Genomic DNA, 57,671 nt, shown 5'->3' with positions numbered 1-57,671 from the left:
CACCACGCCCACCGCATCGGCCAGCACCATGTTCTGCGGGTCGTCGTCGTTGAAGGCTTTCGGCGCCCACATCGCCGGCCAAAGATAGTTGCCTTTCAGGCGCAGCAACAGATCGAAAACATGCGCGTACATCTGCGCGTTGATGCCGCCGAAGTGCGTGCGCGCCCAGGTATCGAACGCCGGGTTCTCGTCGTTGATGAAGAAGCCGCGGTATTTCACCTTCGGCTGATCGCGATGTTCGCCGGCGGTCAGATACAGCGTGCGCCTGGGTTGCACGGGCACATCGGCCCACCACGACCACGGCGACACCCCGATCTTCTCCGACAGGTCATAGAGCCCAAACACCACCCCGCGACGGTCCGAGCCCACCACCACCAGCGCGCGCTCCACACCCGGCCACGGACGCTCTACCACGACCTGCCGATACGCTTCCCACTGTCCGGCCAGGCCGGTGACATCCAGCTTGCCCGTACGCACCAATCCATCGATCGTCGCGCTCGCGCCAACGACCCCGGCCACCACCACCGGCCCGTGGACCGCAGTGGGATCCTGCAACCGACGCGGCGCCTGGCCGCCCACCCGCTGCAGATCGCCAGCGAACCCGTCGGCGGCATGCTGCACGGCCGAATCCGCCTGCGCATCGACCAGCACCGCCGCCGGCGAGGTCTCGCTGATCAGCGCAAAACTGCCTGCAGCGTTGCGCTCACAGACCGATACGGGAGACGAACACGCCAACGCACCGGGCGCGTAAAGCGTTCCGCATAACAGCACCGCTAGGAACCAGCGCACGTTCATCGTCTCTCCTGAGCGGAGCGCCAGCAGCAAACCCCACTGCGACCACCGCGCTGCAAGTATGGTAGCGCTATCAATCCGAGCGACTATAGCGGGCCAAGCGCGCGCGGTCTTGCTGCGCTGCGTGATCGTGCGTGCGTCGTGATCGAGATCACCAGCAAGTTGCTTAGTCGTGTCGCGAATGCCGAGCCACAGTCGAGACTTGGAACCACCCGACCGGTGCCATTGTTTGTGCAGAGCACGGGGCCGCAGATGACGCCCCAGGACACAGCGGGCTCGCCACGCCACGCGCCGCTCTGCTGTCCGATGCCGCGCTGCCCCCCCTTCCAGGCTTGCGATGGCGGTTCATGACCGCGACAGCTAGGCAGACACCGTGCTCACATCGGCGCGCACAGACTGGCCCAGCGTTCCCAACCAATGAGAGTCGAGCAATGGATAAGAACCGTATCGAAGGTGCCGCCAAGCAGGTCAAGGGTTCCATCAAGGAAACCGTCGGCCACGTCACCGGCAACAAGCGTACCGAGTTGGAAGGTGCGGCCGAGAAGAACATCGGCAAGGTCCAGCGCAAGGCTGGCGAAGTCGCCGACAAGGCCCGCGACGCCGCCCGTTCGGCCAGGTAATCCGCATTCCGGCGGCGCAGAGCCTTCACGCAAGGCTTGTAGGCGAACAGAACAGGCACGACCGCTGCCGCGCATCACCACGCCCGCGTCGCCTAGTGCTCATCGAGCCCCGCGTTCCGCGGGGCTTTGTTTTTCACGCCAGGCACGACCCCGCGTCAGCTTGGCCTGACTGCAGCTCGTACGTGCCGTCTGCCCGGTCGGCACTTACGTTGATCGATAGGTTTGCGCCATGACACCACTGGGGAAGCGCTGACTGTCGACCAGGGCGAGCGGCCGGGGCACGGGCAGCGCATCGAAGATCGGCAAGCCCTGACCAAGCAGGATCGGATAGACGCCCAGCACGTACTCGTCGATCAGACCGTGGGCAATCAGGCTGCGCGCGAACGCGGCACCACCGTGGGCAAGAATCGGCTTGCCCTCGCCGGCCTTGAGCTCGGCGATGGTCTCGCGCAGGGGCCCGCCGCCCACCCTGGCCTGCGCCCAGCTCTCGCCCCCGATGGGCAACGCCATGCCGGCATCTGCGCAGCGCGCGTGTGCAGCGGCCAACGCATGCGCAGCCGTCTCCAGTACCGCAGCGCCACGTGCCGAGAACACCAGCTTCGGAATCTGGTTCATCGCCGGGGCGAACGCAGACTCCGCCGTCGGCCAGAAGCTGGCCATGCCCTCGAACACCCGGCTGCCCATGATGTGCAGACTGGCATTCCAGGCATGTTCTACCTTCCAGGCGATGGCGGCCTGGTCGCCGTTGAACACCCAGTCGATCTCATCGCCAGGGCCGGCGACGAAACCGTCGAGCGACATCGACATCATCAACTTGAGCTGACGCATCGTGGATTCCTGGTGCGATGGGGAGAGGAAGCGGCCGACATCCATTAGCACGACGCCTATCGCCCCCGCATTGCGACAGGCACGCTATCCAACCGTCGGATCGCCGATCCGTCTGCCACCCGCACCTTAGCGGCAGATGCCGCCCAGCGCACTGGCCATGGCCAAGCCCGTCCACACGGGTCGCCGCATCGTTGCGATCGCACCGACGCCATGCGCCATCGATGCGTGGTGCTGGAATCCGGATCGCTGGCCTTCCCGTGCCGGCCTGGAAGCCCGCGCTTGATCGCACTGCAGCGGCGCGTTCCGGCTCGCCTCTTCACCGCGCGCACTCGGGCGGTGCCACTAGCCTGTGGCCCCCTGATCCCGGAGTCCTTCTCCATGCATGCCTTGGTCGTCGTCGCCCATCCCGACCCCCGCTCGCATACGCATGCCGTTGCAGCGCAGCTGATCGCAGCGGTCAGGCAACAGGACCCAGGCCATCGCATCGAACTCGCCGACCTGGCGCAGGAAGGCTTCGATCCACGTTTCAACCAGGCCGATATCGCCCTGTATACGCAGCGCGCGGCACCGGCGGCGGATGTGGCCGCCGAGCAGGCGCGGCTGGATCGGGCCGATGCGTTGGTGTTGGTGTTTCCGATCTATTGGTGGGGCTTTCCGGCGCTGCTCAAGGGCTGGATCGACCGTGTCTTCACGTTGGGCTGGGCCTTCGACGAAGAGGCCGATGGCCGCATCGTCAAGAAGCTGGAGCGCTTGGACGTGCACCTGCTGGCCATCGGCGGCGCGGACGAGCGCACCTATGCGCGGCACGGCTACTTCGGGGCGATGAAGACGCAGATCGGCCACGGCATCTTCGACTTCTGTGGTGCGACCGTACGCAGCGCCGAGCTACTGACGCTCCCGGATCCGGAGTTTCCCGCATCGCACTTCGCCACCGCGCACCGGGTGGGACAGCGTTTGTTCCAGGCAAAGGCTGCCCGCGGATCGACACCGTCCGCTTAGAGCGCAGCGCATGCGACGGCCGGAAGCGGGCGGCACCTGCAGCCGCGCCGCGCGCTCATCGCATCCGGATCGGATTGCCTTGCTGGCAGCGACAGCGTCCACGGCGCTTCTTCGCGCCAGCCCTGTCGCCCCGCCGAACTCCCGCTCGCCGCTACGACGCCTCCACCACCGGGCGCAGGCACAACCAGATCGCCCACCAGTGCGAGAGGGCGCCACCCAGGACATGAGCGTGCCAGATGGCGCGGTTGTAGACCATCGACTTGCGGACATAGAAGGCCACGCCCACGGTGTAGAAGGCACCGCCGGCAATGATCAGCCAGAGCACGCTGCTGTCGAGCCCGGCGATCATCTGCCGGATGACCACCAGGCCGGCCCAGCCCAGCAGCAGATAGATCGCGACCCAGAATCCCTTGGCGATGCCGGGCAGACACAGCTTGGCGAACACGCCGAACAGGGCCACGACCCAGACCGCCAGGATCATCGCCCAACGCCAGGGGCCATCGAGCGCGACCAGGAAGAACGGCGTGTAGGAGCCAGCGATCATCACGAAGATGCCGGCGTGGTCGAACTTGCGCAGCATCGGCTGGCGCTGCGGTGGGGCGAAGTTGTACGCGGCCGAGCAGGCGAACATCACCAGCAGACCCAGCGCGTAGACGCAGGTCGCCAGCACCATGGTCTCGTTGGCATGGGCGCGCCACACCATCCAGGCACCGCCGACGATGGCCAGGAACAGGCCGGCGGCGTGAACGAAGATGTCGGCACGACGCGCGGCGGGCGTCTGGTAGTGAGGAGCGCTGCTGTGGGGAGGCACGGACACAGGGAATCTTCGAGAGGGGGACCGGCAGGGCACCGCGCGCCGCGCCATGGGGGCACAGCATACCCGCTTGCTGAATCCGCTCAGTGACACGGGCTCGTCGACCGGCGCGCAGTCTCATACCCTGAGACACCTTTCGCGTTGACTCTCCCACTTTGGGAGCCGCTGCATGCCCCCGTTTGCTCTTGCCCCCCGTACCGAATCCGCCGAGCGCGCCCTGGCCACCACCGATGGCCGTCCCAGCCGCGACGGTGCCTTGCTCAGCGCGCGACTGGAACGCCGCTACCACGACCGCATCACCGGCAGCTTCACCCTGCCCGGGCGCGAAGGCCGCTATGCGCCGCTGCCGGACGATGTGCCGCCCGCACTCGCCGCGGCCTTGCGCGCGCGCGGCATCGACCGTCTGTACAGCCATCAGGCCGAGGCCTGGGCGGCCAGCCAGCGCGGCGAGCACGTGGCCATCGTCACCCCCACCGCCTCGGGCAAGTCGCTGTGCTACACACTGCCGGTGGTAAGCGCGGCGATGACCGCGCGCAGCAAGGCGCTCTACCTGTTCCCGACCAAGGCCTTGGCGCAGGACCAGGTCGCCGAGTTGCTGGAGCTCAATCGTGCCGGCGAGCTGGGGGTCAAGGCCTTCACCTTCGACGGCGACACCCCCGGCGATGCGCGCCAGGCGATCCGCCTGCACGGCGACATCGTGGTCAGCAACCCGGACATGCTGCACCAGGCCATCCTGCCGCACCACACCAAGTGGGCGCAGTTCTTCGAGAACCTGCGCTATGTGGTGATCGACGAGATCCACACCTACCGCGGCGTGTTCGGCAGCCATGTCACCAACGTGCTGCGCCGGCTCAAGCGCATCTGCGCGTTCTACGGCGCCAACCCGCAGTTCATCCTGTGCTCGGCCACCATCGGCAACCCGCATGCGCACGCGCAGGCGCTGGTGGAGGAGCGCGTGCATGCCATCACCGAGTCCGGCGCGCCAACCGGCGACAAGCATGTGCTGTTGTGGAACCCGCCGGTGGTCAATGCCGACCTGGGCCTGCGTGCCTCGGCGCGCTCGCAGAGCAACCGGATCGCGCGCATCGCGATCAAGAGCGGGCTGAAGACGCTGGTGTTCGCACAGACGCGACTGATGGTGGAGGTGCTGACCAAGTACCTGAAGGACATCTTCGACCACGATCCGCGCAAGCCGGCACGCATCCGCGCCTACCGTGGCGGCTACCTGCCGACCGAACGGCGCGAGGTGGAACGGGCGATGCGGGCCGGCACCATCGACGGCATCGTTTCCACCTCCGCACTCGAGCTGGGCGTGGACATCGGCGCGCTGGACGTGGTGGTGCTCAATGGCTATCCGGGCAGCGTGGCGGCGACCTGGCAGCGCTTCGGCCGCGCCGGGCGCCGCCAGCAGCCGGCGCTGGGCGTGCTGGTGGCCAGCTCGCAGCCGCTGGACCAGTACGTCGTGCGGCATCCGGACTTCTTCGCCGATGCCTCACCCGAGCATGCGCGCATCGCCCCGGACCAGCCGCTGATCCTGTTCGACCACATCCGCTGCGCGGCGTTCGAGTTGCCGTTCATTGCCGACGAGCCATTCGGGCCAATCGATCCGCTGGTGTTCCTCGAAGCGCTGGCCGACAGCGGCGTGATCCACCAGGAGGGCGAGCGCTGGGAGTGGATCGCCGACAGCTATCCGGCCAATGCGGTCAGCCTGCGCTCGGTGGCCGATGGCAACTTCGTGGTGGTGGACAAGACCGATGGCAAGCAGCAGATCATTGCCGAAGTCGACTACTCGGCCGCGGCATTGACGCTGTACGAAGGCGCCATCCACATGGTGCAGAGCACGCCTTACCAGGTGGAGAAACTCGACTGGGAAGGCCGCAAGGCCTATGTCACCCGCACCCACGTCGACTACTACACCGACAGCATCGACTACACCAAGCTCAAGGTGCTGGACCGCTTCGATGGCGGCCCGGCCGGACGTGGCGATTGCCACCATGGCGAGGTGCACGTGGTGCGGCGGGTGTCCGGCTACAAGAAGATCCGCTATTACACCCACGAAAACATCGGCTACGGCCCGGTCAACCTGCCCGACCAGGAGCTGCACACCACCGCGGTCTGGTGGCAGTTGCCGCAGGCGACGCTGGGCAAGGCCTTCGGCAGCAAGCAGGACGCGCTGGACGGCTTTCTCGGCGCGGCTTATGCGCTACACGTGGTGGCCACGGTGGCGGTGATGGCCGATGCGCGCGACCTGCAGAAGGCGGTGGGCAACGGCGATGGCGCCTGGTTCGCAGTGGCCGACCAGAGCGGGCGCGGCCAGCTGCGCGGTGCCGAGGACGGGGTGGAAGGCGCGGTGGAACTGCAACAGGCCTTCGTGCCGACGGTGTATCTGTACGACAACTTCCCCGGCGGCGTGGGTCTGAGCGAGCCGTTGTGGCAACGCCAGGCGGAACTGCTGCAGCGGGCCGATGAGCTGGTGCAGCGCTGCGACTGCAGCGCCGGTTGCCCGGCGTGCGTCGGCCCGGTGCTGGCCGCACACGAAGCCGGCACTGGCGAATCGCCCAAGCGCCTGGCCTTGACCGTGCTGGCACTGTTGTCCGATCTGCACGCGCCACTGCGCCACGCCCCGCAGCTGGACGATGACGTGGCGCTGGACGTGCCTGCATGACGGTGAGTGCGGACCGCCTGCGCTTGCTGCGCCGCCAGGCCGGGCAGACCACGGCGCCAGCGGCAAACGGCGATGCCGCTGCGCAGTCGGCACAACCGATGGGCGATGGCCAGCCTCGCCCGCAAGCCACGGCGCGCAGTGAGCCCACCGTCCTTCCCGCCAATGGCATTGCCAGCGCGGACGTTACGCACCGCGATACGCCCAGGCCAATCGGTGATGACGACGCGCGCGCTGCGGCGGCCCATGTCACGCCACGCCATGACGCCGATCGCGCCGTGCGTGAGGTGGCACCGACGTGGCCGCGCCTGGCCGGCAATGCCGCGCTGCCGGCATCCGCTTCACACCCCACCAGCGCGACACCTGTCCGCGACGGCACGCAAGCAGGGGCGGTCACTGCCATGGCAACGGCTCCTGCATCGGCTGCGATGCAGGCGGCGCTGCCCGCGTCGGCGGCGCGCACGGCAGCGGGTGTCAGCGCCGAACGCCTGCGCCTGCTGCGTCGCCAGGTTGGCGGGCTCACGCCGACACCGCACCCGGATGCCGCACGACCGCCGTCGCGCGCGCCGCGAGCGCCGGTACCGGCGCCCGCGGTACACGTTCGCAGCGCACCGCCGGTGGATGCGGCACGACCATCGACGTCCACCGATCGCCTGCGCAGCCGCACTGCGCTCGGCCATCCCGCCGCACCGCCTCTCTCTTCAGACGTCACGCCATCGCCTGCAGCGGGCGGCGCCAGCGCCGCTGCCTCGGTGTTCGCCTGGGTGGAACACACCCAGCATCGTGCATCTTCGGCCACCGCACCGGCCACCGCACGCCAACCGACCAGCGCGGCTGCCGCCACGCCGACGCGTCCACCCCATCGCACCGATATAGACGCCTTGCGCCGCATGATCGGCCTGCGCGCGCGCGCGGTGCCGACGCCGCAGGCGCCGATGCCCACCGCAACCGTCGATCGTCAGCTGCCTGGCAGCGAAATCGCGCCCGGCCTGCACCTGATCGAAGCCTTCCTGCCGCAGCCGACGCCTGCTGCAGCGCTATCGCTGGCCTTTGCCAAGCGCGACGACGCAGTCGCCGCCGAGCACGTGCTGTTCTTCGACACCGAGACCACCGGCCTGGCCGGCGGCACCGGGACCCGCGCCTTCATGATCGGCGTCGCCGAGTGGCGCGGCGATCCGCACCTGGGCCACGGCCTGCGCGTCCGCCAATTGATGATCTCCACGATGGCGGCCGAGCGCGCCATGCTGGAGGTCTTTGCCAGTTGGCTGCAGCCACACACCGTGCTGTGCAGTTACAACGGTCGCTGCTACGACGCGCCACTATTGAAGACGCGTTACCGGCTGGCCCGGCGCGGCGACCCGATCTCGCCGCTGGACCATGTCGATCTGCTGTTTCCGACCCGCCGTCGTTATCGCGGCACCTGGGAGAACTGCAAGCTGTCCACCATCGAACGGCAGCTGTTGCAGGTGGTGCGCGAAGACGACCTGCCCGGTTCCGAAGCGCCAGCCGCCTGGCTGAACTATCTGCGCGGCGGCAGCGCGCGCAACCTGCGGCGCGTGGCCGCGCACAACCACCAGGACGTGGTCACGCTGTCGCTGTTGCTGCAACGGCTGGTGGCGGTGGACGCGCAGGAACGCGACGCGCTGACGCTGGTGGGCACCCCTTAGCCGCGTCAGCGCGCGGCGGGTCGAAGACCGCCGCCCCGTGCCCTGCGATCTCCCGCATGCGCTCGCCATGACGAGCGCCTAGAACAGCGTCTCTTTGAACGGCAGCATCGCCGCGCCCATCACCGTGGCATGAGACTGCACCTGTCCAACCAGCAGCGCCGGATACGGCGATGCGATGCCGCGCCGCGGTGCCGATTCGAACGTGATGCGTGCGATCAGCCGACGCGCCAGGTCCGCTGGCAGGCGTGCGCCGAACACGATGATCGGCGGATCGGCCAGGGCAATGATGGCCGCGACCGCCAGCGTTACCGTCGCTTGCACGGTGTCCAGCCAGGGCTCGATCTGCGGCCAACGTGGATCGTAGTGCTGCAGCATCGCGTGCAAGTCGGGCAAGGCGTGGCCGTCGGCCACCATGGCCTGGCGCAAGCTCTCCAGCGTGGGACGCGCAGTGCCGGTGATGGCCGAGATCCGTCCCAGCTCACCCGCATTGCCATGCGCGCCGCGACGCACGCCGCCGCCCGCGATCACGCCGGCAGCAAAGCCATCGGCGATAGACAGATAGACCAGATCCGGCGATTGGCGGCCGATCCCGTACAGCGCCTCGGCCAGGGCCGCGCAATGGGCATCGTTGTCCATCCAGACCGGCAACTGCAGGCACTCGGCCACCAACCGGTCCAGCTCCGCCTGCATCCACTCCTCCGCCAGCGACAGCGGCGGGTTGACGCGCGTGCCCTGGCCGATGCGCGGGCCGGTCATGCTCAGACCCACACCGAACAGGCGCTGCCGATCCACTCCCACGGCCTGCAACAGCTCTTCCACCAGCGCAGGCAGCTGCGTCCGCAGGTCGGCCAGGGTCAACGGGAAGGCGGTGAAGTGCCGCATGCCGCGGACCTGGCCGGCGAAGTCGATCAGTAGCACCGCGATGCCGTCGACCATCACCGACACTCCGAGGCTATAGGCATAGCCCGGAACCAAGCTCACCAGGGCGCTTGGCTGGCCGCGGCCACGACGCAGCGACGGCCCCAGCTGCAACAGCCCCTGGGCCACCAACGGGTCGATGATGCCCTTGGTGCCCGGCACGCTGAGGCCACAGGCGCGTGGCAGGTCCGCGCGCTCGACCTGGCCGGAACGCCGGACCAGGTCCAACAGCAAACGCTCGCTGGCGCTGGCGGCCAAGCCATCGCCGCGACGGCGGTACTGCGGACGGATGGCCGCGTTTGCGAAGAAGGGAGGCGGCAGCGGCGACGGCTCGGGCATTGTCATCAATCTTTTAATTAAGTCGCTTAATTTAATCGTCAGCGGCCACCACGGTGGGGCCGCCCGACCTGGATCGTGCCATGCGCCCGTTGCAACCTGATTCCCGCCCACGCCGTTTCCCGCTGCCGCAGGCGCACAGCCGACGCGCCTTGTCGGTCGCCCTGGGGCTGGCCTTGACTGGCGCGCTCAACGCAGCGGCCCAGGCCAGCGACGATCCGGGGACGAGCGACCCGCAGACACTGGATACCGTGCAGGTGCGTACCTCGTTCCAATCGCAGAACACCCGTGCCATCGCGACCAAGCAGGACGCCCCCACCATCGTCGACTCGGTCGCCGCCGACAGCATCGGACAGCTGCCGGATTTCAACGTCGGCGACGCGCTGCGCCGCGTGACGGGCGTCAGCACCGTGGAATACCAGGGCGAACCGCGCTACGTGACCGTGCGCGGCCTCAACGGCAACTACAACAGCATGCTGATCGACGGTTTCGCGTTCGCCAGCAATGACATCGGCAGCCGCCAGGCGCTGATGGACGTGCTGCCGGCCAATTTTGTCGACCGCATCGACGTGGTGAAGTCGCTGCTGCCGGAAAACGACGGCGGTGCGATCGGCGGTGTGACCAACCTGGTGACCGCCAACGGCTTTGGCCGTCCCGACGGGTTGCTGACCGTCTCTGCCAAAGGCGGCGCCAATCTGATGGGCGAGCGGTACGGGGGCCGCACGCCAGCGGGCGAAGCCGCGGTGAAATGGGGCAAGCGTTTCGGACCCGATGACCAATTCGCGTTCCTGGGCGCGGCCAGCGTCTGGCGGCGGGAAATCTTCGTGCCGCAGCAGGAAAACGGCAGCGGCTTGAACTGGTACAACGCCGATGGTACGCGCGCACCGGTGGCCTACGGCGGCGTGGGCGCCGCAGTGCCCAGCGAACGGCGCTGGTACAACTACGACAACACGCGCGAACGCAATGGACTGACGATGCGCATGGATTGGCAACCGGATGGCCCACTGAGTGGCCACGTGTCCGGCTACGCCTTCCACCAGCGCGAGACCTCCGACCGCAATGCTCAGGTCGCCCAGGTGCAGAACAGCGCGCGCCTGGCCCGCACTGATGCCGACAGCGGCACCCTGGACAACCTCAACCAACTGGTCGAACTCGGCCAGTTGCGCTGGAAGCGCGGGCTGTATGGGCTCAATGGCGAACTGCTGGCCGAACTGCCGTCGCAGTGGCGCGGCGCGCTGCGGGCCAGTACCTCGCGTGCCACCGTCGACAATCCGCAGACCTGGGATCGCTTTCAGCAGAACCGCCTGGCCTATGGGTTCGACTGGAACGGCAGCCTGCCTGCATTCACGCCACTGAGCCCTGCCCTGGCCGACGACCCCACACGCTATCCGGATCTGTATCACCAGCAGGAACGCACCCGTTACGCCGAGCGCGTCAGCGACCTGCAACTGGAACTGCGCCGCAATATGGACGAGGACAGCCGCGGGCTGGGCCTGGCCTGGGGGCTACGACAGGTGCGCACGCACATGCAGACCAGCTTCCAGCGCACCACCTGGAACAGCTTGCCGTATACCTTGGCCGACGTGCTGGGTGACCCGACCTGCGCACTGGGCTGCAACATGCCGATGCTGACGATCGATCCGTCCTTGGCGGACGCACGCTGGGACGCCGTCGCCAGCCAGGCGAGCGGCGTGGTGGATACCTCGGCGCAGAACAGCGGCAGCTACAGCGTGGACGAACAGGTGCGCGCCGGCTTTGCGCAGGCGCAATGGCGCGGCGAACGCTGGCGCCTGGCCGGGGGCGTGCGCCTGGAGCAGACGCGCTTCGGCAGCAGTGGCGAGCAATTGAGCGGCAGCGTCTGGACGCCGGTCAGTGCGGTGCGGACCTATCGCAATTGGCTGCCCTCACTGGCGGCGAGCCTGCAGACCAGCGCCAACGGCACCTTGCGCTTTGGCGCTTCGCGCTCGATCGGGCGGCCACGGCTGGACCAGATGGCGTTGAACGGCGGCGTGCTGACGCTCACCGGCTCACCGCCGACGCTCAACCAGGGCAATCCGGACCTGCAACCGCGCCGCTCGGAGAACCTCGACCTCGGCCACGATTGGAGCTTCGACGATGGCGGCAGCCTGCTGTCGATCGCCGTGTTCCACAAGACCATCGCCGACGAAATCTTCCGCTACGGCCAATTGCAGACTCTCGACGGCCAGCAGGTCCTGGTCACCCAGCCACGCAATAGCGACCGACCGGTGCGCATGCGCGGGGCCGAACTCGGCGCGATCAAGGAACTGGGACCCTGGCTGCCGGCATTGAACGGCCTGTCGGTCAGCGCCAATGTCACTTTCTTGGATGTCGATTACCCGGTGGTCCTGGGCGATGGCAGCCGTACCGCGTTGACGGTGCTGCCGCAGCAACCCAAGCAGTTGTGGAATCTCGCACTGAATTACGCGCGCGGCCCGCTGAGCGCATCGCTGGCCTGGAACCATACCGGTGTGCTGTGGGACGACCGCTACCCCAACTACAGCAACCAGCTGGAGTTCTATCGCAACCGCTACCAGCAGACGCTGGATCGCGTCGACCTGAAGCTGGGGTGGGACATTTCGCCAGCGGTCGCCCTCAGCCTGGACGTGCTCAACCTCACCGGTCAGGGCTACCAGTACCGCATCGGCCGGCAGCAGGAATACGTGCAGTCGGCCTGGAAGATGGCCCCCACCGTGATGCTTGGCATCAACGTCAAACTCTGAGGAGCTGCGCATGTCGCCCACACTGCAATCCCGTGTCAGCCGCCGCGGTCTCCTCGCCGCCGCCGGCGTCTCGCTGTTGGCGAGCGCGCTGCCAACAGCGGCCACGCCCGCCACGCCTCCGGACGTGGGCCGCAAGTTCCTGCGTTCGCGCGAGCCGATGACGTTTGTCGGCAATACCTTCGTTGGCCATCTCGAACAACAGGGCGCTGGCTACGACAGCTTCGACCACGTGCTGGATATCTACCGGCAATTGCCTGCACAGCCGTTTGGTCACAAATTCGCCTTGCTGCCGCCGAGCAGCTATCACGTGACCTTGCTGGGCGGGGTCAACGACATCGATCGCAGACACGGCCCGTGGCCCGACGACATGGCGCGCGACGTTCCACTCGACAAAATGGCAGCAGTCTTCCTGTCGCGACTGCAACAACAGGCCGCCACCCCACTGGGCGCCTGCCGGTTCCTGGTCGATCCGGCTGCCGCCAAAACCGGCCGCAACGACAATCTGCTGATTCCCTTGCGGCCGGCGGACGCGCAGACCGCCCAGCGGCTGGAGGCTGCGCGCCAACGGCTGATGGCCCTGATCCGGCTAAAGCGCCCCGACTACATCGACTACCGATTTCATATTTCGCTGGCGTACCTTTGCGAGACGCTCGACAGCGCAGAACGGGCCGCCTACCGCGCCGCGGTCGGCCATTGGCTGACGCGGCTTGCGGCAGCCGGGCCGATCACGGTGCCGCGCTTTCATTTCTGCACGCTGGCGGACATGTACGCCTTTCGGACACTGCACGAGGTGTAGATGCAGCTCAGCGTGGCGAGGCACGGGCAACGGCTCACCGCAACGTTTGGCGACCGACCGACGGCTAACGCCGACGCAACGCAGGTCTGCTCACGCGTGCGGCACCTTGCTGCGACATATGCGGTGATCGACGGCACCATGGTGGCCATCCGGCTCGGCGCGTGGATGCGTGGCGTCGTGTCATCGGGAAGGGTGACGTGCTGGTCGCGCTCCTGTCTGCGCATCGCACACTGCACGGCCGCGGGGTGCGCACGGCGCGCGGCCAAGGCGAGCAACCCTGCACTACGCGCTGGTCTCCGACACCGTCGTGTGCATCTGCCAAGCGGCAAATTCCTGCTCGAACTCGGCCAGCGTCAGCAATCCCACACAGGCGTGCGCACCGCTGGGCAGGGTGTGTCCGGCGGCCAGCTTGCGCACCAGCAGGATCGCGGCGAAGCAGGGAATCTCCGGTCCGTGCAGCATGGCTGCGGTCAGATCCCAGCGCAGCGTGCAGGTCTTGCCAGCGCGTTGGCCCTGCAGTTCCACCCGCATGCCGCCCAGGTCGCTGCCGAAGTGGTCGAACCAACGCCCGGCGCGCGCCAGCACATGCGCCAGCCGCGCCATCGGCAGCGGCACGCCATGCGTGCGCAACCAGGCAATCGCCGCCAGGCCGCGCTGCAACAGCGGCAACTCCAGTGCCGCGCGGAAGCGCACGCTGCGCACGCCGGGATAGCGCGCGGGCAACAGTGCGTGATCAGGCACGTCGCAGGGCGCGGCCAGCCGCGGCGCCAACTGCGCAAAGCGCACGCGCTGCGGCCGGGCCCAGCCCACCACCGGCTGCCAGCGGCCGGCCTCCCACCAGGTGAACGGTGTGCCGCAATACGACAGCACGGCGCGCACGGTCGCCAGGCCGAGCGGCGTCGCTTGCGCCGGGGCGATCACCAGGTCGATGCCGTCCAGTACGTCCAGCCGCGGCAACAGCGCATCCACCACCGCGCTGGACAGTGCCGGCAAGGTGCTGGCACCACTGATCGCGGTCCGTCCAACGCGCTGGGCGAGCGCGTCGACTGCGGTCGGGAACTGCTGCACAAAGGCGCGGCCATCGGCCAGATCGATGTAGTGCATGCCGGCCCCCAGGCAGGCGCGGGCGACCGCGTAGTCCTGGCCCTGGAACGGGCCGGCGGTATGCACGACCACCTCGGCGCCGGTGGCCGCCAGGCGCACTGCAAAGTCCGCGGCAGCGATGTCCAGCGTGCAGGCGGTGATGCGGCCGGACGGGACCTGCGGCCAGGTGGTCGCGACCGCCTGCGGATGCCGGCCAGCCGCGATCACCTCGATCTGCTGCATCGCCGCCAGCGCACGCACGATGCGCGCGCCAAAATGGCCGTAGCCGCCCAACACCAGCACTCGATACGTCATCGCCGACACGCGTTGTGGATGCGCCGCGCAGTATCGACGAAATGCCGGTCTCCCGCTCAGCCCTCGACCGGCACCGCCAGCCCGCGATCGACGGCATCGCGGATCAGGCGTTGCAGTTCCGCATCGGCGTGCGCGCTGGCAGCTGCCTGCTGGTGCGCCAGCTCGGCTTGCCGCACGCCCAAGGCGGCCTGCTGTTTGGCCAGCGCCTCGATCTGCTGCTGCAAACCAGACGTTTGCAGCGCCCGTTCGGCCTGGCGCGCGGCCTGCTCGGCGGCGCGCTCGGCAATGCCGTCGCGGTCGATCGTTGCACGCGCCTGTTCGGCCGCTGCAGCGGCAGCACGCGCCCCGTAGGTGGCCATTTGCGCGCCCAGCGCACCCTGGCGCGCACCCAGTTGCCCCTGCTGTTCGCCCAGCGTTCCTTGCGCCTGACCCAGCTGGCTCACCGGCGCATACAGCGACTCCAGACGGCGCAAGGTTGCTGCATCGCGCACCACGTACTGCCGCCCATTCTTGCGGAACCACAGCAACTGATCGCCGTTGGCAACCGCGCGGGCGCGGTGCAGATCCTGCAACGACCCATCCATCGTGCTCCGCCCCTGACGCAGCAAGACGTAGGCATCGCGGTTGGGCGCATCGCGCAGGGTCAGATGGCCGTCGGTGACCAGGCCAGTGACCGAGGCACCGGTCGGTGGCAGTGGCGCCGGCGGTGCGGCGGGCGCCGCGGGGGCAGCCGGCGCCGCGGCAGCATCGGGAGCGGCAGGTGCCGCAGGTGCGGCGGGCGCAGCAGGGGCAGGCGACGCCGCGACGGTCGGCGCTTTGGGCGGCAGCGGCGGTACTGGGGCGACCGGCGGAGTCGGCGGTGCCGGCATGGCGACCAGTCGCAACGGCAGCACGCCGGTCAGGGCGACGGCCCCCAGGATCAGGGCAGCGCCCCAGCGCGGGAAGGAACGGGTGTTCTGCAACATGTGCAATCTCCGCTTCAGGCTGAGGAAGGACGGCGAGGCGCTGGCCACGCCGCCGATAGGACGCGCTGCCACACCCAATTGCAGCAGCAAGCGGCCGTAGTGATGGCGACAATGTCGGTGACCGGCGACCACGTCGGCATCGCAGGCCGCTTCGCGCGCGATGGCGTATTCGCGCGCGGCCAGATGCACCAACGGATGAAAGAAGAACAGGTGCTGGGCCACGGCTGGCAGCAAGCCCCACCACAGATCGCGCCGGCGCAGATGCACCAGCTCGTGGGTCAGGGCCATGTCGAGATCGTCGCCGGTCAGCGCGGGCTGACGGCCGGCCGGCAGCAGCAGCACCGGCTTCCAGGGACCGATCAGCTGCGGCGAGGCGATCTGCGTCGACAACCGCAGCTGCGGCGGCCGCGCCAGGCCATGCGCCTCGGCCGCCATGCGTAGTGCCGCCACCAAACTGTGGTCCGTGCAGGGCACTGCGTGGCGTACCAGTGCGCGGCTGCGGCGATACGCGCGCAGCGTTCCCACCGCCATCGCCAACACGCCGGCGGCCCACAGCGCAGCCAACCACACCGGCCATTGCGGGGCAGGTGCGGCGGCGACCGCCGCCGCCGATGCAGGGGTTGCCGGCACTGCGGCAGCCAGGTCGGCAGGTGCGAGCACCAGCGCCGGCGCCTGGGTCGGTGCCGGCAGCACCGGCACCTGCAACGGCGCCTGCCAGAACACACCGGCCACCGCTTGTACTGCCACCAACCACCACAGCCAGGTCTGCGTGCGCGCAGGCAACCGCCGCAGGCTGCGGCAGAGCGCCCAGACCACCAGTACCAACACCGCGGTCTGCAGGCTGGTGGCGCCGAGTGTCCACAGCAGGGTCTCGATCGTCATGGCTCAATCCTCCTTGCGCTGCGACTGCAGCTTGGCGACCAATGCTTCCAGCTCGGCCAGCTCGCTGTCGCTGACCTCAGCGCGCTGCGACATCCAGGCCACGAACGGCGACACCGAACCCTGCAGGGTCTTCTCGACGAACTGGCCCACCGCCGAGCGCACGACGTCGTCCTGCCCGGCGGTGGCGCTGTAGCGGTACGCCCCGCCCGCCTGCTTACGGCGCAGAAAGCCTTTGGCGCGCAGGCGCTCCATCATGGTCAGCACGGTCGAGCGCGCCAGCCCGCGCGCCTCGCCGAACGCCGCGGCCACCTCGCCGACGCTGCTCGGGCCTTGCTGTTCGATATGTTGCAGCAGGGCCAGCTCCTGGTCCCCGATGGTCTTGCCACGCATGGCCCGCCTCCTGACTACAGTTGTCGTCAACATAGGCCTGACGACAACTGTAGTCAATAGGTCGGAAGGCAGGGGTCGGAGCGAGGACCGCGATAGCGCTGCGGACGATCGCTTCGCACCACATGCCGTTGTCGCGCTTGCTCAGTTCTGGCGTGCGCGCCGCAGATCGCGTTGCTTATGCAGGTGTTGCAGGGTCAGCCGAACCACGCGCACGCCGGGATAGACCCAGCGCAACGCGCGCGGCAGTGGCAGCGCCAGGCGGTCGGCATCGGTCGGGGCCAGCAAGCCTGGGAGCAAGCCGAGTCGTCCACGCCAGCGCGATTGCAGCGACAGCAGATAACGGGCGTAGCCGGTCACCCCCAAGCGCACCGCCAGATCCGCACCACGGTCGGACCCTAGTGCATCCAGGCAGGGCAACAGCGCTGCAGCGGCCGGACGTGCCGCACGCAGCAACGCGGATTGGCGCTGCAATGCATCCGGCAGCGCGACACCCAGGCTGGCTTCGACCAGCAGCGCGCTCAAGGCCAGCTGGCGCTCCACGCCGAGCCGACGCGCCAACGCGAGCACCGCATCCCAATCCAGCTGCGGACTGCACAGCGCATGGGCCATGTCCACCAACCAGAATGCGCGATGCCAATGATGTTTGGTGCCATGAAAGGCGGCATACACCACGGCGGCCGGTGGCGACAGCGTGGGCACCTGCATGCCAGCGAGCGTCACGTTGCCGAGATGATCGCGCCAGACCTCGGCGCTGAGCGGGAACTGGCGCTCGTGGTTGGCCAACCGCAGATGCAGTTCCAGCACCACTCCGCTCGCCGGGTGTTGCAGTGGCAAGGCGTGGTTACGGCGGCAATAGCCAGCGAGATCTGCGGCGGCATCCGCTTGCAGTGCGTAACCCAGGGTTTGCAACGTCGACAACGCGTCGTGCAGCGCGTGTGCCTCGATCAATACGTCGATGTCGCAGGCCTCGCGATGCGCTTGCCCAAACAACGCGGCGTATCCGTGCCCCTTGAGCAAGCAACAACGCAAGCCGGCGCGCTGCAGCGCGATGACGACCTCGCGTACCGCCGCAGTCTGTTGCAAGCCACGCAGAAGCATTCGCCGCTGGCGTTGCCGCAGCGCATTGCGCAATGGTTCTGGGACACCGGCTGGCAATGTCTCTGCGGCTGGAAGCGCCAGCGCCATCCGGTGCTGCGCCAAGGCGCGCTCGAACATGGCCACATCGGGTGGGGCGCATTGCGACGGCGCCCCCTCACCACGATCATGCTGCCGCCACAGCGACAGCACATAGTCGAATGCAGGCGACCATGTCGCGCAAACGCGCTCGAGCGCAACACATGCCTCCATTTCAGCGACGGACGGCACGAGAATCACAAGTGGTGAACGCGCGCACCTTGCCGCGTGTACGGACTGTGCTACGTTCAATGCCAGGGGCCATATCCGCGTCTGCGGATTGCGGGGAATACTGAGCGAAGTCGTAATCGATGCACATCGTTTTGCGCCGCCTGACGGCCATGTCTGTCATGCCGGCCCAGCGCCGATGCGCTGTGCATGCCCCGCGCTATTAATAGCACAGCGTTCGCCGCCTCGCGGCTTGCGCGGAAGCGCCGCGGGAGCGTTTTGCACGGGGTTGCTGCGATGGCTTGGGTCAATCCCAGGGTTCTTATCCATGCGCTTGATATTGCCGATCGTTGAGGAGCCGTTTTATGAATGAGACCGACGCGTTTGTAGGTGAAATTCGCCTATTCCCGACGGACTGGGCACCGGCCGGATGGTTGCCATGTGATGGCCGCGCGTTGCCGATCAACAGCAACGCCGCATTAGCGTCCTTGCTCGGCGCCCAGTTCGGGGGCGACGGCAAGACCACGTTCAATCTGCCGGATCTGCGCGGGCGCGTGCCTGTCGGTCAGGGCGTCAATCCGCTCACTTCGCCCCCCGTGTCCTATACGGTTGGCACCTATGGCGGGTTGGAGGCCGTCGCGCTGACCGCCGCGCAGATTCCGCCGCATATACACGAGGTCAATGCGTTTGCCGCGGCGGCGACGACCGCCGCGGCCTCGACCACCGTCCTATTGGCCCAGACCGAGGCGTCGCAAAACCTGTATGCGCCGGCCGGCACGCCGACCGCGCTGGCCGCCGACTCGGTGAGCCAGCAAGGTGCCGGCGCCGCTCACAACAACATGCAGCCATCGCTGGTGCTGAACTTCTGCATCTGCACGGTCGGCATCTACCCGCCGCGCCCCTGACGCGGGCCCCAAAGGAGCCACACCATGGATGCCTATCTCGGTCAAATCATCCTGTTTGCCGGCAATTACGAACCCCAGGGCTGGGCGTTTTGCGATGGACGTCAGTTGCAGATCAACAATTACATGGCGCTTTATTCGCTGATCGGGACCACGTACGGCGGCGACGCAAGAACCACCTTCAACCTGCCGGACCTGCGCGGCCGCGTTGCGATCTCGCAAGGCCAGGGTGCGGCGCGTGCGCCGGCGCCGCAACTGACGGCGCGCGTGCTCGGGCAGCAATTCGGCACCGAGACGGTGTCGCTGCAACTGGCGGAGATGCCTGCGCACACGCATGCGCTGCAGGCGTTCAATGCGCCGGCGTCTTCGTCAGTGCCTACCACGCAATTGCCTGCAGTCACCCAGAACGGCGAAACGGCGTATTTCGTTCCTCCTGCCGGTTCGACTCCCGCCGTCGCCACGCTGGCACCCAATGCGGTGAGCGTCGCCGGCGCAGGCCTACCGCACGACAACCACATGGCGACGCAGACGCTGAACTATCTGATCTGCCTGAACGGGTTCTACCCGCAGCGGCCGTGACCGGTCATCGCAAAGGAGTTCGACATGTCCAATAGCTTTATCGGCGAAGTGCGCGCGTTCCCTTACAACTTTGCGCCCGATGGCTGGCTCGATTGCCTGGGGCAGACGGTCAGCATCAATCAGTACCAGGCGCTATTCGGAGTGATCGGCTTCACCTACGGCGGCGACAGGCAGGCCACGTTCGGCTTGCCGGATCTACGCGGCCGTGCAGTCACCGGCCAGGGCCAAGGTACCGGCTTGAGCAACTACACGATTGGCCAGTTGCAGGGCGCCGATTCGGTGGCGCTGGCGTCGTCGTCGCAGTTGCCCGCGCATACCCATACCATCACCACCAAGTTCCTGCCGCCTTCGGCCGCCCCGGGAGCGGCCGTCAACACGCCAAGCACGAGCGCCTACCTGTCGCGCCTGCTCAATCCGACCACCTCGCCGCCGACCTCCTACAAGGCGTATGCGCCGGCGTCGACGACGGCGATGGTGCCCTTGTCGCCCAATGCGCTGGCCGCCTTTCCGCCAGGCGTGCAGCCGGCACAGGCGCACGAGAATCGGCAGCCGTTCACCACGATTCGTTATTGCATCTGCGCCACCGACGGCATCTATCCGCCCCGGCCGTGATGCCGCCGCAGTTCGCCTGCCCTGCATCATTGCTGGCGCAGGGCATGGCGTCACGCCCCCAACGCGAGGCGGATCTGCCCGCGTTGCGCGCATTGTTCCGCACCCAGCGTTGGGCCGAGTTCGCGATGTTGCCGTGGGACGATGCAGCCCGAGCGGCGTTCATCGATCAGCAGTTCGACGCGCAGCAGCGTCACTACACCCTCAGCCAGGCGCACGTGTTGTTTCTGGTGATCACCGAGGGCGAGCGGGTGATCGGGCGGCTCTACCTGGGTGGCGACGCGACAAGGACGGTCCGACTACTCGACATCCTGCTGTTGCCGGATCGCCGTGGGCAAGGCGTGGGGACCATGTTGATCGCGGCGCTGTTGGCACAAGCGAAGGTCGATGGCCGCGAGGTGGTGTTGCAGGTCGACAAGCACAATCCGGCCTTCGAGCTGTATCGTCGGCTCGGCTTTCGCACTTACGAGGATACCGGCATCGCCTGGAAGATGGCGTGGTCGCAAAGCACGTCCGAGCGACGTTGAGCCTGTGCCAGGACTCAGGCGTCGTGGTAACCCAGCCAGGCCATGGTGGGGCCATGGCAGGCGAGCATACGTGCCGCTTGTGCCGCGCTGAGGGCGCTGCGCCACGCCCCTGCGCGCCCCTGCCGGAAGAAGCGCGCCTGCCCGTGCTGGCGCTCGACGAATCCATGGCGCTCCTCGCTGTCGCGCAGCACCTCGAAGCGACAGGCCGCGACAGCGTGCGCGATGCGTGCCGGCGCCGTGGGCAGCCCCAGAAAGCCGGCCAGCCGCGCCGTTTCTTGCAACGGATTCGCCAACAAGTCCTCGTACCGCAACAGCAGACGCGGGCCAGGCGCATGCAGCCAGGACGCCACATGTTCCGACCACGAGCCGAAGCATTGCCGAGTCTGCGGCCGATAGCGAGCCAGGGTATGACTCACCGTGGTGCGTTCGGCGAGTTGCGCGATCGCGGCATCCAGGTCGATGCCGGCGTGGTCGGCCCAGGACGGAGCGACGTCGCGCGGATCGCGCACGATGTAGACGATGCCAGAGGTCGCCACGGCGGGGAACAGCATGGGGTCGTAGCGGTCATGAACCTTGAGCACGCTCGAGCCCTGCATCGCGCAGCGACGATGGGCCGCGCCGCGCAGCGGCTGCAGTTCGGACGGTGTCAGATCGGCGATATCCACCTCGAGATGGCGCTCCAACCACGCCCGCGATGCGGCATTCGGCAGTGCCGGTGCGAGCTCGTCGAGCGTCAGCGCAGCGTTGCCTTTGCGCAAGCTGGCGATCAGGCAGCGCACCCAGGTATTGCCCGACTTGGGGTACGAGGCGAGCCAGACGATCCCAGTTCGGCTCATAGGCCGAAATGGGCTTCGATGACGTCGACGGTGCTGTCCAGCGCGTCGAAGCGGCGTGGCCGCCGCAGGCGCCAGACCGGTACCTGGCGCGCGATCGCCGCAGCTTGCGCAAACGTGACCGCGTGCAACCCCAACCGCACGGCGGCCGGCGAGCGTGCCAGATACCCGTGCAACACCGGCAATGCCTTCTGCGGCGACAGGCGCTGAACCTGCGGCTCGGCGGCATCGCCCAGGACGACGACGGCGTCCAGGCGCGCTGGCGCTGCATCGAACCCAGCGCTCGGCCGCAGGTCGAACTTTTCCATGCACGGTCGCACCCGTGGCGCATCGCTCATGGGAATTTGCAGCGACTCCACTGTGTCGCGCCAGAGTTTCAGCCGCGGAAACGCCGGCAGCACCATGACACCGCCCGCCGCGTCGGGCTGGATCACCGTGAGATCGTCGCTGAGCAGGCCATGGCCGCGGTTGAGCAAGGCCGCCGCCAGCGTGGATTTCCCCGCGCCGCTATGACCGGCAAAGGCCACGGTCTGCGTGCCGATGCGCACACAGGCGGCATGCAGCGGAAACAGCCGGCGTTGCAGGCAGAGATAGCCCAGTGCCGAACCCAGCAGAAACAAGCGCCAACTGTCGTCGTGCGGATTCAGCCGCTGCACGCGTATCGATCGACCGGCCTGCACCTGGATGCGGACCACGTGCGGCACCTGCAACAGCACCGAGCCATCGCTACCGACGCTCAACCAGGACTCCGCCAGCTCGTGCGCGTCCAGCCGATCCGGCACGTCCGCTTCTTCGATCACCACGTCCACCGCGACAGACGTCGCGGTCTCCGGCCAGAGCGGCAACTCAGGCAGCCGCAATGCACTGCGCACGTGCCAGCCGCACAGCAAATAGTGATGGTGCAGCGGCATGGTCGGCGACATCTGGCGGGCGGCTACGTCGGTCAGGCGCGTATCTCCACCGCGCCAGCCTCATGCAGGGTCTGCAGCAGTACCGCCACGTCGGCCTCGATCGTGGCCCTGGGCGCGGCGTACTCGGCACTCAAGCGATCGCACAAGGTGGCGAACGCGCAAGGCGGCTCCAGGTGCGACCAGATGTCCCTGCCGATGGGATCCAGCGACAAATACAACCCGCGCTCGGTGCTCATGAGGACCAGTTCATCACCCATCTCTGCGGCCAGACAGCCGGATGTCCTGGCGACAATCGTGCTCGGTGCGATGCGCATCCCTGGACCAAATCGGTATGGAGACAGGAGCTTACCCAGGATGCATTGCGCTGCAAAGCGCGGCCGACCAGGTGCGCTAATCGCGGGGCACGGCGCGGCGGCGGAAGACGGCCTGCTCGTCGGCCTGCACAGGCAGCCGTCGGTTATCCGGACCGAACAGTGGTGTATCCGCGCGCGCTGGCGTCGGCAGGCACAACGCTGTGTCGAACCAACGCGCCGCCTGGGTGTCGCGCAGGCGGAAATTGGCATGTCGCAGCACCAGCAGGCCGCCGGGGCGCAGGCAGCGGACAAAATCCAGCAACTGTGCCTCGACATCCTCGAACCTGATCAGGTGATCGCAACGCTCGCCACGATGCGTCGCCAGATCGCCGCGGCGCAGCACCGCCAGGCAGAAAATGGCGTCGTAGCAGCCGTCGCCTTCCCCTGCCGTGTTGCCGGCCAACCGAAACTGCAGCCCTGTATCGGGCCTGGCAGCAAGCCGACGGTGGCAAGTGCCGATCGCATCTGGATGGATGTCCAACCCGGTAATAACAGCCTGGGGAAAGTAGGCACGCAAGCTGAAGACTTCTTCGCCGCTGGCGCAACCGAACGACAGCAGCCGCGCCTGGCTGTCAGCACCAAGGGTTTGCTGGACGAAGCCGAACAGCGCGGGATAGCGATCCATCGAGGTGGTGGCATAGTCCTGGAACAACGGGACCGGCGAGCTGAACTGCAGCCGCGCATACCCGCGGCCTTGGCGGCTGCGCAGCGCGCGATAGAGCAACCGGACTGCGACGGACATCGGCAACAGCCTGCGCCAGTGGAAGCGTTGCGGGGTCATCTGACTGCTGCGTCGGGCCGGAACGCAAACGACGTGGAGCAGCGATTCCCGCTCCCGTATCGCCAGGACCGCGGCCTCCCGGTCGCACGTGGACGTGTCGATGTCGCGAACGGCATGTGGTGGTAACCTGAGGCGCGCCATGTAAGCTGGGTCCCCGCGCGGGGGCGAACGGAACTTTACATGACGGTGACCGGGACATATGCCGCAGTTGCGTCCCACCGTGAACACGCACCCAAGCGTCTGGCTGTACGCGGCCACCTCAATCCATGGCAAGAAGGAGATTGCGCGATGCATGAGAACCAACCGGCTGCCTCGTCCGATCAGTCGATCCAGGGCGGACGCAAAATATGGGCGGCACCCGTGGTGTCCTTCCTGTCGATCGACGAGACAGCGAACAATGCCACGACGGGCAACGACGGTAACGGTACGTTTACCGGCTCCTGAGCGTAAGCGGCATCATCCGGCGCCATGAGTGATTTTGCCGGCGTCTGGCGGCTGGATGGCGCACCCGTCGCGCCAAGCGACATCCAGCGTGTCGGCCAGGCGCTGGAGGCGCGCGGGATCGGCCCGGTGCGCGTCTGGCAGGACGGGCCGGTCGCGCTGGTGCATCGCCAACATGTCTTCACCCCACAGGATGCCGACGAGGCCATGCCCTGGGTGGGGGCATCGGGCGCCGTCCTGGCGGCCGACGTGACGTTGGCCGCGCGCCAGGAGCTTGCGTCTGCGCTGGAGCCACCTGCCAGTGTCTCCCTGCCCGATGGTGTTCTGCTGTTGGAGGCCTTGCAGCGCTGGGATACCGCGGCGCTGCCACGCCTGCACGGATCCTATGCATTGGCGCTGTATCGGCCAGACCGGCAGCGCCTCTTGCTGGCCCGCGACCCGGTGGGCTTGCGCTCGTTGTTCGTGCACCGTGGGCCGCGCCTGATCGCATTCGCCACCCGCCTGCGTGCGCTGCTGGCACTGCCCGAGGTGCCGAAGGATCTGGACGAGCGGGCCTTGGCCGACAAACTGATCATGGACCGGGCTCGACCGGAACGCACCATCTATCGCGCCATCGACCGGGTGCCGATGGCGCACGCGCTTGTGCTGACCGCGGAGGCGACGCACCGCCAGCGCTGGTGGTCGCCGCCTGAGGCCGGATCGCTGCGCTTGCGCGACGACGCCGCGGTCGAGGCAGCGGCAGCCGAGGTACTGGACCGGGCGGTGGCCGATGCGCTGCGCGCACGCGGGCCGGTGGCCACCTGCCTGACCGGCGGACTGGACAGCGGTTCGGTCACGCTGTCGGCAGCGCGGCAACAGGCGCCGTCGCCGTTGCTGGTGCTTACGCGCCAACCGTTGCCCGCGATGGCCGCTGCCACGGCGACCCACTACTACGACGAGTCGCCGCGCGCGCGGCAGCTGGCCGCCAGTCATCCTGGTATCGACTGGCACCTGGTCGGCGACGACGCGACGGACTGGGGCGAACACGACCCCGCATGCTGGTGGCGCGAGGGCGCCCAGCCGGTCCGCTCGCCATCGAACATGGCTTGGTTCTTCCCGCTGTACCGGTTCCTGCACGCACGTGGTGGGCAGGTGATGCTGGGCGGTGAACTGGGCAACGCGTTCTTCAGCTACGACGGCCTGCTGCGGCTGCCGCAGTTAGTCCGTCAGCGGCAGTGGCGGGTGCTGGCAGGACAGGTCTCTGCACTTGCCACCAGTGTGGGCCTGAGTCGACGCAAGACCGTGCAGCGCTATCTGCTGCGTCCTGTCGCGCCGATCGCGATGCTGCGCCTGTGGCACGGTCTGCCGGCCGCGGTCTGGGAAGCGCAGGCGGCGCTGCAACCGGCGCTGGCACAGGCGCTTGGGATGCAGCAGTCGCTGGATCGGCGCCGGTACCGGTTGCGCCTGGGGGGCGGCCACACATCCCTGCGGACCTTCCGCGAGTGGATGTTGGGCGATGCCGGTCCGATGGACCTGATGAACACCCTGCGCGCGGTGTCCGGTGTCGACACGCGTTATCCGCTCGCAGACCGGCGGGTGATCGAATTCTTCGGCAGCCTGCCGCTGGATCAGTTCCTGCGTGATGGTGTCAGCCGGTCGTTGCCACGCCGCTTGCTGGCCGCACGTGGCGCGCCGCCGGAGATCCATGCCAACCGGGCAGTCGGCGTGCAGCAAGGCGATTGGTTCGTGCGGTTGAGTGCGCGGCGCGATGCGCTGCAGGCGCAACTGACCGACGCACGCAAGTCCCCGCTGGCCAATCGGGTCGTGGACCTGCAGCGCTTGCAGGCGCTGCTGGATCGCTGGCCGCAGGATGCCGCCGCGGCCGAGGCCCGACGCGCGGACTATCTGCAGCTGTTGGCGTCCGGCCTGCAGATGGCAGGCTTCCTGGCCTGGCACGAGCGCGGCGGTGGGTGATCGCGGTCAACGGCCGATCGAGCAGCACAATGCGCAGGCACGGGGGTGCGCCCCCCCCCCCACGCTGCCGTTTGCTAGGCTAGCGGGGAGCGATCACACCGTCGCACGGCGCGCCATCCAGACCGCGAAGGCGTGATTGTGCTCACCGACGTCCCCCGATACGGGCCCTCCGCCATGCGTTCTTCATCGTCGGCCCTGCAGTCACGCATGCGCACACCGCAGCATCCGGTCAGGTGCAGGCGCGGCACTCACGACGCAGCCGGGCCCGCCGCCGTGCGTCAGCCTCTCCGTTCCCGGGCAGACAGCCAGCGGTGAGCATGGTCCGCAGGGTCGTCCGCTCTCGCCGCGCGCTGGCCGCCGTTGGCCGTCTGCCCCGGTTCGAACGACTGCTGTTGCTGCCGGCCTGGGCGCTGCTGGGCGTGGCGCGTGCTGGCGTGCGATGGATCGGCTTCCGCCGGCTTGCGTCGCGGGTGGGCCGGCAGATGGCCGTGCCACCGGCATTGCCCTGCCTGGACGCACGTGCACGACGTCGTGCCCTGCAGATCGGCCGGACCGTGCGCTTGGCTGCCCGCCATACCGCCTGGAATTCCAATTGCCTGGCACAGGCCCTGGCCGCGCATTATCTGCTCGGGCTGTTCCGGGTCCCCCACCTGGTGTGCCTGGGCGTGGCACGCAGCGTCGATGGAGCGGAGCTACAGGCACATGCCTGGGTCGTCGCCGGCGACGAGCATGTGACCGGCGGCCGTGCGAGCGAGCGCTTCACCCGCATTGGCTGCTTCGTGCCGCGCGCGTGGAAAGCCCGATGAGGGTGGTGCACGGCATGGCGCGCCTGTTGCGGTGGGCGCCAGGTCGCCAGCGCCTCGGGTTGTTCGCCCTGATGGTGCTGGCCGGCGCGACCGAAGGCATCGGCATGCTGTTGCTGGTGCCCTTGCTCGGGGCCTTGCAAGGCGATGCCGCCACGGATGGGGTGGCAAGGCAGTTGGTCCGCATCCCCGTCGCGCTCGGACTTCCGACCACCTCACCGATTCCCTTGCTGCTGCTGTTCTGTACGGTCGTGCTGGTGCGCAATGCGATCCAGCTCGGCCGCGAGCGGGCGGCAGCCCAGCTGCAACAAGATGTGGGCGAGCGGCTGCGCATGGCCAGCTTCGCGGCGCTGCTCGGCGCGCAGTGGCGCTGGTTGGTGGGTCAGCGCACTGCCGACCACGCCAGCCTCATGCTCAGCGATGTCAGCCGCGCCGAAGTGGGGCTGGGACAAGGCTTGTCGCTGCTGGCTGCCGGCACGACCGCGCTGCTCTACCTGCTGGCTGCGATTGCATTGTCCTGGCAGCTGGCACTGATCGCGCTACTGAGTGGATCGGCACTGTTGTTGCTGATCGGCCGGCGGCGGCAGGGGACGGCGATGTTGGGCCGTCAACTGACGCAGGCCAACCAACGCCTGCACGCGGGCTTGCACGACCGCTTGTCCGGGCTGCGCCTGGCCAAGATCCTGGGGGCCGAAGCGCACTATCTGGCGGCATTCCGGCGCACGGCAGGCACCATGCACGATCAGCAGCTGCGTTTCGCCCATGGCCTGAGCAGCTCCAAGGCCTTGTTGCAGAGCGCCGGGGCAGTCCTGCTGGCATGCTACGTCTATGTCGGCCTGCAGGTCCTGCACGTGGCCATGGCCGAACTGTTGGTGCTGGTCGCGATCTTTGCCCGCCTGTTGCCACTCTTGAGCAACATCCAACAGCAACGCCAGTATTGCCTGCATGCGCTGGCGGCGTTCGACGCGATCGAACGCCGGCTGCAGGAAAGCAGTGACTGGGCCGAGCCCTCCCTGCCTGACGCCAGCGCTCCGATTCAACTGACGACCTCGATCGCGCTGTCTGCGGTCCAGGTGCAGTACGCCGGACGCGGCACGCCCGCACTGCAGGAACTGTCGCTGCGGCTGCCGGCGCGGACCACCACCGCCATCGTCGGCGCCTCCGGTGCCGGCAAGAGCACGCTGGCCGATGTCCTGAGTGGCTTGCTAAGTCCAGACCAGGGCACGCTGGCGATCGATGGCGTGGTGCTGGACGCGGCCGGGCGACGGGCCTGGCGACGCTCGGTCGCCTATGTCTCGCAGGACGCCTTCCTGCTCAACGACAGCGTGCGCAACAACCTCTTGATCGCCAGCCCGACTGCAAGCGAACAATCACTGCACGCTGCGCTGGAGCAGGCAGCGGCCCAGTTCGTGTATGCCCTGCCGCAGGGCTGGGAGACGCTGGTCGGCGACGGCGGCATGCCCTTGTCAGGTGGCGAGCGCCAGCGTCTGGCACTGGCGCGTGCGCTGCTGCAGCGGCCGGCGTTGCTGATCCTCGACGAAGCCACCAGCGCACTGGATCACGACAACGAAGCCCGCATCCGCGACGCGATCCATCGCCTGCATGGCGATCTGACGGTCTTGCTGATCGGTCATCGGCTGGCCTTGCTCGAACAGGCCGACAGCGTGCTGGTGCTGGATCGCGGCCAGTTGGTGGCGCAGGGTCCTTGGTCGATGGTGGCGCCACACTGGATCGGCGCACGGTGAGCCAGGGTTGGGCGGCAGCATGGCGCGCGCCCCTACGCGGGTTGTCGTTGCAATGGCTTTCGATCGTCTTCACTGCGACCGTGTCGTTGGCACTGTCGGTGTGGCTGGCTCGGACGATGGGCCCCGCCGGCTTCGGCCGCTACGCCTACCTCCTCAGCCTGGCGACCTTGTTGGCGCTGCTGCAGGACGTCGGCTTGCGCACCCTGGTCTTGCGTGAGGGGGTTGCGGCCAGCATTCCGGCGCCGGTGGCACGCGCACTGCCCGCGCTGGCACGCGGCCATCTGATCGGGACCACACTGCTGTTGGCCGCGGCAAGCCTGCTGGTGGCGCAGGCAGGCGGCGATCCCGCCTTGGTCTGGGCGGTCCTGTGCTTGGGTGCCGTCACCCTGACCCAGCTGGTCTCGGCGCAGCTGAAGGCTGCAGGCCGCTGGCAACGCGACGCGGGCTGGCTGGCCGGCGCGCGCGTGGTCAGTGCGCTGGTGGTGGTGGCGGCAGTGCTCTTGCTTGGCCCTGCCCCCGGCGTGGTCTTCGCCGCCTGGGGCAGCGGCCTGGTGCTGGCCTACCTGTGGATGGCAAAGGACGTGCATCAGCGTCCGCGCTGGCGACCACAACCGCTGGCCTACCGCGCGGCCGCGAGCTTCTTCTGGATCGATACGGCCACGGCCCTGTATCGCCGCAGCGACGTGGTGATCCTGCAGCACGCGGTGCCTTCCGCAGCGCTCGGTCAATACGCGGCGGCGTATCGCGTCTTTGACGGCGTGCTCTTGCTGGCGATGCCGGTGGCGCTGTTGTTGTTCCGCCAGCTGCGCCTGCGGCATGCACAGAGCCTGCAGGCGCAGCGCCTGCAGACCCAGGCCCTGTGGATCGCCGCAATTGCGGGACTGGGATTGGCCGCGGCCGGTGCCTGCCTCGGGAGCTGGCTGATGGAAGTGCTGTACGGCGCGGCCTACCGCGCCGTGGCCGGGCCGATACTCGGCTGGTTGTTCGCCGCATTCGTGTTCGTGCTGCCGAACTATGTGTTGACCCAAGCAGCCATCGCCGCTGATCAGCAGCGCTGGTACGTGATTGGCGCCGGGCTCGCTGCGGTGGTCAACATCGTGCTGAATCTGCTGCTTGCCCGCGCCTATGGCGTCCGCGGTGCGGCGGCGGCGGTGATCGTTACCGAGGCGATGCTGACCGGCGTGTTGTGGTACGGGCTGCGCCGTGCAGGGCGCGGCCGTTCTGCGACATAACCGCGTTGCCGCCGCCATAATCGCTGTGGCACAGTGCAACGGGTAAGGCGTGGCGGGTCCATGTCCCCTTGAACAGCAGCGATTGATCCGATGCCGGATGTAGACGAGATCCCCGAACGCCGCGATGAGGTCTCCTTGGGCGATCTGTTGCTGCAGCTGTTGCACTTCTACCGTCAGTTCGGCCGCCTACTGATCCCGCTGGCACTGTTGCTGGGCATGCTGGCGGCCGTCGTCGTTCACCTGCGCCCTTCCTACACGCTCACTGCGCTGCTGGAAACGCCGCAAATGACCCTGGAACAATGGCGCAAGCTGCAGCCCATGCTGGCCGACCGCCAGCTGGTCGCTGCCTCGCTTGCCAGCCTGCCCGCGCTCCCGGCCGAGCAGCGCGCGCGTCTGCAGCGCGCGTTCGTCCGCAGAACTTATTGGGATACCCGGGTGATCTACCGCAGCGCGATCGAACGCGACGACATCCGCCAACAGGTCAATATCGATCCCAAGAGCGTCGGTGCGCTCGGCCTGGAAGTCTCGATCTATGCGCGTGACGAGGCAACCGCGTCCAGCCAACTGGATGCCATTGCGCACCATGTCCGCCAGGTCGTGCTATGGGCAGGACTGCGCGACGCACTGGATAACTTGCGCCAGCAGACGCTCGAGCAGCGACCGCAACTCCAGATCGAGCAACTCCAGCAACAGTTCGCGATCGAGCAAAACAACCGACAGGCTGACGACATGCAGCAGTTGCTCGAGCGCTATCCGGAACTTCGGCGCAGCGAAGTCAATACGGTCGTATCGGTTGGCGATGGCGGTGGCCGCTATCTCTCGCCACTGGCGCAGATCGTCGCCTTGCAGTCCACTATCGCCGAAACGCGCACGACCTTGCGTCGTGTCGAGCGCGAACTGGAGCAGTTGGACGGCAAGCAACGCTTCCTGGACCGGGTGGACGCGCGCGTAGGCACGCTGCATCAGGGCCAAGCCCTGGCCGATTGGTTGCAAGCCAATCGCCGCGCCGTATTTGGGAACGGCACCCCTTCCGGCTCGCCGCAAGCCCAGGTGGCCAGCGAAATCGACTTGGCGCTGTCGCAACAACGCTGGCGGGCGCAACAAGTGCGCTATCGCGCCGTACCCACGTTATCGCCACAGCCAATCCCCTCGCGTCGACCATTGCTGGTGGGCCTGGCGGTCTTCGTCGCGGTCTTGCTGGCGTCCTCGCTGGGTCTGGCGATCTATGTGTTGGCGCGTCGCCAAGGCCACCGTCGGGTGCCCTGGTCAGCGCATACCGATCCCTTGTTTGCCTGGCTGCCGTCTGGCGTGCGGCGGCGTCTGCTCGGGCCGGCGGATGTACGCCCCTTGGGGCCTGAATGAGACGGGTGCTGGTCACCGGCGCGGCCGGGATGATCGGACGACGTGTCGCAGGCGCGTTGCTGCAACGTGGCGATGCGGTGGCGGGAATGGACGACCTGTCCAGCGGCCTGCATCTGCCCGATGGCCTGCATGCGACGATCATCGGCGATATCGGCGACCGCGCGACGTTGGCGGCCGCCTTGCGCGCGTTCCAGGCCGATGCACTGATCCACCTGGCGGCCATCCACCATATTCCCACCTGTGAAACCCAACGCATGCGCTGTCTGCAGGTCAATGTCGTCGGCACCGAAAGCGTGCTGCAGGCAGCCAGCGACGCTGCCGTGGCGCGGGTCGTCATCGCGTCCAGCGGTGCGGTCTACGCGTGGGACGACACCGCCTTGCGCGAAGACGCCAGCGCAACCGAGGCACGCGACAACTACGCCTTGTCCAAGCTCTGCAACGAGGGCCAGCTGCGCCTGTGGTGCGCTGGCGATGGCACCCGGAGCGGCCGAGTGGCCCGGCTCTTCAATACCATCGCCCACGACGACCCGAATGCGCACCTGATTCCCGAGGTGTTGACGCAATTGGCTGCCGACCCATCGGCGGACGCGGTGTTGCAACTGGGCAATCTGCAACCTCGCCGCGACTACCTGCATGCCGACGATGCCGCCGCAGGGCTACTGGCCGTGCTCGACGACTGCGGTACCGAACGGGCGTTCGATGTCTTCAATCTCTGCTCGGGCAAAGAGCATTCGGTGGCCGAGCTGGTGGAACAGATCGGCGCCCTGCTCGGCCGATCGCTGCGCCTGCAAGTCGATCCGCGACGCCAGCGTCCGCATGACCGTCAGCACCAGCTCGGCGACCCCGGCAAGGCGCTGCACCTGCTTGGCTGGCGTACCCGCTGGGACCTGCGCCAAGCGCTGCAGCGCACGCTGTATCACGACCATGCGGCCAGCCACGGATAAGCCGCTTGCGCCTGCTCGATCTCGTCAACCGCTGCAGCCGCTCGCCCTGGAAGCAGTCGCCGGAATGCTTGCCGTCGCTGTGCGATGCCCCGTTCCTGGCGCGACGCCTGCCTGGTGATACTCGCAACCGGATCCCGGTTCATCGCGTCGATTCCAACGCTCCGGTCGGCGATGACGACCACCGGGGCGGCGAATGTGAGCTGACCTTTGTGGGGGCAGGCGTTCGGTTGCACGAACGCATCTCGACCGCGCTGGCACAGATCGCGCCGACAAGCCACGACGCGTCCCGGACCCTCGGCACGCACGGTCCAGCGTCTCGTCTCGGCGATTGCGCTGCCGTGCATCGAGCCTGGATACTTCTGCGCTGTGGTTCCCACGCTTCTGCAAAGGGTGTCTGACGTGTCCGTGACGACCATCGAACGCCTCAAGCTCGCCTATCGCCGCTTGCGCGTCGGCGCCAACCTGCACCGCAACGATGCGCTCGGCGCGCTGTTTCGTGCCTGGGCTTATGTCCATGCCACCCAGCTGGCCGGCGACTACTACGAATTCGGCGTCTATCGCGGCAACAGTCTGGCCCACGCCTGGCTCTGCTATCGGCATCAGCGCCGTCGTATCGAGCGCAGCGCAGGATTGCCGTACCGCCATCAGGGCACGGTGCTGGAGTTTCTGTCGCAACGTCCACGCTTTTATGGGTTCGATACGTTCGCCGGCATGCCCGCCAATGCCGAGGGCGAAGACAGCCTGGCCACCGGCAGCTTCTTTGCCACCCAAGACCAGGCGCAGGCGCGCTGTGCGGCGGTGGGCCTGCGGACCCCGGATCTGCAGCTGGTCCCTGGCTTGTTCGCCGACAATGCCGATGCCATCGGCAGCACGCAGGCGGCCATCGTGCATCTGGACTGCGACCTCTATGGCTCGGCACGCGACGCGCTCAACCTGATTGCGCCACGCCTGGTCCAGGGCAGCGTGCTGCTGTGCGACGACTACGAGCTGTTCCGCGCTGACCGGCAACATGGCGAGCGGCGAGCGTTGCGTGAGTGCGCTGAGCGTTTTGGTATCGAGTTCGAGTCCTGGTTCGCCTACGGCAGCGCGTCGCGCGCCTTCCTGTGCCATGTCCCGACGACCGCATCCACTCGATCATGAGCGCAGATCGTCTGCGCACCGGATTCGCCGCGGGTGCGGCGATGTATGCGCTGGGCCAAGGCTGTGCGCTGCTGTTCCAGTGGCTGCTGTTGCGCCACTTCGGGCTGGAGGGCTATGGCGAAGTGGGCCTGGCGCATCTGGGCGTGCTGACGGTGGTGTTCCTGTCCGACCTCGGGTATGCCTCGCTGTTCTTGCGCGAGGATCCGGCCGCCGTGGACTGGGTCGAGCACTGGCGCCAGGCGCTCTGGCATCGACTGCTCGCCACGGTGGCGCTGGACGTGGTGTGGGTCGGCGGTGCGTGGTGGCAGTGTCGCGGCCACGGCGAGGGATTTGCCTATCTGCTGGCAGCGCTGCCCGCGACCGTGTTCGGGCTGGTGAGCTATTCGGCGCCCCTGCTTGCACAGGGGCGCCGCCTGTCTGGATTTCTGGTGCAGCAGTTGGCCATGCCGGTGGCGATCCTGGCCTGGTTGGCCCTTCGCCAGCTGCCGGGCGGGGCGGGTGGAGCCGGGGCAGGCCTGGCGGTGAGCCTGGGGTATCTGGCACAGGCGTTGGCCAATGCGCTGGTCTTCCGTGCGCCGCTACAGTGGTTGTGGCCTCGCCGCGGTGGCGGCCGCATGCTGCGCGCCGCGCTACGGCTGTCGCTGCTCGGGATCGCCGGCACGTTGCACGATCGCTTGACGCCCCTGCTGCTGGCGGCGGTGGCGCCGACCTTTCTGCCCATCTATCTTTTTCTGAATTACCTGATCGCAGGAGCGAGCGGGGTATTCACTCAGTTCAACCGCCTGCTGGTGACCGAAGCACGCGGTCCGGCGGGCGAACAGTGGGCCGATGCCCTGATATCGCTGGTGCTGGGCGTCTCAGCCGTCGGCGCCTTGGCGCTGCCGCTGATCGCGGCGCATTGGGGCAGCGTGGAACAGCTGGGCTGGCTGCCATGGGTCACGCCGGTGCTGGCAGCCGGTGCCACGACATTGCTGAGCAGCGTGTTGACGGCATTGTTGATCGGGCGCCATCGCGAAGGAGTGTTGGTGCCGCTGTTACTCGCCGGGCTGGCCTGCAGCACACTGCTGCAATGCGCAGCCGCCACGGCCCATGCATCTCAGGGACTGTTATGGGGGCGCTTCGTGTCGGTACTGGCGATCGCGGCGGTCAGCCTGCGGTTGTGCAGTCTGCGCCTGAATACCGGCGGTTATGCAGCGCTGCTGGCGGCAGGCTTGGCGGCGGCACCTGGCCTTGGCACGCCTGCGCTGGCGGTCGCGGCCATGTTGCTGCTGCCGATGGCCTGGGTGGTATGGCATCGACGGACCCTGTTGGGACCTTGGCCATCGGCCGCATGATGCGCGATGTCTGCGCGTGGAGATGGCCATGTGCGGCATAGTCGCGCTGCGTCGCTTCGGCGAGAGCGCGCCGCTGCAACCGCAGGTTGAGCGCGCACTGGACGCGCTGGCGCGGCGTGGCCCCGATGGACACGGTGTGCTGTGCTTGGCGCAGCCGGTGCCGACCGCGCTGGGCCACCGACGGCTGGCCATCTTCGACCTGAGTGCCGCTGCCGGCCAACCGATGCGTTGCGCCGACACCGGCAACGTCGTCATCTTCAACGGCGAGATCTACAACTTCCTGGAGTTGCGCCGTGAACTGAAAGCGCTGGGCCACGCGTTCCGCACCGACAGTGATACCGAAGTGCTGCTGCATGGTTGGCGCGCCTGGGGCGAGGAACTCTTTGTCCGCTGCAACGGCATGTGGGCGGTGGTGTTGCTGGAACAGGCAAGCGGGGATCTGATTTATTGTCGCGACCGACTCGGTGTCAAACCGCTGTATGTCCACCATGATGGACGGCAACTCGTACTTGCCAGCGAGATTCGCGCCATCGCCGCCGCGCTAGGCGGATATCCGGCGCCCAACCCGGCAGCGGTCTTCGATTTCCTCGTCACTGGCGTGTCCGACCATCAAGGCGACACCTTCTTCAGCGGCATTCGCGCGGTCCCGCCCGGATGGCTGTACCGGGTCTCTCCGACCGGTCACAGCCGCCGTCGGGCCTACCATCAATGGCCCCTGCCCGGTACCGGCGACCCCTTGGACAAAGCGTCGACACAGCAGCTGCTGGAGGACGCTACCCGCCTGCGGCTGCGCTCGGACGTCCCAACCGTGACCTTGTTGTCGGGCGGCTTGGACAGCTCGATCCTGACCACGCTCAGCGTGCAGGCCGGCGCGTTGCCGCGCACCTGTTTCGCCGGCGCCTTCAGCTATGGCTATAGCGACGCAGCACAAGCCGCCTTCGACGAAACAGAGGCGGCAGCGACGCTGATGCGCGAACTGGGTCAGAGCGATCGGCATGCCATCCACCGCGCGCACGCCATCCCCAGCGAGCAGGAACTGTTGGCCCTGGTGGCGGCGCAGGAAGAGCCGTTCTGTACGCCGTCGATCCTGGCCAGCTTCCGCATGTATCAAGCCATCCGTGCCGCCGGCTACACGGTGGTGCTCAATGGCGAAGGGGCCGACGAATTGTTCGGCGGCTACGTGCGGTTGTACCTGGCTCTGGCTGCCCGCAGCGCCCTGCATGCCGGGCAGTTCCCCACCGCGGCGCGCCTGCTGTCCACCGGCGCGGTGGATCCGCGCCTGCTGCTCAATCGCCTGGCGTGGGATTTGCCGGTTGGCCCGTTGGGTGCCCTGCTGCGCCAGCAGCGACCGAGCGTTGCGTGCATCTCCGATGCACTCTGGCACGCGCAGAGGCCGCGCTTGCAGCAGTGGCAAGTCGATCGACGGGCCGACGTGCAACAACGGCTACGCAACGATGTCCTGTCGACCAACCTGCCGATGGTGCTGCGCATGACCGATCGCAACAGCATGCATGCCGGCGTGGAGGTGCGCGCGCCATTCCTGGACTATCGACTGGTCGAGCGTGCGCTGGCGACGCCAGTGCAGCAGCGCATGGGCGATTACCACGGCAAGGCGTTACTGCGCGAGGCGTTCGCCGATCGTCTGCCGGCGCGGCTGACGACGCAGCGCAAGAGCACCGGTTTCGGACACGCCGAGCAATTCCTGGTGGATCGCATGCCCCTGCAACAGGCCTTGGCGACATTGCCGCCCGGTCTGGACGCGCTGCTCGATGTAGCGCGGCTACGCCGGGAACTGGCGCGCGGGCAGGTCCACAGCACGGTGTGGTTCGCAGTCTCGGTGGCGCTGTGGTATCGGAGCATCTATGCCTGATCTGCTCCCGGGATGGCCAGCGCCGTGGATGCCCGACCACGGGCAGTGCCGCTGTTGTGGCGCCACCTGCGCCCAGCGTACGGTCTGGGCGGAGGTCTACGTCGGCACTGGCCAGCAGCTACGCCGCTGCGGCAGTTGCGCCGCGGTGTACCTGGCACCGGATCTCACCGCCGCGGCACTGGATCATTTCTACGCGCACCGCTATCGCCGGCTGTTTCCTGCCGAAATCCCGTGGCGCGACCAGCAGCGCTTCTTCGCCTGGCGCGGCGATCGCTGGATCGCACAGCGCCGGCTGCGCCGGATCGCGCCGGAGCTGTCCCCAGGGGCGCGGGTGCTGGAAGTGGGTTCGGGCTTCGGGGCCTTTCTCGGCGCCGCCGCTGCCGGTCGTCCGGATCTGCGCTTGTCCGCCTGCGAACCGGATGCAGCGCATCGCCAGCAGTTGCTCGACGGCGCCACGGTGACCTTTCTGTCAACGCTGGACGCGATCGCCGATCCGCACTTCGACGCAATCGTCGCCTTTCACGTGCTGGAGCATCTGAGCGATCCGCGCGCCTTCCTGGCGGACATGGCGCGGATCCTCGTTCCCGGTGGCAAGGCCTGGATCGAAGTTCCCGATCTGATGAGCGGGTGGCGCTCGCGCAACTATGTCCATCCGGCCCATCTGAGCTACTTTTCCGCTCCGGTCCTGCGACGGCTGGCCGAAGCGGCGGGCATGACGGTGCTGGAGTGCGGTCCGTACGCCAGCGATGGCGTGCTGGCCGAAAACCTCTGGCTGCACCTGCAGCAGCCATTGCGGCCATGCCAGCCAACACCCTTGGCGATGGCCCCGTCCGACGAGATCGCGACGGTGGATGCACGCTTGGATCGGGTCGGGTGGAGCGCGCGCGATCGCCTGCAGCGGGTGCTCAAACATGCCGCGGTGCGTCTGCTTGGCGCAGGCCTGTTCGGCGAGTGGCAGCGCTGGCGTGGATATCGCCAGGTGCGCAAGGGGGAGCGACACGATGCGCTTCGCTGACTTCCAGCAGGCGCTGCAGGCGCAGTTCGGCGAGGAGGCGGCCGCTGCGCGCCATGAGATTTACTTTCTGAGCCGTCGACGCGGCGCGTGGCTGCGCGCCGCCATGGCGATGCTGCGCGATGTCTGGCTGTGCCTGCGGCTGCCGGCAGAGGCGCCGGCGGTACATGCCTGGACTGCCTTGGCGACGCTGCCCGGCAGCAATGGGTGGGGCGCATTGGCACCGTACGTGGCCGATCTGCAGCGACAAGGCACCGCCTGCACCGTCCTGATCCATCCCCGGCTGCGCGGTCAGGTGGCGGGGCAAGTGCCGGCGCGTCCGGCCTGGAGCGCGTGGTTGGCGGCCGCAAATGCCCTCCGTGTGCGCCGGAGCACCACCGGCGCGGCGATCGCCTCGCCCTGGGTGGTGCGCGCATGCGTGTTCCGTCAGCGCCTGTGGCGCGGTGCCTTTCAGCGGATGCTGCGCTCGCCGCCGAGCGGGGCCACGCTCTTGCTGCACAACGATTTCGACATGTACGCCAGCGCCGCATTACAGGCGACCGATGCATGCTGGCGCAGCGTCTGCGTACAGCATGGCCTGCCGACCGACGAGTTCTTCCCGGTACGTGCCAGGCACCACTTGCTGTGGGGCGCCAGCAGCGCGCAGGTGTACCGCGACCATGGCGTGGCGCCCGCTGCCATCGGGTATGGACCCCCGGTGGCAATCACCGAGGTGGACACTGCCAGCACCCCGGCCATCCTGTACGTGATGTCCCAGAGCCATACCCCGATCTACGGCATCGCTCTGGCGCCACACCTGCTGGCGCTGGCGCGGACCTTGCTCGAGGTCGAGTCCATGGGGATGGCGGTGCGGATCCTGCTACACCCGGAGGAAGTGCGCAGCGGTCACCCCTATCGCGAGCCGGCGCTGCAGCAGCGCTGCCAGCTCCCGCCACACCCACTGCTGGGGTCCACCGCCCAGCCGGCCGTGTTGGTGGGCTTCTGTTCGACCGCGCTGCTGCAGGCTGCCTGTCGCGGCCATTATGTGATCGGCATGGCCTGGCCGGCGTCCGCCTCGCAGGAGGCGCTGATGGTCGGACGACCCGAGCACCAGGTGGCCGATGCCGCTGCGCTGATACAGGCCATCCAGATGCTGCGCAACGATCCGGCCGCACGCCACCGCTTCGCCGCACAGCAGCGCCAGTGGCTGCAGCGCACGTTCGATCACGATGCGCAGTGGTCGCAGCAGCTGGTAGCTGCACCATGAGGCGCGCCTATCTGCTGCTGGCGGCACTGCTGGGGATCCATCTGGGCGATCTGGTGGTGGCCTGGCTGTATGGCGGCGGCGCGCTGCCGTCGGCCGCGTTGCTGCGACCGCTGCGCGACGCTGCACTGATGAGCCTGGCCGCTGTGGCCTTGTTGACAGTGCGCATGCCGCGTCCTTTGCTGGTGATGATGCTGGCGTTCGGATCGATCGCGCTGGCCTATGCGCCGCTCGGCTACGCGCATGGCTTGCCGGCCGGCATCGTGGTGGGTTCGCTGGGAACGCTGTTGCTGCCGATGCTGCTCGTGCTGGCGGGGTTCTGGTGCATGCCGGATCCGGCCGCGGCCCGGCGCGGTGCACGCTGGCTGGTCTGGCTGGGCATTGCCAGCGCTTTGTTCGGTGTCTGGGACCTGCTGCATACCGAGTTCTGGGTCGGTACGGTCCAGCTTCCGGATTACCTGGCGCAGGTGAAGGGCGTGCTTCCCAAGGACACCGATCCGACAACCGGCCTGCCTTGGAACTTCTTTGGCGGCGAGAATTACACGCGACGTGCGGGCGGGCTGCTGGCCGCGCCGTTGGCCCAGGGACAGTTCCTGGTCACCGCTGCACTGACCGTGCTGGGGCTGTGGCAGCGGCGCTGGCCATGGCGCGCCCTGCTCGCCTGCCTGGCCTTGCTCGTGGGCGTGTGGATGTCCGGCACGCGTGGCGCCATGTTGGCCGGCATCGTCGGTGTGCTCGGCTACCTGCTGACCAGCCGTGGTCTGGTGCGATCGCAATGGGCCCGGCTGGCGCTGGTCGGCGTCACCGCACTCGCCTTGGCGGCCGCGTCCTACGGCATTGTGATCACCGCCGTGAACTTCCGCGACGGTTCCACCATCGGTCACTGGTGGGCGTTGCAACGCAATCTCGCCGATCTGCACCAGGTGATGGTGTGGGGTGGAGGACTCGGCCGGCAGGGCGCGGTGGCCGCACGCCAGGCACTGACCGATCTCGGCGGCGGCGAGGGGGGCATCTTCACCATCGCCTACCAGATGGGGTTGCCGGCGGCTCTGCTGTTCCTGGCCTTCATCGGCTGGAGTCTGCAGACACTGTGGCATCGCCACCGTCGTCACGACGATCCACTGGCGTTGGCGATGTTCTGGCTGTTGTGCGGCATGACCACCACGCTGATCTCTTCCGACGTCGCGATGACGGTGTCCGGTGCCGGCGGCTTCTGGTTGCTGCTGGGTGGCGTATTGCGCCAATGCCGTGCGCCGCAGCCGCGTCCACCGATCGCGACTCAAGGTGGCGATCGCATGCCGATGACCGGACTGGCAGGAGGCTGAGCGATGCGCATCCTGCACGTTTACAAGGATTTCGCACCGCACGGCGGCGGCGGCGGCGTGGCGCGCCACATCCATGGACTGGCGGTCACCCTGGCGCAGGCGGGCCATACGCTGCGAATCGTCGCGCCACAGGCCGACGACCGTGTCTCGCCACATGGCTACGCCGTGGCACGTGCGCAGGCGTGGCAGCTCTGGCGCCACGTCGGTTGGGCAGAGCTCGTGCACGTCCATGGCGCCCGCACCCCGATCGCCGCACTTGCCGCCGCAATGGCATGGTGGCGCGGCAAGCGGCTGATCTATACCCCGCACTGCTACTACGACGACGATCGTGCGCTGAGCAAGCGCGTGCGCAAATGGGCCTGGGACCAGGCCGTCGAGCGACCACTGCTGCACAGCGCACAACCAACCGTGCTGCTATCGAGCTATTGGCTGGCGTATCTGCAGCGACGTCGACTGGCGCCGGGCATGCCACGCGTACTGCCCAATGCGGTGCTCGCCGGCGAGCAGAGCGCACCACCACACGGCGCGCAACCACTGTGCGGCACGCCGGTGCTGCTGTCGGTGGGCCGCCTGGATGAGGTCAAGCGGCTGCACGATGCGATTGCGGCGCTGACGGTGGCGGGCATGGAATCGGCGGCACTGCATATCATCGGGCGTGGGCCGGACCAGCCGCGCTTACAGGCTTGCGCCGCCGCGTACGGCGTGGCTGCACGCGTGCACTTCCATGGCTTCGTCGCCGACGCCGAGGTAGCGGCGATGGCAGCACGGGCCGATGCCTTCGTCCTGCCCTCCGCGATCGAAGGCATGCCGACCGTGCTGATCGAAATGCTGCTGCTCGGCTGTCCGGTGGTTGCCAGCGATATTCCCGGCAACCGTGCCATCCTCGCGCCGCTCGGCCTGCAAGCGGCCATGCATCCGTTGGGAGACAGTGCCGCACTGGCCGCCTGCGTCGCCGCCCAGCGCGGCCGGCGGATCGGGCCGGACATCGTGGCGCAGGTACAAGCGGGCTTCACCTGGGAGGGCCTGCGGGCCCGGGTGCTAGCGCTTTACGATACGCAACGCTCAGAGGAGTCTTCACCGTGACCACGCCGCCCACCCGCTTGTCTCTCTTCGGATGCCCGTTGGATCTGGTGACACCGGCGCAGATCCTGCAACGCGCGCAAGAGGCGGCCGATGGCGATGCAGCACCGCTCCGCATCGAAGGTCTGAACGTGGCCAAGCTGATCGATGCGCGCGCCCAGCCGGCATTGCAACAAGCCTTGCAGCAAGCCGAGGTGGTACACATCGACGGCGCAGGCATCAGCGTGGGCTTGCGGTGGGTCCAGCAGGATCCACCGCCACGACGGGCCGGCATCGACCTGATGCAGGACATGTGCGGCCAGGCGGCGCGCAGCGGCGCCGGCGTCTACCTGCTGGGCGCGCGCCCGGCCGTGGTGGCCGCCGCTGCGGAACGGCTGCGCGCGGCGTGGCCTGGCCTGCAGATCGTCGGCGCACGCGATGGCTATTTTGGCGATGCACAGATTCCGGCGGTGGTTGCCGAGATCGCGCGCTCGGGCGCGCGCTACCTCTTCATCGGGATCAGTTCGCCGAAGAAGGAGGTGTTCCTGGAGGCGCACTGGCAGGCATTGGGAGTGCCGGTCGCAATGGGTGTGGGGGGGTCGTTCGATGTGTTGTCGGGCATGCTGCCGCGCGCTCCGCGCGTGATGCAGCGTCTGGGCATGGAATGGTTGTTCCGCTTGCTGTTGGAACCACGGCGACTGGCCTGGCGGTATGTACGCACCAACACGCTGTTTCTGCTGCTGCTGTTGCGCGCACGAACGAGCCGCCGCTATCGGGCCCAAGCGGTCGCCGGCGCGCCTCGATGACGGCACGCCCGGCGGTCGTCGGCGCATCTGCACACCGTTCGAGCCAATGGCTGCAGGTGACCATTTGCCTGGGCATCTACCTGCTGTGCTGCCTGCAACAAGTCGTGCTGACCGGCCGCTACTTCGATGTCGGCCTGTCGCTGGGCTCGATGGCCATCCGCTGCGTGGCGCTGGCCATCAGCGCATGGGCCCTTTGGCGACATGGCATTCCCGCATGCCTGCGCCGGCCGTTGCTGGCGATCCTGCTGTGCATCGCTGCGCTGGCAGCGTCGGTGCTGGCATCGGAGCATCCTGCACTGGCATTCAAGTATGCCGTGCGTTACACCACCGCCTTGCTCTGGCTATGGGCCCTGCTCAATCTGGCGGTCACATCGCCACGCTGGCCGCGCGCGGCTATTTTGGCAGCGCTGATCGCGCTGTGGATCAACCTGCTGTTAGGGGGAGCGGTCCGGTTGCAGTGGCCATCCGCGCTGGAGATCTCGCTGGCCTTTCACGCGCAGGAGACCTTCAAGTATCTACCGCGGGTGTCGGGCATGTACGATCATCCGGCCCTGCTCGCCGCAACCGCCGTCATCGTGGCCTTGCTGACGGTGCAGCTGTATCACCGGCGCGAGGTCGGACGCGTACGGCTAGCCATGGCGGTGGCGGGCGCGGTGATCGCGCTGGTGCTGAGCGAGGTGCGCAATCCGGTGTTGCCGGTCGCCGCACTGATCGCCTGGTGGGCATGGCCGCGCCGCGCCGCGGCGCAACCGCGTCTTCGATCGAGCTTGGCCGCCTTGCTTGGCTTGCTGGCCGTGACCGGCTTCGTGCTGCGCCAGCGCTATGCCGAGATGACCAGCGCGGTGCACGAAAGCACGCTGACCGCGCTGTCGCTCGGGCGCACCTATCTGTGGGCCGGTGCGCTGGAGGCGTGGTACAGCCATCCGTGGTTCGGCGTGGGCGCTGGTGTCTTCCAGTTCCTGGTACCCGATTACACCGGCGGCCGTTTCGACCGCGGCGAGTTGCACGCGCACAACGTCCTGCTGGCGATCCTGTCGGAAACCGGCGTGTGCGGCCTGCTTGCCTGCCTGTGTCTGCTGTGCGCCTTGTGGCAGCCGTTGCTGCGGCACATGAGCGATCGCCGCTGGGCGATGATCTGGTTGCTGTTTCTTATCGGCCTGAACGTGTTCGACGTCTACCTGCTGTTCTACGCGTTTACCCTGCATGCGGCGCTGGCGATCGCCCTGCTGTACGCAGACCGTACTGACCTCAGCAACGCAATGCCATCCACGACTTAGCGAAGCCATAGAAACGTTCGGCGATCATGCTGGCGTCGGGAAACACGTGTTCCATGTCGCGCTTGGGAGCAGGCCGATGCCCTGCAAGACGCGGCGAGCCTCCCGACGCGTCTGCGCTCGCTCCATGCGCCCAGGGGGATCTGGTACCACAGCTCCGCCTGCCAGGCGCGCGGAAGGAACTGCAGGCCGGGCGCAAGAGAGTGCGGCTCGGTCGGAAACCAAGCCTTGGGCGTCTGTACGTAGTAGTGCGCCGCCACGCGCCGGATCTCGGCGGCGAAGGCCTGCATCCGCGCGATATCGCCGACGTGCTCGATCAAGGAGTGGAATGAGCGATGTCGAAGGCATTGTCGGCAAACGGTGGCGCACAGCCGTCGCCCTGCTGGACGCGTCGAGGGGGTGCTACTCCATCCGACGGGGGGCCGTCGAGATTGACGATCGGCACCTCGCAGGCGTACCTGGCAAACAATTCCTTCGGTACATGCGCCCAATAGGCGACGGTGCCGCCGATGTCGATCACCTGGCAGTGGCCTTGGCGCCGATGACAGGCGCGCACCAGCTCCAGGCATCGACGCAGGCGGCGTGCGCGCAGTCGGGCGCTGAGCGAGCTGGCGTCGTTGTCGTCGGCTTGCGCGCGCAGTCCCTTTGGCTAGGCGCGCTTAGGCGTGCTGCAAGCGCAGCCTTGGCGCGTGCTCGCGAGCCTCCTTGCCCACCAGGGTGTCGAGGATGCAGCGGAAGGCATGCCCGTCGCCGAACGGATTGCGCCAGACCACCTGGCGCGCGAGCAGTCGTTCGGCGGCACTGCGCAAGCCCAGCTCGTCCAGGCTGTGTGGCAGTTCCGCCCCGCCGACATGCAAGGTCTCCGGCCGCTCGGTATTGGTGCGCAGTACCAGGCATTTGCGCTGCAGGATGCAGGCCTCCTCCTGAATGCCGCCGCTGTCGGTCATGATCAAGGCGGCGCCCTGCTGCAACGCAAGCATATCCAGGTAACCGACCGGGCCGATGGCCTGCAACATCCGATGGCGTGCCGCCGCCGCGTTTCCCATCGCATCCAACCGCGGATGCATCGGAAACACCAACGGCAGCCCGGCCTGCTGCGAAATCGCGGTAACCGCCTGCATCAACGCGGCAAAATGCTGGGGATCTTCGGTATTGGACCGCCGATGGCAGGTGAGCAGGTGATAGCCACCCTCGCGCAGCCCGAGTCGCTGCAGGATCGTGGAACGGCGCAGCGCGGTGCTGGCGTGCGCCAGTGTGGCATCGGCAACGGTGTTGCCGGTGATGCGGATGCGCGTGCCGGCCAGGCCCTCTTCCCGCAGAATTTGCGCTTGCAGCGCCGTCGGGCAGAACAAGTACTCGGACAGATGATCGATCAGCACGCGGTTGACCTCTTCCGGCATGCTGCGATCGCGGCTGCGCAAGCCAGCCTCGACATGGGCGACCGGGATGTCCAATTTACTGGCCGCCATCGCGCCGGCCAGGGCACTATTGGTGTCGCCCTGTACCACCACCACATCGGGTCGCAAGGTTGCCAGCACCGGCTCGATACCGCACAGCATGCGACCGATCTGCACCCCGTGCGATGCCGAGCCAACACCAAGGTTGTAATCGGCAGCGGGCAAGCCCAACTCTTCGAAGAACACCCGATCCATCGCTTCATCGTAGTGCTGGTTCGTGTGGACGATCGAAAAGCGCAGCCCATCGCGCGCGCTGGCGGCGATCAAGGACGCCAGCTTGATGATTTCCGGACGAGTGCCGAGGACATAGGTGATGTGCATTGGATTCCCCAACTCCACGCTCAATAAGCGCCACGGTCGAACAGCACGATCACGCAGGTCTGCGCGATGATGCTCAGGTCCAGCCAGGGCGACCAATGCTGGATGTAGGACAGATCATATTGGACACGCCGATGCATCTTCTCCACCGTGTCGGTTTCCCCACGCAGCCCATTGACCTGCGCCCAGCCGGTAATCCCCGGCTTGACCCGCTGGCGCTGCAGATAGTTCGGCACCAGATCCCGGTATTGCGCGGTATGCTCCAGCGCATGCGGACGCGGGCCGACAATGGCCATGTGTCCTTGCAGAACATTGAAGAACTGCGGCAGCTCGTCCAGGCTGGTCCGTCGCAAAAATGCCCCAAAGCGCGTCACCCGCCGATCGCCCCGGCAGGTCTGCACCGGTGCGCTGGCCGCATCGTGCAGCTGCATGCTGCGGAACTTCCAGACTTCGAACGGACGGCCGTCCCAGCCATAGCGCCACTGGCGGAACAACACCGGCCCCGGCCCGGAGAGCTTGACGCCTGCCGCCAGCGCCAGCATCAGCGGGCTGGCCAACAGCACGAAGGCTGACGCCAGGACACGGTCCATGGTGTCCTTGAGCATGCGCGCCATCCGCGGCAACGGCCGCACCGACAACGTCACCATGGGTACGCCCGTCAGGTCTTCCAGACCGGACTGGCCGGGGCGGAACGCAAAGATGTCTGGCACCCAACGCAGCTGTACGCCGCAGGCATCGAGTTGCGCGACGCCCTGCCGAATACGCTCCTCCTCGCGCATCGGCCAGGTCATCCACACCTCGCTGACGCGCCGGGCGTCCAGCCAGCTGGATAATCCGCTCGTATCCCCCGCTGCACACTCTGCCGGCATCTCGACCAGATCGATCCCGCTCCACGGCTGCTGCTGCAGACGTTTGGTCAGTTCGCCATTGCGGTCCGACGGCCCCAGCAACGCGACACGTCGCCGTCCGATGTCATGACGGTAGAGCCAAGCAAGCGTGGCTTCCAGCGCGCGGCGCGCAGCCACCAGGCCCAATCCCCCGTATCCGGCCCAATACAGCAACCAGCGACGGGAAACGTCGCCGGCACTGTCGCTCAACGCCCCGATGGCCATCAACGCACCCAGGACGATCGCCCATCCAGTCAACACGCGCCCGGTCACCGATGTCGCGGCTGATCGGTGGCGCTGACGGTAGAGCGACAGGCGCGCGAACACACCCCAGGTCAGCGCGGCGGCCGCCAGCAGCGCGTAACCGTAGTGCGGTGCCTGCGGCAACATCGGCTGCCCGACCCAGCTGGCATAGGCCAGCAGTCCGCTGCCGACGACCATCACCCCATCGATCGCCTTCGTCACGCTGGCGACCGATCCGAGCAGATCGCTACTTAGCCCAGCGGCGGTCGATGCATGCGGCAGCGATCGCTCGAGCGAACTCATCCTTGCGCCACGGCCCGACATGGGGCCGTTGGCCCCTGGTGCGATGTGATCAGCATCCCTCCCCCTTCATCCTTCTCTCCCTGAGCGCATGTCGGTCTGCGCGGTGGTGCCGCAAACCTGGCGATAGAGCGCAGCGTAGGACTGCACCATGGCCGTGCCGGTGAACCATTGCCGATAGCGCCGCAGCGCCTCCTGCCCCATCGCCGCGGCCACCTGCGGATGCTCCCATAGATAACGCATTGCATCGCGTAAGGCCACTGGGTCGGCTGGCGCCACCACCAAGCCCGTCTGCCCAGCGACGTTGACGAAGCTGGTTCCGGTACCGATCTCGCAGGAAATCATCGGTTTGGCATGCATCGCGGCCTCCAGCAAAGTGATGCCGAAGGCTTCCGAACGCAGATGCGAGGGAAACACCAGTCCGTCGCACAGGGTCAGCAGCGCATGCTTGTCGGCGTCGTCGAGCGCTCCCAGGAAATGCACGTGCGCAAGATTCAGCTCGCGCGCCTGGCGGCGCAGGCGTGCACCTTCCGGGCCATCGCCCACGATGACCACTGGAATCTGCATGTCGCGCACCGCCTGCAGCAGGTAAGGCAGCCCCTTGTAGTAGCGCAGGACGCCGACGAACAGGAAGAAGCGCGGCCCGAGGCGCGCACGCCAGGCTTGCACGCGTTCAGGCGTGGGATCGTGATGGACGGAGCGATCCAGGCCGATCGGGATCACGCTCAGCTTGGCGTGATGCCGTGCCAGGACGGGGCTGGTGGCACGATAGTTCGGCGACGTCGCCACGATGCGATCGACTGCAGCAAGAAAGCGGTCCTGCAACGGCCGATACAGACGCAACAGCTGGCGCTGACGCACGATGTCGGAATGGTAGGTCAGGACCGACGGCGTCCGAATCGCGCTGGCGAAGTGCAGCAGATCCATCAGCGGCCAGGGAAAGTGGTAGTGGACCAGATCGACCCGCCGTGCCAGGCCAGCGAACTGACGCAACAGCCGCAACGATACCGGCATCGATGCCAGCTCGACGTCGCGCTGGAAGCGATGCAGCAGATAGTTGTCGTCCTGGACGGTGCCTGCCAGACGCCCGTCGGCGCACAAGGTCACCACTTGACTGTCCACCCCGTACCGGGACGACTGCGTGGCAAGTGTCCGCACCACTTGTTCGATGCCACCCATGGTCTCTGGCAGACCAGTCTTGTAGACGTGCAGCACCCGCACTGGCGTGGCCGCGCAACTCAAGCGGCAAGCACATCGCGATAGGCGTCGGCCGTCAATGCGGCGCAACGCTGCCAGCTGAATTGCGTCGCACGGTCCAGCCCGGCCTGACGCGCGGTCGCTCGCCAGGTGGCGTCCTCCAGGCCACGGACCAACGCCTGGCCGAGCGCGATGCTGTCGGCCGGATCGAACAACTCGGCCGCCGTGCCAGCCACCTCCGGCAAGGCGGACGCGCGCGAACACAATACCGGTGTCCCGCTGGCCATGGCTTCCAGCACCGGCAGCCCGAAGCCTTCATAGAGCGAGGGAAAGACGAACAGACGTGCGCCGGCCAGCAGGGCGGGCAGACGCGACTGCGGGACATAACCGAGGTAGCGCAGCCATCCTTCCTGCTCGGCCTGGCGCATCCGTGCATGCAACGCCGTACTGGACCAACCGCTGTGGCCGGCGATCACCAACGGATGACGGGTGCGCAGTGCCGCCGGCAGGGCGGCATACGCGGTTAGCAGGGTGTCGATGTTCTTGCGCGGCTCGATGGTGCTGATGCATAGGCAATAGGCATCACGGTCCAGGCCGAACTCCCGCAGTGGCGCCGCCAGTTCGGCGGACGTCTGCGGCCGGAACGCCGGGTCGGCGGCCAGGGGAATCGCTCGGATCCGGGCACTGGGCAAGGCGAAGTGCGCGGCGATTTCCTGCCGCGAGAATTCCGAGACGGTCAATATCAGTTGCGCACGCTGCACTGCCAGCTGCAGTTCCTTGCGCATGTAGCGCACACGATCGGCACGATGGCACTGCGCCCAGCGATAGATGGAAATATCGTGGAAGGTCGCGATACTCGGTCCATCGAAGGCGGGCACGTAGTAGTTGCAGCCGTGAAACAGGGCCTTGCCTTGTCCCCGCAACGCGCGTGCCTTGGCGAGATTGTTGAGCCGCCGATAGACATCGGTGGCCAGGCCGACGTGCGAGAAGCGGTCGCGTATCCACGGTGTCAGCGTCGACCCCGGTCCGGGAGTCGGCAGTTGCGCGAGCAGACGGCGGCCGTGCAAATACCGCAACGACTGGATCTGCGGCAGCGCGGCCAACTGCGCGGCCAACTCCTGGGTATAGCGTCCTACCCCGGTGAGCGGGTGCCGGATCGACTCGGTGGCGAGGATGATATGCACGGCAATGCGTCGTCAGCGCCGAGCGTGCGCATCATCGCTGACGCCGCGGGCGTGCGATCCGTCCGGCCAGGCATCGCTGCCACGATGCGACAGATGGCATCGGCCCATTGCAAGCTCCTTGTTGCGATCGGGCCAGTCTACCCGCTGTCGACGACGACGACGACGCGCTGGCCCTCACGCCCGCCGGATCCGTGCCGTCGGCCGTCTTCAGACCGCAGCAACGCTGCCGCCCACCAGATCCTGGCGGTATTTGCCGGAGTGCAAGCGAGACGGCCCAGGCGAGCTCCACGCGGGGCGTACGCGAGCACATCACGCGCTAACCGGCTTGGCGCACGTTCGACTGCAGGGCCTGACTGCCCTAGACCTGCAACACCAGCGACCCGTCCGGATAGCGGGCGCAGATGAACTCCACGAAGGCGCGCACCTTCGGTGCAGCCAGGCGCCTGGAGGTGTGCAGGACCCACAACGCAGGTTCCACGCCGGCGATGGCGCCCCACTGCACCAACTCGCCACGCGCCAGCGGATCTCCTGCGATCGACTGCGGAATCAACGCAACGCCGCCACCGGCGATCACCGCATCGCGCACCATCAGGAACGAGGACAGCCGCATCCGCGGGACCGGCTCCAGAACCAGGCGCCCGCCATCCAGCGTCCAGGTGGTCGGCTCGAAGTTCGACATCACCACACCCGGAACCTGATGGACCGCGTCGCCTGACGGCATCGCGACAGACGGTGCGGCCACCACCACCAAGCGATCCTTGGCAAAGCAGCGCCCGACCAAGCGGCTGTCTGGGCTTGGGTCGATGCGGATCGCGAGATCGAATTGCTCGTCTACCAGGTCGACCATGCGGTCCTCGGCCACCACCTCGAGCGTGATCTCCGGATAGGCCGCACAGAAGTCTGCGCCAAGGCGTCCCATCGCCAGCTGGGAGAACAGCGCCGGAGACGCCACGCGCAAGCGTCCTCGCGGTGTCGACAGCCCCTCGCGTGCGGCCGTCATCGCCTCGGCCACCTCGCTCAACGGCACCTCGGTGCGCTCCATCAACTGCTGTCCTGCCTCGGTGAGCTTGAGCCCGCGCGCACTGCGCTCGACCAGGCGCACCCCCAGCTGTTCCTCGAGCTCGGTGATCCGCCGCGACAAGGTCGCCTTCGATCTGCCGCTGGCACGGCTGGCCTTGCCCAGCCCCTGGTTGGCGGCAACCAAGGAGAAATCGATCAGGGCATTGAGATCCATGGTGTTTCACATTTGAAACGGGATGTCTACATCTTGGCGTCTTCGTACAAGCAGTGCAACGGCATATCGTTTCTCCACCGCAGCGCGACGCCTCTACCGCCTTCAGTACCAAGGCCTGAGCCGGCGAAGTCGCGCAGAGCAGTCCATTCCTCCATCCACAGCAGGAGAGTCACCATGAGCATTCTCGTCACCGGAGCCACTGGCACCGTCGGTTCCCTCGTCACCCAGGGCCTCGCCAACGCGGGCGCAGAGGTCAAGGCGCTGGTCCGCCAGCAAGGCAAACGCGCTTTCCCGGCAGCTGTCACCGAAGTGGTGGCCGATCTCACCGATGTTGCCTCGATGCGTGCCGCGCTGGCATCGGTGCGCACGCTGTTCCTGTTGAATGCGGTCACGCCAGACGAAGTGACCCAGGCGCTGATCGCATTGAATCTGGCCAGGGAGGCCGGCATCGAGCGCATCGTGTACCTGTCGGTGATCCATGCCGATACGTACACCAACGTGCCGCACTTCACTGGCAAGCACACGGTCGAGCGCATGATCGAACGTCTCGACATTCCGGCAACGATTCTGCGGCCGGCGTACTTCATGCAAAACGAAGGCACGGTGCAACAAACCATCACCGACGATGGCATTTATCCGATGCCGATCGGCAGCAAGGGCGTCGCCATGATCGATACCCGCGACATTGCCGATATCGCCGTGGTCGAGTTGCTGCGACGCGACCGTGCCGACGGACGGTTGCCGCGGGTCACGCTCGAATTGGTCGGCCCGCGGGCGCTCACCGGTGCGGACGCCGCACAGGTCTGGAGCGCAGCGCTTGGCCGCCAGATCGCCTACGCCGGCGATGACGTGGCAGCCTTCGAGGCGCAGCTGGCGACCTACGGTCCATCCTGGTTCGCCTATGACATGCGCCTGATGATGGCCGGCATCCAGCGTGTGGGCATGCACGCGGCCGAGGGCACGGTTGCCAACTTGCAGGCCATGCTGGGACGTCCGTTGCGCACTTATGAAGACTTCGTGCGCGAGGCGACGGCTCAGGCGTGATCGGCGCTACCGCAGCAGACACGAAGGCTTCGTGCTTGCTGCGGAGGCAGCGCTTCCGGTGGCAGCTGCGGCGCGTTGCCGATGAGGACGCATTGACGAAGCTGCGCCGGCACCCGATCGAAGACGCTTCGGTTGCCGCTCCACCGCAACGCGCGTCACCGCAGCGAAGTGGCTGCACTGCGCCCAACGCGCTGCGAGGTCTCGGTCACGCGTCGTTATCGGTCTTCGCTTGGCGGCGCTCCACGCTCCCCCATTCCACATGGATCCACGCCCCTTCCCCGACCCAGCCGATGCCTGCCTGCCAACGGGCGAGCGCAGATCTTCATGCCGTCCCGACAACGCCACCTTCACGCTTGCGGCATTCTTCCGCTGGAGAGTTCCGATGATGCGTATCCTCGCCCCGCTGACCGCCGCCGCGCTGCTGTCGGCCTGCGCCAGCCACCAGGTCGTGGCGGTGCAGCCGATCGACGGCGTCATCTCCGGCCAATGCCATACCGACATGGTGCGTGGCGCCGTCGGCCTGGCGGCCTCGGCGCAGACGCTGGAGCGGGCACGCGTGGACAGCGATAGCCTGCAGCTGCGCGTGCGGCGTGGCGAGCGCAGCACCGGCGGCACCACCGCCAGCGGCCTGGCCGACCCGGCGCAGGGCGCCAGCGAGACCGGTGGCGATCAGCTCACCGTGGAGACTGGCCCATACGACAACATCACCGCGATCTACTGCGGCTGAGCTTACCGCCGGCCTTGCGCGCGCTGCTGCGTGCAGCTGCCAGGAAGCGTAGCGTCGCCGCCTCCCACTGCCGCTCGCCACGCACGCTGGCGGCCAGCGTCTGCAGTTCGCCGGCCCGCCAGCCGGCGAAGACGCGCGGATCGATATAGGCCTTGCGGCAGACCGAGGGGGTATTGCCCAGCGCCTGGGCGACCTCGCGGATGACATCGTTCTGCACCTGGTTGAGCGCCCGCTCACTGGCCCGCTCCGGCAGCGGCAGCCGCGCAAGGCGCTGCAGCGCTGCCAGAGTCCCGCCCCAGGTGCGGAAGTCCTTGGCGGTGAAGTCCTCGCCCATCGCCTCGCGCAGATAGTCGTTGACCTCGCCCGAATCGACCGGCTGCAGCTGGCCATCGTCGTCGCGGTACTGGAACAGCGATTGCCCAGGCAGCTGCTGGCATTCGCGAATCAGTTTGACCAGCCGCGCATCGTCGATCTCGATGTCGTGCTCCTGCCCGCTCTTGCCGCGGAACTTCAGCCGCGCACGGCCGCCGCGCAGGAATTCCATGTGGCGGTTACGCAAGGTGGTCAGACCGTAGGAACGGTTGCTGCGGGCGTATTCGGCATTGCCCACACGCACCAAGGTGTCGGCCAGCAGTGCGACCACGATCGCCAGCACCTTCTCACGCGGGAAGCCTGACAGCGCCAGGTCGCGCCGCAAGCGGCGCCGCAGCCGCGGCAAGGCCTGGCCGAAGGCGATGACGCGTTCGAACTTGCCTTCGCCGCGCACCTGCGCCCACTCGGCGTGATAGCGGTATTGCTTGCGCCGACGTGCATCGCGGCCGGTGGCCTGCAGATGGCCGTTGGGCTTGGCGCAGATCCAGACCTCGGTATACGCCGGCGGAATGGCCAGGGCGCGGATGCGTTGCAAGGTCTCGCCATCGGCGATGCGCTGGCCGTCGGCATCGCGATAACTGAAGCTGCGGCCGGCCTTGCGCCGGCTGATGCCCGGCTGTTGGTCGTTGACATAGATCAGCCCGGCCGCACGTGCGGCGGCCTTGGCCTGGGCGACCGCAGCGGCGGTGCTGGCGACCGCATCGGCGACCGCGGCCGCGGCGGCGGCGCGGCCGACCCGTTCGACGCGGGCGACCGTGGCGCTGGCGTCGCGAAGTATCCGTTTGGCTTTCATGAGCAACACGTGCCGGGAAGTGCGCACGATTGTTGGCCGGGCGGACGGCTAGGCCGCGTCAATGCCAGGACAAGGCCGCGTGCGCATGCGCTGCGCGCGGGAGGCATTTGTGCTTATGCTTGCCGCGCCCTTCCGTGTTTGCTGGAGTCGCCGATGATCCGTGTCCTGCCCCTGCCCCGCCTGGTCTACCTGCTCGTGTTGACGGCAGCGCTTGCTGCCTGCGGCAAGCCCCAACCGGATGAGCAGGAAGCCGTTAGCGCCAAGGCGCAGCAAGCGGCGGCGCAGGCCTCCGCCCCGGCCCCGGACGCGGCGCCGGAGCCGCCACCGATCGGCAACTGCGACGCCACCCAGGTGCAGTCGCTGGTCGGCCAGCCGATGAGCGACGCGGTGAGCGCACAGGCACGCAGCGATGCCCACGCCAAGTCGGTACGCGTGCTCACGCCCGGGCAGATGGTGACCATGGAATTCAACGGCGAACGGCTCAATCTGGAGGTGGACGCCAAGGGCGTGATCACCTCGGTCCGCTGCGGCTAAAGGCGGCTTCCCATCCGCTTCACGAGCGAGACCAACCCTGCTGCCGCAAGGGATTGCGGCGGCTCTCGTTGCAGCTGTAACGGTGTATTGCGGCACCGCATCAACTGTGGTCTAGTCGATCGTCCGGTGACCTGCTGACCGCTCCACGGACGAGTGGTGCAATGGCGTCGCCGCTTTCCGACGATCGCTAAGAGGCAGACATGGCCCCCCGCACTCGCCAAGGGCTCGATGACCACGGTCTTTACAACGGTGCGCGCGACGAACGCGACGCCTGTGGTTTTGGCATGGTCGCGCAGTTGGACGACCAACCTTCCCGCGCACTGGTGGACACCGCGATCGCGGCACTGTCGCGCATGACCCACCGCGGCGGTGTCGCCGCCGACGGGCTCACCGGCGATGGCTGCGGCCTGCTGATTCGCAAACCCGATGCATTCCTGCGCGGGCTCGCGCGCGATGCCGGCATCACCCTGGGCACGCGCTACGCAGCCGGTGTGGTGTTCCTGCCGCTGGACGAGGCCAAGGCGGCGCGGTGTCGCGCCGAACTGGAAAGCCAGCTGCAGTCCACCGGCGTGCAGCTGCGCGGCTGGCGCGTGGTGCCCACCGACGACAGCGTCTGCGGCCAGCTGGCGCGCGACACCTTGCCGCGCATCGAGCAGGTGTTCGTCGATGCCGGTGCGGAACAGACCGAAGACGGCTTTACCCTGGCGCTGTTCCTGGCCCGCCGCCGTGCTGAGCAAGCCGTGCAGGATGTGCGGGACTTCTACGTCACCACCCTTTCGCCCAATGGCATCAGCTACAAGGGCATGGTGCTGCCGGACAAGCTGAGCACGTTCTACCCGGACCTGCAGCGCAGCGACCTGTCCTCCAGCGCGATCGTCTTTCACCAGCGCTTTTCCACCAATACGCTGCCGCGCTGGCCGCTGGCGCATCCGTTCCGCCTGCTCGCCCACAACGGCGAGATCAACACCATCGAAGGCAATCGCCGCTGGGCGCAGGCGCGCAGCAAGGTGTGGCAGACCCCGCGCTTCGACATTGCCGAATTCGACCCGGTGATCTCCATGCACGGCTCCGATTCGCAGAGCCTGGACAATATGCTGGAGCTGCTGATCGCCGGTGGCATGGACCTGCTGCAGGCGCTGCGCATTCTGGTGCCCCCGGCGACCCAGTCGCTGGAGTTCAAGGACGCCGACCTGGCCGCGTTCTACGAGTTCTACGGGCTCAACACCGAGCCGTGGGACGGCCCGGCCGGCATCGTCGCCTGCGATGGCCGCTACGCGGCCTGCATGCTCGACCGCAACGGCCTGCGCCCGGCGCGCTGGATGCTGACCTCCGACCGCCACTTCCTGGTCGCCTCCGAGGCCGGCGTGTGGGAATTGCCGGCAGAGCGCATCACCCGCAAGGGCAAGCTGGGCCCGGGCGAGATGATGGCGATCGACCTCAAGCGCGGCGACCTGCTCGATTCCGATGCCATCGACCGCATCAACCGCGCGCGCGCGCCGTACAAGCAATGGCTGCAGCAGGGCGTGACCTACCTGCAGACCGAATTGATCGACCCCTCGCTGGTGGAAGAACCCTTCAGCGAACAGACCCTGCGCAGCTATCACAAGCTGTTCCAGCTCAGCACCGAGGAAGTGGAGCAAGTGCTGCGCCCGCTGGCCGAGACCGAGCAGGAAGCCACCGGCTCGATGGGCGACGACACGCCGATGGCGGTGCTCAGCCGTCAGACCCGGCCGTTGTACGACTACTTCCGCCAGGCGTTCGCGCAGGTCACCAACCCGCCGATCGACCCGCTGCGCGAAGGCATCGCGATGTCGCTCACCACCCAGCTCGGCAGGGAGACCAACATCTTCCACGCCGGTGCGGAGACGGTGAACCACATCATCCTCAATTCGCCGGTGCTCAGCCAGCGCAAGCTGCGCCAGCTGCTCAAGATGGAGCAGTACGTCGCGCGCAACCGCCTGATCGACCTGTCCTACAGCCTGGAAGAAGGCCTCAAGGCCGGGCTGGAACGCATCTGCCAGGAGGTGGAAGCCGCCGCGCGCGAAGGCGCGGTGATGCTGCTGCTGTCCGACCGCTACCCGGTGCCGGACCGGCCGATGGCGCATGCGCTGCTGGCCACCGGCGCGGTGCACCACCACCTGTGCAAGGTGGGTCTGCGCTGCGACGTCAACCTGATCATCGAGACCGGCACCGCGCGCGACCCGCACCACATGGCCTGCCTGCTCGGCGTCGGCGCCACCGCGGTCTATCCGTACCTGGCCTACCAGACGCTGTTCGACCTGGGCCGGCGCGGCATCCTGCAACTGAGCAAGGGCGGCGAGCAGTCGCAGATCGGCCGCCGCTATCGCAAAGGCATCTACAAGGGCCTGTCCAAGATCATCTCCAAGATGGGCATCTGCACCATCGCCAGCTATCGCGGTGCGCAGCTGTTCGAGATCGTCGGGCTGGACCCGGATGTGGTGGACCTGTGCTTTGCCGACACCCCGGCGCGTATCGGCGGCGTGGATCTGGCACGGCTGGATACCGAAGCACGCGAACTGACCGTGCGCGCCTGGAACGACCAGCTCAAGCCGGAAGTGGGCGGGCTGCTGAAGTACGTGCACGGCGGCGAGTACCACATGTACAACCCCGACGTGGTCATGACGCTGCAGCGCGCCACCCGCACCGGCGATGCCGGCGACTGGCAGAAGTACGTGGACGCAGTGCATGCGCGCCCGGCCTCCACGCTGCGCGACCTGGTGCAGCTCAAGCGTGCCGACACCCCGACGCCAATGGATCAGGTCGCCCCGGCCGAAGATGTGCTGCGGCGCTTCGACACCGCCGCGATCAGCCTGGGCGCGTTGTCGCCGGAAGCGCACGAAGCGCTGGCGATCGCGATGAACCGCCTGGGCGGGCGCAGCAACTCCGGCGAAGGCGGCGAAGATCCGGCACGCTACGGCACCGAGAAGCGCTCCAAGATCAAGCAGGTGGCCTCCGGTCGTTTCGGCGTGACCCCGGAATACCTGGTCAATGCCGAGGTGTTGCAGATCAAGGTCGCCCAAGGCGCCAAGCCCGGCGAAGGCGGTCAGCTGCCCGGCCACAAGGTCAACGAACTGATCGCCCGGCTGCGCTACGCCAAGCCCGGCATCGGCCTGATCAGCCCGCCGCCGCATCACGACATCTATTCGATCGAAGACCTGGCGCAGCTGATCTACGACCTCAAGCAGGTCAACCCGACCGCGCTGGTCTCGGTGAAGCTGGTCGCTCATGCCGGCGTCGGCACGATTGCCGCCGGCGTGGTCAAGGCCGGCGCCGATCTGATCACCGTGTCCGGCCATGATGGCGGCACCGGTGCCAGCCCGGTCAGCTCGATCCGCTATGCCGGCGTGCCTTGGGAACTGGGCGTGGCCGAGTCGCACCAGGCGCTGGTGGCCAACGATCTGCGCGAGCGCACCATCCTGCAGACCGATGGCGGCCTGAAGACCGGCCTGGACGTGGTCAAGGCCGCGCTGCTCGGCGCCGACAGCTTCGGCTTCGGCACCGCGCCGATGATCGTGCTGGGTTGCAAATACCTGCGCATCTGCCACCTCAACAACTGCGCCACCGGCGTGGCCACCCAGGACGAGCGCCTGCGCGCAGGCTATTTCACCGGCTTGCCGGAGCGGGTGGAGCACTTCTTCCGCCTGCTGACCGAAGAAGTACGCGGCTGGCTGTCCTACCTGGGCGTGCGTTCGCTGGACGAGATCGTCGGCCGTACCGACTTGCTGGAACAGCTGGACGTTTCGCCGCGCCCCGGCGTCAAGGTCGACCTCTCGCGCCTGCTCACCCACGCCCGCTACGACGGCAGCCACTGCGCCGCCCAGCGCCTGTACGAATCGCCCGACAGCCTGGCCACGCAGATGGACGGCCTGCTCGCCGACGCGATCGCGCACAAGACCGGTGGCGACCACCGCTTCCTGATCCACAACACCGACCGCTCGATCGGCGCACGCCTGTCCGGCGCCATTGCACGCGCGCACGGCAACCACGGCATGAGCGATGCGCCACTGAACCTGCGCTTCCGTGGCACCGCCGGGCAGAGCTTTGGCGCGTTCAACGCCGGTGGCCTGCAGCTGGAGTTGGAAGGCGAAGCCAACGACTACGTCGGCAAGGGCATGGCCGGTGGGCGACTGGTGGTGCGTCCGCCGCGCGGCGCGCGCTTCGAGGCGCGCAACA

50 protein-coding genes (2 of these 50 running past the window's edge) are annotated in these 57,671 nt (G+C 67.5%); 31 read left to right on the top strand and 19 right to left on the bottom strand.

Annotated features, from left to right (window positions below):
- Positions 1–795, bottom strand: partial view of a glycosyl hydrolase 115 family protein gene (locus CKY51_RS08885; protein WP_022970648.1) — the 5' end (the start) only. 1,848 nt of this gene lie to the left of the window's left edge; 795 of the gene's 2,643 nt are visible here — the first part of the coding sequence; it begins with the start codon at positions 793–795; its stop codon lies off the left edge, out of view.
- Between the two features lie 428 nt (positions 796–1,223).
- Between CKY51_RS08885 and CKY51_RS08880 the strand changes: the two genes are divergently transcribed.
- Positions 1,224–1,412, top strand: a complete 189-nt coding sequence (locus CKY51_RS08880; RefSeq protein ID WP_022970647.1) for a CsbD family protein — start codon at positions 1,224–1,226, stop codon at positions 1,410–1,412.
- A gap of 204 nt (positions 1,413–1,616) precedes the next feature.
- Here the strand turns inward: CKY51_RS08880 and CKY51_RS08875 are convergent, their stop codons facing one another.
- Positions 1,617–2,240: a dihydrofolate reductase family protein gene (locus CKY51_RS08875; RefSeq protein ID WP_152249119.1), complete on the bottom strand. Its 624-nt coding sequence runs from the start codon at positions 2,238–2,240 to the stop codon at positions 1,617–1,619.
- Positions 2,241–2,618: 378 nt separating this feature from the next.
- Between CKY51_RS08875 and CKY51_RS08870 the strand changes: the two genes are divergently transcribed.
- A complete protein-coding gene (locus CKY51_RS08870; protein ID WP_022970644.1) occupies positions 2,619–3,239 on the top strand; it encodes an NAD(P)H-dependent oxidoreductase in 621 nt (206 codons plus the stop codon).
- 151 nt (positions 3,240–3,390) lie between these two features.
- Here CKY51_RS08870 and trhA read toward each other — a convergent pair whose 3' ends face one another.
- The gene (gene trhA, locus CKY51_RS08865) at positions 3,391–4,104 is read right to left on the bottom strand and encodes a PAQR family membrane homeostasis protein TrhA (RefSeq protein WP_081641299.1); all 714 of its coding nucleotides are present in this window, start codon (positions 4,102–4,104) and stop codon (positions 3,391–3,393) included.
- A 118-nt stretch (positions 4,105–4,222) separates the two neighbouring features.
- Here trhA and CKY51_RS08860 point away from each other — a divergent pair, with 118 nt between their 5' ends.
- Both CKY51_RS08860 and CKY51_RS08855 read left to right on the top strand, forming a co-directional pair.
- Positions 4,223–6,718, top strand: a complete 2,496-nt coding sequence (locus CKY51_RS08860) for a DEAD/DEAH box helicase (protein ID WP_022970642.1) — start codon at positions 4,223–4,225, stop codon at positions 6,716–6,718.
- On the top strand, positions 6,715–8,382 hold the full coding sequence (locus CKY51_RS08855) for a ribonuclease H-like domain-containing protein (RefSeq protein WP_022970641.1): 1,668 nt from the start codon (positions 6,715–6,717) through the stop codon (positions 8,380–8,382). The genes CKY51_RS08860 and CKY51_RS08855 overlap by 4 nt, the downstream gene beginning before the upstream one ends.
- Before the next feature lie 78 nt (positions 8,383–8,460).
- Here the strand turns inward: CKY51_RS08855 and CKY51_RS08850 are convergent, their stop codons facing one another.
- On the bottom strand, positions 8,461–9,639 hold the full coding sequence (locus CKY51_RS08850; RefSeq protein ID WP_022970640.1) for an ROK family protein: 1,179 nt from the start codon (positions 9,637–9,639) through the stop codon (positions 8,461–8,463).
- Positions 9,640–9,719: 80 nt separating this feature from the next.
- Between CKY51_RS08850 and CKY51_RS08845 the strand changes: the two genes are divergently transcribed.
- Positions 9,720–12,377 carry a TonB-dependent receptor gene (locus CKY51_RS08845; RefSeq protein WP_031338262.1) on the top strand — a complete coding sequence of 886 codons (2,658 nt, stop codon included), beginning with the start codon at positions 9,720–9,722 and terminating at the stop codon, positions 12,375–12,377.
- Positions 12,378–12,387: 10 nt separating this feature from the next.
- A complete protein-coding gene (locus CKY51_RS08840) occupies positions 12,388–13,173 on the top strand; it encodes a DUF1868 domain-containing protein (protein WP_022970638.1) in 786 nt (261 codons plus the stop codon).
- A 282-nt stretch (positions 13,174–13,455) separates the two neighbouring features.
- Here the strand turns inward: CKY51_RS08840 and CKY51_RS08835 are convergent, their stop codons facing one another.
- The 4 genes from CKY51_RS08835 to CKY51_RS08820 form a co-directional block, all read right to left on the bottom strand.
- Complete coding sequence (locus tag CKY51_RS08835; RefSeq protein WP_022970637.1) at positions 13,456–14,571, bottom strand: saccharopine dehydrogenase family protein; 1,116 nt, start codon at positions 14,569–14,571, stop codon at positions 13,456–13,458.
- Positions 14,572–14,627: 56 nt separating this feature from the next.
- Entirely contained in the window at positions 14,628–16,418 is a 1,791-nt protein-coding gene (locus CKY51_RS08830) for a M56 family metallopeptidase (RefSeq protein ID WP_152249118.1), read from the bottom strand.
- A 3-nt stretch (positions 16,419–16,421) separates the two neighbouring features.
- On the bottom strand, positions 16,422–16,808 hold the full coding sequence (locus tag CKY51_RS08825; protein ID WP_022972355.1) for a BlaI/MecI/CopY family transcriptional regulator: 387 nt from the start codon (positions 16,806–16,808) through the stop codon (positions 16,422–16,424).
- A 141-nt stretch (positions 16,809–16,949) separates the two neighbouring features.
- Positions 16,950–17,993, bottom strand: a complete 1,044-nt coding sequence (locus tag CKY51_RS08820; RefSeq protein WP_238319500.1) for a nucleotidyltransferase family protein — start codon at positions 17,991–17,993, stop codon at positions 16,950–16,952.
- A gap of 521 nt (positions 17,994–18,514) precedes the next feature.
- On the opposite strand from CKY51_RS08820, the gene CKY51_RS08815 reads away from it, so the two are divergent.
- Genes CKY51_RS08815 through CKY51_RS08800 form a run of 4 tightly spaced genes read left to right on the top strand, consistent with a single transcriptional unit; the run spans position 18,515 to position 20,766 of the window.
- Entirely contained in the window at positions 18,515–19,054 is a 540-nt protein-coding gene (locus tag CKY51_RS08815) for a phage tail protein (protein ID WP_022972357.1), read from the top strand.
- Between the two features lie 24 nt (positions 19,055–19,078).
- Positions 19,079–19,630, top strand: coding sequence for a phage tail protein (locus tag CKY51_RS08810; protein WP_022972358.1), 552 nt, complete (start codon positions 19,079–19,081; stop codon positions 19,628–19,630).
- A gap of 24 nt (positions 19,631–19,654) precedes the next feature.
- Complete coding sequence (locus CKY51_RS08805; protein WP_022972359.1) at positions 19,655–20,242, top strand: phage tail protein; 588 nt, start codon at positions 19,655–19,657, stop codon at positions 20,240–20,242.
- Positions 20,243–20,286: 44 nt separating this feature from the next.
- Positions 20,287–20,766, top strand: coding sequence for a GNAT family N-acetyltransferase (locus CKY51_RS08800; RefSeq protein WP_031339784.1), 480 nt, complete (start codon positions 20,287–20,289; stop codon positions 20,764–20,766).
- Positions 20,767–20,780: 14 nt separating this feature from the next.
- Here the strand turns inward: CKY51_RS08800 and CKY51_RS08795 are convergent, their stop codons facing one another.
- The 4 genes from CKY51_RS08795 to CKY51_RS08780 form a co-directional block, all read right to left on the bottom strand.
- Positions 20,781–21,602: a sulfotransferase domain-containing protein gene (locus CKY51_RS08795; RefSeq protein ID WP_022972361.1), complete on the bottom strand. Its 822-nt coding sequence runs from the start codon at positions 21,600–21,602 to the stop codon at positions 20,781–20,783.
- Complete coding sequence (locus tag CKY51_RS08790) at positions 21,599–22,522, bottom strand: hypothetical protein (protein WP_022972362.1); 924 nt, start codon at positions 22,520–22,522, stop codon at positions 21,599–21,601. The genes CKY51_RS08795 and CKY51_RS08790 overlap by 4 nt, the downstream gene beginning before the upstream one ends.
- Positions 22,523–22,542: 20 nt before the next feature.
- Positions 22,543–22,746: a PqqD family protein gene (locus CKY51_RS08785; RefSeq protein ID WP_238319493.1), complete on the bottom strand. Its 204-nt coding sequence runs from the start codon at positions 22,744–22,746 to the stop codon at positions 22,543–22,545.
- Positions 22,747–22,900: 154 nt separating this feature from the next.
- Positions 22,901–23,938 carry a class I SAM-dependent methyltransferase gene (locus CKY51_RS08780; protein ID WP_238319494.1) on the bottom strand — a complete coding sequence of 346 codons (1,038 nt, stop codon included), beginning with the start codon at positions 23,936–23,938 and terminating at the stop codon, positions 22,901–22,903.
- On the opposite strand from CKY51_RS08780, the gene CKY51_RS22420 reads away from it, so the two are divergent.
- From CKY51_RS22420 to CKY51_RS08700, 17 genes are all read left to right on the top strand, one after another.
- The gene (locus CKY51_RS22420; RefSeq protein ID WP_170292306.1) at positions 23,933–24,088 is read left to right on the top strand and encodes a hypothetical protein; all 156 of its coding nucleotides are present in this window, start codon (positions 23,933–23,935) and stop codon (positions 24,086–24,088) included. The genes CKY51_RS08780 and CKY51_RS22420 overlap by 6 nt on opposite strands.
- A gap of 24 nt (positions 24,089–24,112) precedes the next feature.
- A complete protein-coding gene (locus tag CKY51_RS08775; RefSeq protein ID WP_022972366.1) occupies positions 24,113–26,038 on the top strand; it encodes an asparagine synthetase B family protein in 1,926 nt (641 codons plus the stop codon).
- 317 nt (positions 26,039–26,355) lie between these two features.
- Positions 26,356–26,844 carry a lasso peptide biosynthesis B2 protein gene (locus CKY51_RS08770; RefSeq protein ID WP_022972367.1) on the top strand — a complete coding sequence of 163 codons (489 nt, stop codon included), beginning with the start codon at positions 26,356–26,358 and terminating at the stop codon, positions 26,842–26,844.
- Positions 26,841–28,586 carry an ABC transporter ATP-binding protein gene (locus CKY51_RS08765; RefSeq protein ID WP_022972368.1) on the top strand — a complete coding sequence of 582 codons (1,746 nt, stop codon included), beginning with the start codon at positions 26,841–26,843 and terminating at the stop codon, positions 28,584–28,586. The genes CKY51_RS08770 and CKY51_RS08765 overlap by 4 nt, the downstream gene beginning before the upstream one ends.
- Complete coding sequence (locus CKY51_RS08760) at positions 28,583–29,818, top strand: lipopolysaccharide biosynthesis protein (RefSeq protein ID WP_031339787.1); 1,236 nt, start codon at positions 28,583–28,585, stop codon at positions 29,816–29,818. The genes CKY51_RS08765 and CKY51_RS08760 overlap by 4 nt, the downstream gene beginning before the upstream one ends.
- 90 nt (positions 29,819–29,908) lie before the next feature.
- Complete coding sequence (locus tag CKY51_RS08755; protein WP_022972369.1) at positions 29,909–31,180, top strand: hypothetical protein; 1,272 nt, start codon at positions 29,909–29,911, stop codon at positions 31,178–31,180.
- Positions 31,177–32,124: an NAD-dependent epimerase/dehydratase family protein gene (locus tag CKY51_RS08750; protein WP_022972370.1), complete on the top strand. Its 948-nt coding sequence runs from the start codon at positions 31,177–31,179 to the stop codon at positions 32,122–32,124. Before CKY51_RS08755 ends, CKY51_RS08750 begins: the two co-directional genes overlap by 4 nt.
- A 5-nt stretch (positions 32,125–32,129) precedes the next feature.
- Entirely contained in the window at positions 32,130–32,522 is a 393-nt protein-coding gene (locus CKY51_RS08745) for a hypothetical protein (protein WP_152249116.1), read from the top strand.
- Position 32,523: 1 nt separating this feature from the next.
- On the top strand, positions 32,524–33,264 hold the full coding sequence (locus CKY51_RS08740; protein ID WP_022972371.1) for a TylF/MycF/NovP-related O-methyltransferase: 741 nt from the start codon (positions 32,524–32,526) through the stop codon (positions 33,262–33,264).
- On the top strand, positions 33,261–34,598 hold the full coding sequence (locus tag CKY51_RS08735) for a hypothetical protein (protein WP_238319495.1): 1,338 nt from the start codon (positions 33,261–33,263) through the stop codon (positions 34,596–34,598). The genes CKY51_RS08740 and CKY51_RS08735 overlap by 4 nt, the downstream gene beginning before the upstream one ends.
- A 28-nt stretch (positions 34,599–34,626) precedes the next feature.
- Complete coding sequence (gene asnB / locus CKY51_RS08730) at positions 34,627–36,468, top strand: asparagine synthase (glutamine-hydrolyzing) (protein WP_031339789.1); 1,842 nt, start codon at positions 34,627–34,629, stop codon at positions 36,466–36,468.
- On the top strand, positions 36,461–37,483 hold the full coding sequence (locus CKY51_RS08725) for a class I SAM-dependent methyltransferase (RefSeq protein WP_031339790.1): 1,023 nt from the start codon (positions 36,461–36,463) through the stop codon (positions 37,481–37,483). The genes asnB and CKY51_RS08725 overlap by 8 nt, the downstream gene beginning before the upstream one ends.
- Positions 37,470–38,726: a hypothetical protein gene (locus CKY51_RS08720; RefSeq protein WP_031339791.1), complete on the top strand. Its 1,257-nt coding sequence runs from the start codon at positions 37,470–37,472 to the stop codon at positions 38,724–38,726. The genes CKY51_RS08725 and CKY51_RS08720 overlap by 14 nt, the downstream gene beginning before the upstream one ends.
- A complete protein-coding gene (locus CKY51_RS08715; RefSeq protein WP_022972376.1) occupies positions 38,723–40,048 on the top strand; it encodes an O-antigen ligase family protein in 1,326 nt (441 codons plus the stop codon). Before CKY51_RS08720 ends, CKY51_RS08715 begins: the two co-directional genes overlap by 4 nt.
- A 3-nt stretch (positions 40,049–40,051) precedes the next feature.
- Positions 40,052–41,131: a glycosyltransferase family 4 protein gene (locus CKY51_RS08710; RefSeq protein WP_022972377.1), complete on the top strand. Its 1,080-nt coding sequence runs from the start codon at positions 40,052–40,054 to the stop codon at positions 41,129–41,131.
- The gene (locus tag CKY51_RS08705; protein ID WP_081641377.1) at positions 41,128–41,913 is read left to right on the top strand and encodes a WecB/TagA/CpsF family glycosyltransferase; all 786 of its coding nucleotides are present in this window, start codon (positions 41,128–41,130) and stop codon (positions 41,911–41,913) included. The genes CKY51_RS08710 and CKY51_RS08705 overlap by 4 nt, the downstream gene beginning before the upstream one ends.
- A gap of 56 nt (positions 41,914–41,969) precedes the next feature.
- On the top strand, positions 41,970–43,190 hold the full coding sequence (locus tag CKY51_RS08700) for an O-antigen ligase family protein (protein WP_238319497.1): 1,221 nt from the start codon (positions 41,970–41,972) through the stop codon (positions 43,188–43,190).
- 313 nt (positions 43,191–43,503) lie between these two features.
- Here the strand turns inward: CKY51_RS08700 and CKY51_RS08695 are convergent, their stop codons facing one another.
- The 6 genes from CKY51_RS08695 to CKY51_RS08670 form a co-directional block, all read right to left on the bottom strand.
- Entirely contained in the window at positions 43,504–43,707 is a 204-nt protein-coding gene (locus CKY51_RS08695; RefSeq protein ID WP_152249115.1) for a hypothetical protein, read from the bottom strand.
- Between the two features lie 139 nt (positions 43,708–43,846).
- Positions 43,847–44,965 carry a non-hydrolyzing UDP-N-acetylglucosamine 2-epimerase gene (wecB, locus tag CKY51_RS08690; protein WP_022972380.1) on the bottom strand — a complete coding sequence of 373 codons (1,119 nt, stop codon included), beginning with the start codon at positions 44,963–44,965 and terminating at the stop codon, positions 43,847–43,849.
- Between the two features lie 20 nt (positions 44,966–44,985).
- Positions 44,986–46,395 (bottom strand): undecaprenyl-phosphate glucose phosphotransferase, encoded by a 1,410-nt coding sequence (locus CKY51_RS08685; protein ID WP_152249114.1) that lies wholly within the window; start codon positions 46,393–46,395, stop codon positions 44,986–44,988.
- Positions 46,396–46,461: 66 nt separating this feature from the next.
- Positions 46,462–47,634, bottom strand: coding sequence for a glycosyltransferase (locus CKY51_RS08680; protein ID WP_272944086.1), 1,173 nt, complete (start codon positions 47,632–47,634; stop codon positions 46,462–46,464).
- Positions 47,631–48,773, bottom strand: coding sequence for a glycosyltransferase family 4 protein (locus CKY51_RS08675; protein ID WP_022970587.1), 1,143 nt, complete (start codon positions 48,771–48,773; stop codon positions 47,631–47,633). The genes CKY51_RS08680 and CKY51_RS08675 overlap by 4 nt, the downstream gene beginning before the upstream one ends.
- 358 nt (positions 48,774–49,131) lie before the next feature.
- A complete protein-coding gene (locus CKY51_RS08670) occupies positions 49,132–50,007 on the bottom strand; it encodes a LysR family transcriptional regulator (RefSeq protein WP_031338221.1) in 876 nt (291 codons plus the stop codon).
- 174 nt (positions 50,008–50,181) lie between these two features.
- Here CKY51_RS08670 and CKY51_RS08665 point away from each other — a divergent pair, with 174 nt between their 5' ends.
- Together CKY51_RS08665 and CKY51_RS08660 are read left to right on the top strand one after the other, a co-directional pair.
- On the top strand, positions 50,182–51,051 hold the full coding sequence (locus CKY51_RS08665; RefSeq protein WP_022972290.1) for an NmrA/HSCARG family protein: 870 nt from the start codon (positions 50,182–50,184) through the stop codon (positions 51,049–51,051).
- Between the two features lie 382 nt (positions 51,052–51,433).
- Positions 51,434–51,778 (top strand): hypothetical protein, encoded by a 345-nt coding sequence (locus CKY51_RS08660; protein WP_031339751.1) that lies wholly within the window; start codon positions 51,434–51,436, stop codon positions 51,776–51,778.
- On the opposite strand, the gene CKY51_RS08655 is transcribed toward CKY51_RS08660, so the two are convergent.
- Positions 51,756–52,943 carry a DNA topoisomerase IB gene (locus tag CKY51_RS08655; protein WP_022972291.1) on the bottom strand — a complete coding sequence of 396 codons (1,188 nt, stop codon included), beginning with the start codon at positions 52,941–52,943 and terminating at the stop codon, positions 51,756–51,758. The two genes, CKY51_RS08660 and CKY51_RS08655, sit on opposite strands and share 23 nt — an antisense overlap.
- A gap of 153 nt (positions 52,944–53,096) precedes the next feature.
- On the opposite strand from CKY51_RS08655, the gene CKY51_RS08650 reads away from it, so the two are divergent.
- Positions 53,097–53,477, top strand: coding sequence for an I78 family peptidase inhibitor (locus CKY51_RS08650; protein ID WP_022972292.1), 381 nt, complete (start codon positions 53,097–53,099; stop codon positions 53,475–53,477).
- A 200-nt stretch (positions 53,478–53,677) separates the two neighbouring features.
- On the top strand, positions 53,678–57,671 hold the 5' portion of the coding sequence (gene gltB / locus CKY51_RS08645) for a glutamate synthase large subunit (RefSeq protein WP_022972293.1). It continues 479 nt past the right edge of the window; the window shows 3,994 of its 4,473 coding nt (coding positions 1–3,994); the start codon lies at positions 53,678–53,680; its stop codon lies off the right edge, out of view.

The organism is Xanthomonas maliensis, from assembly GCF_009192945.1.
GTDB lineage: Bacteria > Pseudomonadota > Gammaproteobacteria > Xanthomonadales > Xanthomonadaceae > Xanthomonas > Xanthomonas maliensis.
Note: the sequence above shows the minus strand (reverse complement) of the source record. Positions and strands in the feature narration are given on the sequence as shown.

Excerpts from the sequence above, each read along its gene's own strand:
- CKY51_RS08880 (WP_022970647.1), top strand. The coding sequence starts at position 1,224 with ATGGATAAGAACCGTATCGAAGGTGCCGCCAAGCAGGTCAAGGGTTCC.
- CKY51_RS08875 (WP_152249119.1), bottom strand. The coding sequence starts at position 2,240 with ATGCGTCAGCTCAAGTTGATGATGTCGATGTCGCTCGACGGTTTCGTC.
- CKY51_RS08870 (WP_022970644.1), top strand. The coding sequence starts at position 2,619 with ATGCATGCCTTGGTCGTCGTCGCCCATCCCGACCCCCGCTCGCATACG.
- trhA (WP_081641299.1), bottom strand. The coding sequence starts at position 4,104 with ATGGCGCGGCGCGCGGTGCCCTGCCGGTCCCCCTCTCGAAGATTCCCT.
- CKY51_RS08860 (WP_022970642.1), top strand. The coding sequence starts at position 4,223 with ATGCCCCCGTTTGCTCTTGCCCCCCGTACCGAATCCGCCGAGCGCGCC.
- CKY51_RS08855 (WP_022970641.1), top strand. The coding sequence starts at position 6,715 with ATGACGGTGAGTGCGGACCGCCTGCGCTTGCTGCGCCGCCAGGCCGGG.
- CKY51_RS08850 (WP_022970640.1), bottom strand. The coding sequence starts at position 9,639 with ATGCCCGAGCCGTCGCCGCTGCCGCCTCCCTTCTTCGCAAACGCGGCC.
- CKY51_RS08845 (WP_031338262.1), top strand. The coding sequence starts at position 9,720 with ATGCGCCCGTTGCAACCTGATTCCCGCCCACGCCGTTTCCCGCTGCCG.
- CKY51_RS08840 (WP_022970638.1), top strand. The coding sequence starts at position 12,388 with ATGTCGCCCACACTGCAATCCCGTGTCAGCCGCCGCGGTCTCCTCGCC.
- CKY51_RS08835 (WP_022970637.1), bottom strand. The coding sequence starts at position 14,571 with ATGACGTATCGAGTGCTGGTGTTGGGCGGCTACGGCCATTTTGGCGCG.
- CKY51_RS08830 (WP_152249118.1), bottom strand. The coding sequence starts at position 16,418 with ATGACGATCGAGACCCTGCTGTGGACACTCGGCGCCACCAGCCTGCAG.
- CKY51_RS08825 (WP_022972355.1), bottom strand. The coding sequence starts at position 16,808 with ATGCGTGGCAAGACCATCGGGGACCAGGAGCTGGCCCTGCTGCAACAT.
- CKY51_RS08820 (WP_238319500.1), bottom strand. The coding sequence starts at position 17,993 with ATGGCGCTGGCGCTTCCAGCCGCAGAGACATTGCCAGCCGGTGTCCCA.
- CKY51_RS08815 (WP_022972357.1), top strand. The coding sequence starts at position 18,515 with ATGAATGAGACCGACGCGTTTGTAGGTGAAATTCGCCTATTCCCGACG.
- CKY51_RS08810 (WP_022972358.1), top strand. The coding sequence starts at position 19,079 with ATGGATGCCTATCTCGGTCAAATCATCCTGTTTGCCGGCAATTACGAA.
- CKY51_RS08805 (WP_022972359.1), top strand. The coding sequence starts at position 19,655 with ATGTCCAATAGCTTTATCGGCGAAGTGCGCGCGTTCCCTTACAACTTT.
- CKY51_RS08800 (WP_031339784.1), top strand. The coding sequence starts at position 20,287 with ATGGCGTCACGCCCCCAACGCGAGGCGGATCTGCCCGCGTTGCGCGCA.
- CKY51_RS08795 (WP_022972361.1), bottom strand. The coding sequence starts at position 21,602 with ATGAGCCGAACTGGGATCGTCTGGCTCGCCTCGTACCCCAAGTCGGGC.
- CKY51_RS08790 (WP_022972362.1), bottom strand. The coding sequence starts at position 22,522 with ATGTCGCCGACCATGCCGCTGCACCATCACTATTTGCTGTGCGGCTGG.
- CKY51_RS08785 (WP_238319493.1), bottom strand. The coding sequence starts at position 22,746 with ATGAGCACCGAGCGCGGGTTGTATTTGTCGCTGGATCCCATCGGCAGG.
- CKY51_RS22420 (WP_170292306.1), top strand. The coding sequence starts at position 23,933 with ATGCATGAGAACCAACCGGCTGCCTCGTCCGATCAGTCGATCCAGGGC.
- CKY51_RS08780 (WP_238319494.1), bottom strand. The coding sequence starts at position 23,938 with ATGCATCGCGCAATCTCCTTCTTGCCATGGATTGAGGTGGCCGCGTAC.
- CKY51_RS08775 (WP_022972366.1), top strand. The coding sequence starts at position 24,113 with ATGAGTGATTTTGCCGGCGTCTGGCGGCTGGATGGCGCACCCGTCGCG.
- CKY51_RS08770 (WP_022972367.1), top strand. The coding sequence starts at position 26,356 with ATGGTCCGCAGGGTCGTCCGCTCTCGCCGCGCGCTGGCCGCCGTTGGC.
- CKY51_RS08765 (WP_022972368.1), top strand. The coding sequence starts at position 26,841 with ATGAGGGTGGTGCACGGCATGGCGCGCCTGTTGCGGTGGGCGCCAGGT.
- CKY51_RS08755 (WP_022972369.1), top strand. The coding sequence starts at position 29,909 with ATGCCGGATGTAGACGAGATCCCCGAACGCCGCGATGAGGTCTCCTTG.
- CKY51_RS08750 (WP_022972370.1), top strand. The coding sequence starts at position 31,177 with ATGAGACGGGTGCTGGTCACCGGCGCGGCCGGGATGATCGGACGACGT.
- CKY51_RS08735 (WP_238319495.1), top strand. The coding sequence starts at position 33,261 with ATGAGCGCAGATCGTCTGCGCACCGGATTCGCCGCGGGTGCGGCGATG.
- asnB (WP_031339789.1), top strand. The coding sequence starts at position 34,627 with ATGTGCGGCATAGTCGCGCTGCGTCGCTTCGGCGAGAGCGCGCCGCTG.
- CKY51_RS08725 (WP_031339790.1), top strand. The coding sequence starts at position 36,461 with ATGCCTGATCTGCTCCCGGGATGGCCAGCGCCGTGGATGCCCGACCAC.
- CKY51_RS08720 (WP_031339791.1), top strand. The coding sequence starts at position 37,470 with ATGCGCTTCGCTGACTTCCAGCAGGCGCTGCAGGCGCAGTTCGGCGAG.
- CKY51_RS08715 (WP_022972376.1), top strand. The coding sequence starts at position 38,723 with ATGAGGCGCGCCTATCTGCTGCTGGCGGCACTGCTGGGGATCCATCTG.
- CKY51_RS08710 (WP_022972377.1), top strand. The coding sequence starts at position 40,052 with ATGCGCATCCTGCACGTTTACAAGGATTTCGCACCGCACGGCGGCGGC.
- wecB (WP_022972380.1), bottom strand. The coding sequence starts at position 44,965 with ATGCACATCACCTATGTCCTCGGCACTCGTCCGGAAATCATCAAGCTG.
- CKY51_RS08685 (WP_152249114.1), bottom strand. The coding sequence starts at position 46,395 with ATGAGTTCGCTCGAGCGATCGCTGCCGCATGCATCGACCGCCGCTGGG.
- CKY51_RS08670 (WP_031338221.1), bottom strand. The coding sequence starts at position 50,007 with ATGGATCTCAATGCCCTGATCGATTTCTCCTTGGTTGCCGCCAACCAG.
- CKY51_RS08665 (WP_022972290.1), top strand. The coding sequence starts at position 50,182 with ATGAGCATTCTCGTCACCGGAGCCACTGGCACCGTCGGTTCCCTCGTC.
- CKY51_RS08660 (WP_031339751.1), top strand. The coding sequence starts at position 51,434 with ATGATGCGTATCCTCGCCCCGCTGACCGCCGCCGCGCTGCTGTCGGCC.
- CKY51_RS08655 (WP_022972291.1), bottom strand. The coding sequence starts at position 52,943 with ATGAAAGCCAAACGGATACTTCGCGACGCCAGCGCCACGGTCGCCCGC.
- CKY51_RS08650 (WP_022972292.1), top strand. The coding sequence starts at position 53,097 with ATGATCCGTGTCCTGCCCCTGCCCCGCCTGGTCTACCTGCTCGTGTTG.